This window comes from Loktanella salsilacus, assembly GCF_900114485.1.
GTDB lineage: Bacteria > Pseudomonadota > Alphaproteobacteria > Rhodobacterales > Rhodobacteraceae > Loktanella > Loktanella salsilacus.
The window spans coordinates 54691-110568 of record NZ_FOTF01000007.1; the positions used below are offsets into that span (position 1 = coordinate 54691).

General features: G+C 61.6%; 57 protein-coding genes and 1 other RNA gene (1 of these 58 only partly in view). 41 read left to right on the top strand and 17 right to left on the bottom strand.

Annotation, left to right across the window (positions count from 1 at the left end; all coding sequences use genetic code 11):
• From BM131_RS07735 to rpmG, 4 genes are all read left to right on the top strand, one after another.
• Positions 1–576: the 3' portion of a hypothetical protein gene (locus BM131_RS07735; protein ID WP_090187935.1), read on the top strand. The gene continues 132 nt to the left of window position 1, outside the view; the window shows 576 of its 708 coding nt (coding positions 133–708); its start codon lies off the left edge, out of view; it ends in the stop codon at positions 574–576.
• A gap of 59 nt (positions 577–635) precedes the next feature.
• Positions 636–1259, top strand: a complete 624-nt coding sequence (locus tag BM131_RS07740; protein WP_090187938.1) for an N-acetylmuramoyl-L-alanine amidase — start codon at positions 636–638, stop codon at positions 1257–1259.
• A 12-nt stretch (positions 1260–1271) separates the two neighbouring features.
• Positions 1272–1688, top strand: an RNA gene (rnpB, locus tag BM131_RS07745) — RNase P RNA component class A.
• Positions 1689–1837: 149 nt separating this feature from the next.
• Positions 1838–2005: a 50S ribosomal protein L33 gene (rpmG, locus tag BM131_RS07750; RefSeq protein ID WP_090187941.1), complete on the top strand. Its 168-nt coding sequence runs from the start codon at positions 1838–1840 to the stop codon at positions 2003–2005.
• A gap of 60 nt (positions 2006–2065) precedes the next feature.
• On the opposite strand, the gene BM131_RS07755 is transcribed toward rpmG, so the two are convergent.
• The 3 genes from BM131_RS07755 to BM131_RS07765 form a co-directional block, all read right to left on the bottom strand.
• Complete coding sequence (locus BM131_RS07755; RefSeq protein ID WP_245754175.1) at positions 2066–2959, bottom strand: DMT family transporter; 894 nt, start codon at positions 2957–2959, stop codon at positions 2066–2068.
• Positions 2960–3073: 114 nt separating this feature from the next.
• Positions 3074–3844: a Bax inhibitor-1/YccA family protein gene (locus BM131_RS07760; protein WP_090187943.1), complete on the bottom strand. Its 771-nt coding sequence runs from the start codon at positions 3842–3844 to the stop codon at positions 3074–3076.
• 203 nt (positions 3845–4047) lie between these two features.
• Positions 4048–5019 (bottom strand): NADPH:quinone oxidoreductase family protein, encoded by a 972-nt coding sequence (locus tag BM131_RS07765; protein ID WP_090187946.1) that lies wholly within the window; start codon positions 5017–5019, stop codon positions 4048–4050.
• Between the two features lie 278 nt (positions 5020–5297).
• Here BM131_RS07765 and BM131_RS07770 point away from each other — a divergent pair, with 278 nt between their 5' ends.
• The 4 genes from BM131_RS07770 to BM131_RS07785 all read left to right on the top strand — a co-directional run bounded on the left by BM131_RS07770 (position 5298) and on the right by BM131_RS07785 (position 8525).
• Positions 5298–5672 (top strand): helix-turn-helix domain-containing protein, encoded by a 375-nt coding sequence (locus BM131_RS07770; RefSeq protein WP_090187949.1) that lies wholly within the window; start codon positions 5298–5300, stop codon positions 5670–5672.
• Positions 5673–5790: 118 nt separating this feature from the next.
• Entirely contained in the window at positions 5791–6594 is an 804-nt protein-coding gene (locus BM131_RS07775; protein WP_090187951.1) for an inositol monophosphatase family protein, read from the top strand.
• The gene (locus BM131_RS07780; RefSeq protein WP_090187954.1) at positions 6587–7921 is read left to right on the top strand and encodes an 8-oxoguanine deaminase; all 1335 of its coding nucleotides are present in this window, start codon (positions 6587–6589) and stop codon (positions 7919–7921) included. The genes BM131_RS07775 and BM131_RS07780 overlap by 8 nt, the downstream gene beginning before the upstream one ends.
• 61 nt (positions 7922–7982) lie before the next feature.
• A complete protein-coding gene (locus BM131_RS07785; protein ID WP_090187955.1) occupies positions 7983–8525 on the top strand; it encodes a CAP domain-containing protein in 543 nt (180 codons plus the stop codon).
• Here BM131_RS07785 and guaD read toward each other — a convergent pair.
• A complete protein-coding gene (gene guaD, locus BM131_RS07790; protein WP_090187958.1) occupies positions 8522–9811 on the bottom strand; it encodes a guanine deaminase in 1290 nt (429 codons plus the stop codon). The two genes, BM131_RS07785 and guaD, sit on opposite strands and share 4 nt — an antisense overlap.
• A gap of 105 nt (positions 9812–9916) precedes the next feature.
• Between guaD and mgtE the strand changes: the two genes are divergently transcribed.
• The 5 genes from mgtE (at position 9917) to BM131_RS07815 (ending at position 15477) form a co-directional block, all read left to right on the top strand.
• Positions 9917–11305 (top strand): magnesium transporter, encoded by a 1389-nt coding sequence (gene mgtE / locus BM131_RS07795; RefSeq protein WP_090187961.1) that lies wholly within the window; start codon positions 9917–9919, stop codon positions 11303–11305.
• A complete protein-coding gene (locus BM131_RS07800) occupies positions 11293–11847 on the top strand; it encodes a 5-formyltetrahydrofolate cyclo-ligase (RefSeq protein ID WP_245754176.1) in 555 nt (184 codons plus the stop codon). The genes mgtE and BM131_RS07800 overlap by 13 nt, the downstream gene beginning before the upstream one ends.
• A 79-nt stretch (positions 11848–11926) precedes the next feature.
• On the top strand, positions 11927–12745 hold the full coding sequence (locus tag BM131_RS07805; protein WP_090187963.1) for a TIGR00282 family metallophosphoesterase: 819 nt from the start codon (positions 11927–11929) through the stop codon (positions 12743–12745).
• A 124-nt stretch (positions 12746–12869) separates the two neighbouring features.
• Complete coding sequence (locus BM131_RS07810; protein ID WP_090187966.1) at positions 12870–14648, top strand: SLC13 family permease; 1779 nt, start codon at positions 12870–12872, stop codon at positions 14646–14648.
• A 79-nt stretch (positions 14649–14727) separates the two neighbouring features.
• Positions 14728–15477, top strand: coding sequence for a YebC/PmpR family DNA-binding transcriptional regulator (locus tag BM131_RS07815; RefSeq protein ID WP_090187969.1), 750 nt, complete (start codon positions 14728–14730; stop codon positions 15475–15477).
• A 54-nt stretch (positions 15478–15531) separates the two neighbouring features.
• Here BM131_RS07815 and choV read toward each other — a convergent pair whose 3' ends face one another.
• The 3 genes from choV to choX form a co-directional block, all read right to left on the bottom strand.
• Positions 15532–16545 (bottom strand): choline ABC transporter ATP-binding protein, encoded by a 1014-nt coding sequence (gene choV, locus BM131_RS07820; RefSeq protein ID WP_090187972.1) that lies wholly within the window; start codon positions 16543–16545, stop codon positions 15532–15534.
• Entirely contained in the window at positions 16542–17375 is an 834-nt protein-coding gene (gene choW, locus BM131_RS07825; protein ID WP_090187976.1) for a choline ABC transporter permease subunit, read from the bottom strand. The genes choV and choW overlap by 4 nt, the downstream gene beginning before the upstream one ends.
• A 68-nt stretch (positions 17376–17443) precedes the next feature.
• Entirely contained in the window at positions 17444–18373 is a 930-nt protein-coding gene (choX, locus tag BM131_RS07830; protein ID WP_090187980.1) for a choline ABC transporter substrate-binding protein, read from the bottom strand.
• Positions 18374–18455: 82 nt separating this feature from the next.
• Between choX and betI the strand changes: the two genes are divergently transcribed.
• From betI to BM131_RS07850, 4 genes are all read left to right on the top strand, one after another.
• Positions 18456–19022: a choline-binding transcriptional repressor BetI gene (betI, locus tag BM131_RS07835; protein ID WP_090187982.1), complete on the top strand. Its 567-nt coding sequence runs from the start codon at positions 18456–18458 to the stop codon at positions 19020–19022.
• 45 nt (positions 19023–19067) lie between these two features.
• On the top strand, positions 19068–20528 hold the full coding sequence (betB, locus tag BM131_RS07840; RefSeq protein ID WP_090187984.1) for a betaine-aldehyde dehydrogenase: 1461 nt from the start codon (positions 19068–19070) through the stop codon (positions 20526–20528).
• A gap of 49 nt (positions 20529–20577) precedes the next feature.
• The gene (betA, locus tag BM131_RS07845; RefSeq protein ID WP_090187987.1) at positions 20578–22236 is read left to right on the top strand and encodes a choline dehydrogenase; all 1659 of its coding nucleotides are present in this window, start codon (positions 20578–20580) and stop codon (positions 22234–22236) included.
• Between the two features lie 113 nt (positions 22237–22349).
• Positions 22350–22955 carry a thermonuclease family protein gene (locus BM131_RS07850; RefSeq protein ID WP_245754177.1) on the top strand — a complete coding sequence of 202 codons (606 nt, stop codon included), beginning with the start codon at positions 22350–22352 and terminating at the stop codon, positions 22953–22955.
• Here BM131_RS07850 and BM131_RS07855 read toward each other — a convergent pair.
• Positions 22952–24178 carry a multidrug effflux MFS transporter gene (locus BM131_RS07855; RefSeq protein WP_090187992.1) on the bottom strand — a complete coding sequence of 409 codons (1227 nt, stop codon included), beginning with the start codon at positions 24176–24178 and terminating at the stop codon, positions 22952–22954. The genes BM131_RS07850 and BM131_RS07855 overlap by 4 nt on opposite strands.
• Positions 24179–24434: 256 nt before the next feature.
• Here BM131_RS07855 and BM131_RS07860 point away from each other — a divergent pair, with 256 nt between their 5' ends.
• From BM131_RS07860 to BM131_RS07885, 6 genes are all read left to right on the top strand, one after another.
• Positions 24435–25961 (top strand): acyl-CoA carboxylase subunit beta, encoded by a 1527-nt coding sequence (locus tag BM131_RS07860; RefSeq protein WP_090187994.1) that lies wholly within the window; start codon positions 24435–24437, stop codon positions 25959–25961.
• Positions 25942–26460, top strand: a complete 519-nt coding sequence (locus BM131_RS07865; protein ID WP_139222599.1) for a DUF6497 family protein — start codon at positions 25942–25944, stop codon at positions 26458–26460. Before BM131_RS07860 ends, BM131_RS07865 begins: the two co-directional genes overlap by 20 nt.
• Before the next feature lie 331 nt (positions 26461–26791).
• Complete coding sequence (locus BM131_RS07870) at positions 26792–27136, top strand: hypothetical protein (RefSeq protein WP_090188000.1); 345 nt, start codon at positions 26792–26794, stop codon at positions 27134–27136.
• A gap of 190 nt (positions 27137–27326) precedes the next feature.
• Positions 27327–27551 carry a hypothetical protein gene (locus BM131_RS07875; protein WP_090188002.1) on the top strand — a complete coding sequence of 75 codons (225 nt, stop codon included), beginning with the start codon at positions 27327–27329 and terminating at the stop codon, positions 27549–27551.
• Positions 27552–27644: 93 nt separating this feature from the next.
• Positions 27645–29642: an acetyl-CoA carboxylase biotin carboxylase subunit gene (locus BM131_RS07880; protein WP_090188005.1), complete on the top strand. Its 1998-nt coding sequence runs from the start codon at positions 27645–27647 to the stop codon at positions 29640–29642.
• Positions 29639–30016: a hypothetical protein gene (locus tag BM131_RS07885; protein WP_090188007.1), complete on the top strand. Its 378-nt coding sequence runs from the start codon at positions 29639–29641 to the stop codon at positions 30014–30016. Before BM131_RS07880 ends, BM131_RS07885 begins: the two co-directional genes overlap by 4 nt.
• Positions 30017–30041: 25 nt before the next feature.
• On the opposite strand, the gene BM131_RS07890 is transcribed toward BM131_RS07885, so the two are convergent.
• Entirely contained in the window at positions 30042–30545 is a 504-nt protein-coding gene (locus tag BM131_RS07890; protein WP_342713956.1) for a DUF4174 domain-containing protein, read from the bottom strand.
• A gap of 81 nt (positions 30546–30626) precedes the next feature.
• Between BM131_RS07890 and BM131_RS20660 the strand changes: the two genes are divergently transcribed.
• The 7 genes from BM131_RS20660 to BM131_RS07920 all read left to right on the top strand — a co-directional run bounded on the left by BM131_RS20660 (position 30627) and on the right by BM131_RS07920 (position 36264).
• On the top strand, positions 30627–30761 hold the full coding sequence (locus tag BM131_RS20660; RefSeq protein WP_281245318.1) for a hypothetical protein: 135 nt from the start codon (positions 30627–30629) through the stop codon (positions 30759–30761).
• Between the two features lie 36 nt (positions 30762–30797).
• On the top strand, positions 30798–32924 hold the full coding sequence (scpA, locus tag BM131_RS07895) for a methylmalonyl-CoA mutase (protein ID WP_090188010.1): 2127 nt from the start codon (positions 30798–30800) through the stop codon (positions 32922–32924).
• 120 nt (positions 32925–33044) lie between these two features.
• Positions 33045–33650, top strand: a complete 606-nt coding sequence (locus tag BM131_RS07900; RefSeq protein ID WP_090188012.1) for a VOC family protein — start codon at positions 33045–33047, stop codon at positions 33648–33650.
• Complete coding sequence (locus BM131_RS07905; RefSeq protein WP_090188014.1) at positions 33647–34132, top strand: GNAT family N-acetyltransferase; 486 nt, start codon at positions 33647–33649, stop codon at positions 34130–34132. Before BM131_RS07900 ends, BM131_RS07905 begins: the two co-directional genes overlap by 4 nt.
• A gap of 10 nt (positions 34133–34142) precedes the next feature.
• Positions 34143–34823 (top strand): molecular chaperone DjiA, encoded by a 681-nt coding sequence (locus BM131_RS07910; protein ID WP_090188017.1) that lies wholly within the window; start codon positions 34143–34145, stop codon positions 34821–34823.
• An 8-nt stretch (positions 34824–34831) separates the two neighbouring features.
• The gene (locus BM131_RS07915; protein WP_090188303.1) at positions 34832–35860 is read left to right on the top strand and encodes an endonuclease/exonuclease/phosphatase family protein; all 1029 of its coding nucleotides are present in this window, start codon (positions 34832–34834) and stop codon (positions 35858–35860) included.
• 5 nt (positions 35861–35865) lie between these two features.
• On the top strand, positions 35866–36264 hold the full coding sequence (locus BM131_RS07920; protein ID WP_090188020.1) for a hypothetical protein: 399 nt from the start codon (positions 35866–35868) through the stop codon (positions 36262–36264).
• Here the strand turns inward: BM131_RS07920 and BM131_RS07925 are convergent.
• The 4 genes from BM131_RS07925 to BM131_RS07940 all read right to left on the bottom strand — a co-directional run bounded on the left by BM131_RS07925 (position 36261) and on the right by BM131_RS07940 (position 41821).
• The gene (locus BM131_RS07925; RefSeq protein WP_090188022.1) at positions 36261–37808 is read right to left on the bottom strand and encodes a Ppx/GppA family phosphatase; all 1548 of its coding nucleotides are present in this window, start codon (positions 37806–37808) and stop codon (positions 36261–36263) included. The two genes, BM131_RS07920 and BM131_RS07925, sit on opposite strands and share 4 nt — an antisense overlap.
• A gap of 78 nt (positions 37809–37886) precedes the next feature.
• Positions 37887–40052 (bottom strand): RNA degradosome polyphosphate kinase, encoded by a 2166-nt coding sequence (locus BM131_RS07930; protein ID WP_090188025.1) that lies wholly within the window; start codon positions 40050–40052, stop codon positions 37887–37889.
• A 42-nt stretch (positions 40053–40094) separates the two neighbouring features.
• Entirely contained in the window at positions 40095–40760 is a 666-nt protein-coding gene (locus BM131_RS07935) for an HdaA/DnaA family protein (protein ID WP_090188027.1), read from the bottom strand.
• A 2-nt stretch (positions 40761–40762) separates the two neighbouring features.
• Positions 40763–41821 carry an AI-2E family transporter gene (locus tag BM131_RS07940; RefSeq protein ID WP_090188030.1) on the bottom strand — a complete coding sequence of 353 codons (1059 nt, stop codon included), beginning with the start codon at positions 41819–41821 and terminating at the stop codon, positions 40763–40765.
• Between the two features lie 129 nt (positions 41822–41950).
• On the opposite strand from BM131_RS07940, the gene proS reads away from it, so the two are divergent.
• The 6 genes from proS to BM131_RS07970 all read left to right on the top strand — a co-directional run bounded on the left by proS (position 41951) and on the right by BM131_RS07970 (position 47492).
• Positions 41951–43288 carry a proline--tRNA ligase gene (gene proS, locus BM131_RS07945; RefSeq protein WP_090188033.1) on the top strand — a complete coding sequence of 446 codons (1338 nt, stop codon included), beginning with the start codon at positions 41951–41953 and terminating at the stop codon, positions 43286–43288.
• Between the two features lie 168 nt (positions 43289–43456).
• The gene (locus tag BM131_RS07950; protein ID WP_245754178.1) at positions 43457–44038 is read left to right on the top strand and encodes a peroxiredoxin; all 582 of its coding nucleotides are present in this window, start codon (positions 43457–43459) and stop codon (positions 44036–44038) included.
• A complete protein-coding gene (locus BM131_RS07955) occupies positions 44035–44622 on the top strand; it encodes a DUF2937 family protein (RefSeq protein ID WP_090188036.1) in 588 nt (195 codons plus the stop codon). The genes BM131_RS07950 and BM131_RS07955 overlap by 4 nt, the downstream gene beginning before the upstream one ends.
• 20 nt (positions 44623–44642) lie before the next feature.
• Positions 44643–45350, top strand: a complete 708-nt coding sequence (locus tag BM131_RS07960; protein WP_090188038.1) for a ThuA domain-containing protein — start codon at positions 44643–44645, stop codon at positions 45348–45350.
• 176 nt (positions 45351–45526) lie between these two features.
• Positions 45527–46810, top strand: coding sequence for a lipoprotein-releasing ABC transporter permease subunit (locus BM131_RS07965; RefSeq protein ID WP_090188040.1), 1284 nt, complete (start codon positions 45527–45529; stop codon positions 46808–46810).
• Complete coding sequence (locus tag BM131_RS07970) at positions 46803–47492, top strand: ABC transporter ATP-binding protein (RefSeq protein WP_090188043.1); 690 nt, start codon at positions 46803–46805, stop codon at positions 47490–47492. Before BM131_RS07965 ends, BM131_RS07970 begins: the two co-directional genes overlap by 8 nt.
• Here BM131_RS07970 and BM131_RS07975 read toward each other — a convergent pair.
• A complete protein-coding gene (locus BM131_RS07975; RefSeq protein WP_090188309.1) occupies positions 47489–47923 on the bottom strand; it encodes a DMT family transporter in 435 nt (144 codons plus the stop codon). The two genes, BM131_RS07970 and BM131_RS07975, sit on opposite strands and share 4 nt — an antisense overlap.
• A gap of 95 nt (positions 47924–48018) precedes the next feature.
• Here BM131_RS07975 and BM131_RS07980 point away from each other — a divergent pair, with 95 nt between their 5' ends.
• The 3 genes from BM131_RS07980 (at position 48019) to BM131_RS07990 (ending at position 49636) form a co-directional block, all read left to right on the top strand.
• On the top strand, positions 48019–48417 hold the full coding sequence (locus tag BM131_RS07980) for a c-type cytochrome (RefSeq protein ID WP_090188045.1): 399 nt from the start codon (positions 48019–48021) through the stop codon (positions 48415–48417).
• Positions 48418–48535: 118 nt separating this feature from the next.
• Positions 48536–49171, top strand: coding sequence for a DUF3047 domain-containing protein (locus BM131_RS07985; protein WP_090188048.1), 636 nt, complete (start codon positions 48536–48538; stop codon positions 49169–49171).
• A gap of 72 nt (positions 49172–49243) precedes the next feature.
• Positions 49244–49636, top strand: a complete 393-nt coding sequence (locus BM131_RS07990; protein ID WP_090188051.1) for a c-type cytochrome — start codon at positions 49244–49246, stop codon at positions 49634–49636.
• A 53-nt stretch (positions 49637–49689) separates the two neighbouring features.
• Here BM131_RS07990 and BM131_RS07995 read toward each other — a convergent pair whose 3' ends face one another.
• From BM131_RS07995 to BM131_RS08005, 3 genes are all read right to left on the bottom strand, one after another.
• Complete coding sequence (locus BM131_RS07995) at positions 49690–50565, bottom strand: AbiTii domain-containing protein (protein ID WP_139222600.1); 876 nt, start codon at positions 50563–50565, stop codon at positions 49690–49692.
• A gap of 12 nt (positions 50566–50577) precedes the next feature.
• On the bottom strand, positions 50578–52533 hold the full coding sequence (locus tag BM131_RS08000; RefSeq protein ID WP_090188056.1) for a DNA gyrase/topoisomerase IV subunit B: 1956 nt from the start codon (positions 52531–52533) through the stop codon (positions 50578–50580).
• A gap of 82 nt (positions 52534–52615) precedes the next feature.
• Positions 52616–53896: an alpha/beta hydrolase family protein gene (locus BM131_RS08005; RefSeq protein ID WP_090188059.1), complete on the bottom strand. Its 1281-nt coding sequence runs from the start codon at positions 53894–53896 to the stop codon at positions 52616–52618.
• Between the two features lie 83 nt (positions 53897–53979).
• On the opposite strand from BM131_RS08005, the gene BM131_RS08010 reads away from it, so the two are divergent.
• Positions 53980–54930 (top strand): D-2-hydroxyacid dehydrogenase family protein, encoded by a 951-nt coding sequence (locus BM131_RS08010; RefSeq protein ID WP_090188062.1) that lies wholly within the window; start codon positions 53980–53982, stop codon positions 54928–54930.
• A gap of 14 nt (positions 54931–54944) precedes the next feature.
• Positions 54945–55829: an NAD-dependent epimerase/dehydratase family protein gene (locus tag BM131_RS08015; RefSeq protein WP_090188065.1), complete on the top strand. Its 885-nt coding sequence runs from the start codon at positions 54945–54947 to the stop codon at positions 55827–55829.
• Positions 55830–55878: the final 49 nt, after the last annotated feature.

Genomic DNA, 55878 nt, shown 5'->3' on the forward strand with positions numbered 1-55878 from the left:
CAGGTCGCGGCGACGCCGTTGTCCGGCGGTCTTGCCGATCCGTCCGCAGCGGTGAACCCGTCAGAGCTTGCCGCATTGGGCATTGGCAGCGGTGCACCGGTGGGGCTAGCGCAGGCACAAGCGCAGCAAGTCCCGCTAGAGGCGTCGCCACAGAACCCGCAGCCGGCGCTGGCCAGCAATCCCGGCCTGTCGGACGAGCAGTCGTTTACTGCCGTCTCTAGCCGCGAGACTATCGAAAGCGACGCAGAGCGCCGTGCCCAGCAGATCGCGCAACGCCAAGTCGTGATGCCAAGCGCCTTGCCGCAGCGGCCAAGCGATACGGGTCCGAACATCGTCGAATACGCGCTGAAGGCACCGAATCGCAAAGGGCAGGAATGGTATTCCCGCTCTATCTTTGCGGGGCAGGGCAAGTTCCAGCGCAACTGTGCGACCTATAATTCGCCCGATGCAGCGCAGCGCGATTTCTTGGCGCGGGGCGGTCCGGACAAAGACCCGCGCGGACTTGATCCTGACGGCGACGGCTTTGCCTGCGGCTGGGATCCGGCACCGTTTCTGCTGGCAGAGGGCGGAAACTGATCCTTACCGATCGTACATCGCCTAATCACGGGCCGCGGCGGGGCGGGCAACTGCCTGATATGGTGGTGATCCACTATACAGCGATGACCAGCGCCGCCGCGGCCTGCAATACGCTGTGTAATCCTGACACCGAAGTTTCGGCGCATTACCTGATCGCACAGGATGGTGCGGTGCACCGCCTTGTGCCCGAAGACATGCGTGCTTGGCATGCCGGGGCAGGGCGCTGGGGCGCGGTGACGGATGTGAACAGCAGGTCCATCGGGATCGAGCTGGCAAACCCCGGCAACTGCCCCTTTGCCGCGGCGCAGATGGATGCGCTGTGCGATTTGCTGGCGGGCATCACGGATCGCTGGGCGATCCGGCCTGCGCGGATCATCGGCCATTCCGACATGGCGCCGGGGCGCAAGATTGACCCCGGCGCGCGGTTCGACTGGCAGCGGTTGGTCAGGCTGGGCCTGTCGATCTGGCCTGCGCCGCATGGTGAAATTCCGGATACAACAGACTTCCGCCCCCTGATGCAGCGCTTTGGCTATACCGCTGATGCGCCAGATGACGTGCTGCTGTCCGCCTTTCGCCTGCGCTTTCGCCCCCGTGCCACGGGGCCGCTGTGCGCCGCTGACGTCGCGCTGATCGCTGATCTGGCCCATCGCTTTCCCGTTGACGATGGCACCGTCACCGCTTAGGCGATTTGTCGTGCGGATGGCTGGACGGTCGCGGGCAGCAATGTCCGAGGAAAGTCCGGACTCCATGACGGCAACGGTGCCGGGTAACACCCGGCGGGGGCAACCCCAGGGAAAGCGCCACAGAGAAGAGACGGCCTTGGTCGCACCATGCGTGCGGCATTGCAGACACCAAGGTCACGGTGAAACGGTGGGGTAAGAGCCCACCGCGCGACTGGCAACAGAAGCGGCACGGCAAGCCCCACCGGGAGCAATGCCAAATAGGGGCCTTGCGCCGGTGTGATCCAGCAATGGATATCCCGGTAGGGACGCCTGACCCAAAAGGCCCGGGTTGGCAGCTAGAGGGTCGTCGGTAACGGCGGCCTTAGATGAATGATCGTCCAACTGCCGCAAGGCGGGGGACAAAATCCGGCTTATAGGCCATCCGCACACCTGCCGCCTGCGCCAATCGGCGCCTGTGCGCGTTACCTGCCCCAAAAAGCCCCTTTTGTGGTTGACTCGGGGCCAGCGCCAGTTAGAAGGCAATCCTCAAGAGATTTGATGCGCAGCACGCATTCCGCGCCGCGAACAGGAGAAGACACATGGCGAAGCCAACCACCATCAAGATCCGCCTGAACTCCAGCGCGGGCACCGGGCACTTCTATGTCACCAAGAAGAACGCCCGTACCATGACCGAGAAAATGGTCTGCAAAAAGTACGACCCCGTTGTGCGCAAGCACGTCGAGTACAAGGAAGGCAAGATCAAGTAAGATCTGCCATTCATTGCTACGCTGGGCCTCGCATTTGCGGGGCCTTTTGCGTTTTTGGGTTTAGGTTTGCGCGGCAGCCTTTTTGCCGCGCCACATGATGAACAACCCTGACAGCACGATCAGCGCGGACCCGGCCCAAGTGGCTGTTGTCAGCCGTTCGCCGAACAGCAGGGTACCTATCCCGATGCCAAACAGCAGGCGGGTATATCGGAACGGCGTCACGGCGGACACGTCCCCGGTGCGCATCGCCTTCATCAGGCTGGCATAGGCGGCCACACCAGCCCCCACAGCGCCAAGCAGGGATAAAGCGGCGAGAAGGGTAGGGCGGATCACGCCTGCCCCCTCCCACAGCGTATACAGGGCCCCTGCGACGATGACGGCGCAGAACCCATATAGCCCAAGCCGCAGGGTGCCGATGCTGGCGGGTGCCGCGCGGCTGGCCAGATCGCGGCCCGCAAAGCCGAACATGCCGATGATCGCCAGCAACGATAGCGCGGAAAAGCTGTCAGTCCCCGGCTGGATGATGATGATCACCCCGATCAGCCCCACAATAATCGCCGTCCAGCGCCGCCAGCCGACGGTTTCGCCAAAGACAATCGCAGCCCCCGCCACGACCACCAGCGGCGTCGCTTGCAAAATGACCGTGGCGGCCGACAGGGGAATCATGGCGATGGCAAGGACATAGAACAGACGGCCTGTCACCTCGAACACCGCGCGGATTCGCATGGGGCGGGACAGGACGTCTGGCACGAACAGTGCCATGCCGTTCAAGCGCAGCAGCGCGGCAAAGACGCAAGCCCCGCCCAATCCGAACAGGATCAACACCTGCCCAATTGGCAGGGTCAGGGCAGCGGTTTTGATAAAGGCGTCCTCGACCGCGAAGAGGGCCATGGCAAGCACCATAAAGGCGCTGCCGATCAGGTCGGCTTTGCGGGCGATGGCCGTGTCGATCATGGTATGTGTCCCGCAGTTTTGTGTTCGCGGCACTGAACGCCGAACGCGGCGAGGCTGCAACGAAAAAGGGCCGGTCCCTGCGGACCGGCCCCTGATCGTGTTAGGCTGGTGCGATTACTCGCGGTTGCCGAACAGTTGCAACATGAACATGAACATGTTGATGAAATCGAGGTAGAGGTTCAGCGCGCCCATGATGGCGGACTTGCCCAGCCACTCTGCGTCGCCCTGCTGGGCGTGCGCGATGTAGTCAGTCTTGATCTTCTGGGTGTCATAAGCGGTCAGACCTGCAAAGATCAGCACACCAAGTGCAGAGATCGCAAGCTGCACGATGCCGGACCCAAGGAAGATGTTCACGATCGACGCCACGATCAGGCCGATAACGCCCATGATCAGGAAGCTGCCCCAGCCGCTGATGTCTTTCTTGGTCGTGTAGCCATACAGCGACAGACCGGCAAAGCCGACTGCGGTGAACAGGAACACCTGAATGATCGAGAAGCCGGTGTAGACCGCAAAGATCCACGACAGCGACAGACCCATCAACGCCGCAAAGGCGTAAAAGAACGTCTGCGCGCCAGCAACCGACAGCTTGTTAATCATCGCGCCCATGGCGAAAACCATGGCCAGCGGTGCGAACATGATCACCCACTTCAGCGGGCTAGTGTACAGCAGCACGCCCAGATCGGTCAGATAGGTATTCGCGCCAATCTGCGCGCCCGTTGGTACGGACGACAGCGCCAGACCGGAAATGGCCCAAGCAGCGGCAGCGGTGATCAGCATGCCGACGGACATGATGCCGTAGACTTTGTTCATGTGGGCACGAAGCCCCTCGTCGATTGCGGCGCCGCGGACGGTGCCCGCGGTCCTGATCGTTTGATATTCAGCCATCAAGACCTCCTGTTTAATGTCGTGCGCATTTTGTACTGCGCTCGGGTAACATATTGGCACAGCAGGCCCACGTTTCAAGACCTCATGCCCCATCGCGGCAGGTTGACACAGTGTGTTGCCAAGCAGTTCGGACAGCCACGTTGTGACGCGGTTCAAATGGCTTTGTATCAGCCTGTTTTAAAGGCCCCGATATGGGTCTGCGCCTAGGGCGTGATCACGACCTTGCCTGTGGATTTGCGGCTTGCGATCAGCTCTAGCCCCTCTGCCGCCCGATCTAGGGGCAGGGTGTCGCTGATATGCGGCTTCAGCCGGCCTTGGGTGAACATCTCCATCAGTTCTGCCAGACTGTCCGTCAGGGCGTCTGGCGCAAACTTTAGGTAGTTGCCCCAGTAGAACCCGATGACATCGATATTCTTGACCAGCAGGATATTGGCAGGAATCTGCGGGATGTCGCCGCTGGCAAAGCCGATGACGATCACGCGGGCCTCTGGGTTGCAGGATGATAGCGCCGCCTTGAACGCATCGCCGCCGACGGGGTCATAGACGACGTCGATGCCGCCAATCTGTTTGGCCAGCGCCTTGAGCGCGGCTTTCAAATCGCCAGCATCGGAATCGATCAGGTGATCCGCCCCGGCGGCCTGCGCGACGGCCAGCTTATCTGCGCCGCGCGCGACGGCGATGACGGTGGCCCCCAGCGCCTTGCCGATTTCAACCGCCGTCAGCCCCACGCCGCCCGCAGCGCCAAGGACAAGCAGGGTCTGCCCAGCCTGCAATCGCGCGCGGCGGGTCAGCGCCAAGTGCGATGTGCCATAGGCGACTTGAAACCCGGCAGCGATGTCGTCGGGCATCGCGTCTGGCACGGGGCGGCACAGATCAGCAGGAAACACGCCATATTCAGCCATCCCGCCTTGGCCGCCAAACACGGACACCCGCGTGCCTATCGCAGGCTGCGTTGTGCCGGGGCCGTGGCCTTCGACAATGCCGCAGACTTCCATGCCCAGGGTAAAGGGCGGGGCGGGCGTGTCCTGATACTTGCCTTTGGCCATCAGCATATCGGCAAAGTTCACCCCGCAGGCTTTGATGCGCAGCAAGACCTCTCCTTGCGCGGGCACGGGCTGCGGCACGTCAGTGATGCTGGGCGGGGCGTCAAAGCCCGTAACTTGGAATGCGCGCATGGGGCGGGACCTATTGATGAGTGCGGGGCGGCAATGGCGCAACCGAAACGCGTAAAAGTCAAGGGCGCATAGGAATAGTCTTACGCAAGGTAACTTATAGCCTTTTGGGTAGGTTCGAACCCCTGTGCCTGTCCTTAAGGTAAGCATGCCGCGTGCAACCGTTGCGTGTTCGCCGTGCGATCATTTAGGCAGGCAAACAGCAACGGCGAAAGAGATTTTAAGGTCGTTTTACAAGATTAAAAGTCGGGCACATGTCCGTTTGAACAGGATCAATTACGATGAAGCATGAAGTAGACGTCCACGTTGGTAAACGTATTCGCCACCGCCGGTGGATGAATGGCACAACGCAGCAACAACTGGCCGAAGCCGTCGGCATCAAGTTTCAGCAGATCCAAAAGTACGAGACGGGCATGAACCGTGTCAGTGCCTCTCGGTTGTGGGATATCGCGCATGTCTTGGGTGTGCCGGTGTCGTTTTTCTTTGATGGTTTGGACAGCGATACGCAGACGACGCCCAAAGCGGGCGATTTGCCGGGCGACATCATGACCGACAAAGAAGCGCTGGATCTGCTGCGGTCCTACTATGCGATTCCCGAAAATCAGCGCCGCCGCCTGTTCGATCTGGCCCGCGTCCTTAGCGAAGCTGCAGCGTAACCGCTAACGTCAGCCCGGTTGGGCGTTTTCAAAGGCGCATGCGTCAGATAGGCTAACCGGGTTGACGCCCGGTTGGCCTGCGTCATTCTAGATTTCTTAGTTACGGGAATGCCTTACCTTGGATGACGCACTCAAAGCCGACCTGATCCGTGTGGCCCATTTGATCGCTGACGCGGCCCGGCCTGAAACCATGCGCCTGTTTCGATCGGCAGAATTGCTGGCCGACAATAAGGCAGATGGCGGCTTTGACCCTGTCACCGCAGCCGACCGCGCGGCAGAGGTCGCAATGCGCGCCGTGATCGCGCGCGAACGCCCAAACGACGGTATTCTGGGTGAAGAGCTTGGCGTGCAAGGCGGCACCAGCGGGCTGACCTGGGTGCTGGACCCCATCGACGGCACGCGCGGGTATCTGTGCGGCACCCCGACCTGGGGCGTGCTTGTGTCGGTGGCTGACGCGACGGGGCCGCTGTTTGGCCTGATTGATCAGCCTTTTATTCAAGAACGCTTTGTCGGCGGCTTTGGCCAGTCCGAAGTGTGCGGCCCGCATGGCACGCATAAGTTGGCGACGCGCCCCAGCCGTCCGCTTAAGGATGCGATCATTCTGACCACCTTTCCAGAGGTCGGCACCACCGCCGAAGGCCGCGCCTTTCACGCGGTTGCCAGCCAGATGAAGCTGACGCGCTATGGCATGGATTGCTACGGCTATGCGCTGCTGGCGGCCGGTCAGGTCGATCTGGTGATCGAGGCGGGGCTAAAGCCCTATGACGTGCATGCCCCGATCTGCGTTATTCAGGCGGCAGGCGGTATCGTGTCGAATTGGCAAGGCGGCGCGGCGCACCACGGCGGCCAGATCATCGCCGCCGCGAACCGCGATATCCACACCGTTGCCCTGCAAATCCTGCAGGACGCGATGGATGGCTGAAACCCTTCTGCGCGGGGCCAAGGTTGTCGTCACGATGGACGATGCCGGGACAGAGCTAGCCTCTGCAGACGTCCTGATCCGGGACGGCGTGATTGCTGCGGTGGGGCAGGGGCTGACGACGACGGGCACGGTGCACAGCGCCGCAGGATGCGTCATCACCCCCGGCCTGATCAACACCCACCACCACCTTTATCAAACCCTGACCCGCGCTGTGCCCGGCGGGCAAGACGCCTTGCTGTTCGGCTGGCTGCGTACCCTCTATCCGATCTGGGCCAAGTTCGGACCAGAGGAAATGTTCATATCGGCCCAAGCGGGCTTGGTTGAACTTGCGCTGTCGGGCTGCACCCTGTCGTCGGATCATCTGTACCTTTATCCCAATGGCGCGCGGCTGGACGACACGATTGCGGCAGCAGCAGAGGTCGGCCTGCGCTTTCACCCCACACGCGGCGCGATGAGCATCGGGGAAAGCGACGGCGGCCTGCCGCCTGACGCTTTGGTCGAACGCGAAGACGCGATCCTGAACGACTGTATCCGCGTCATCGACGCCTTCCACGACCCGCGCCCCGGCGCGATGGTGCGCGTCGGCGTGGCACCCTGTTCGCCGTTTTCAGTCAGCACCGACCTGATGCGCAATGCCGCCCTGCTGGCGCGCGATAAAGGCGTGATGCTGCACACGCATTTGGCGGAAAATGACGAGGATGTCGCCTATTCGCTGGAACGCTTCGGCTGCCGCCCCGGCCAATATGCCGAGGACCTTGGTTGGACCGGCCCTGATGTCTGGCACGCGCATTGCGTTAAGCTGGACGCAGGCGAAATCGACCTTTTTGCCAGATCGGGCACAGGCGTAGCGCACTGCCCTTGTTCGAACTGCCGGCTTGGGTCCGGCATCGCGCCCGTGCGGGCCATGCGGGATGCGGGGGTGAATGTGGGCCTTGGCGTTGATGGATCAGCCAGCAACGACAGCGGTAACCTCATCGGCGAGGCGCGTCAGGCGATGTTGCTGCAACGCGTGCAAAACGGCGCCGATAAGATGAGCGCGCGCGAAGCATTGCGCCTTGCAACGCGCGGCGGGGCTGCTGTGCTGGGACGCGATGATCTGGGCCAGATCGCCACCGGAAAACGTGCTGATCTGGCGATCTGGGATGTGTCTGGCATTGAAAGCGCAGGCAGCTGGGACGCCGCTGCGCTTGTGCTGGCCGGCCCGACGCGCGTCCGCGATCTGTTCGTCGAAGGGCGGCAGGTTGTGGGCAATGGGCGGATGTTGACGGTGGATACCGCCGCCTTGACCCTGCGCCAGAACCGGCTGGCCCGCGCCTTGATGGATTGACAGTGGCGGACGGGGTCTGCCCCTATGCGGGTGACCTTTCCCTAGCCGCTGGTGCTTTGCCATGTCGATCCGTCTGTCCGCCGTTTCCGCGATTGCTGCGCTGGCTTTGTCCGCCTGTGTGCCCATTCCGATCCCGATGGTTGTCCCGCTCAGCGCCTCTGGCCAGCCAGTCACCAATCAGCCGGTGCTTGCGCTGGCAGCAACCCCGCCCAAATCCACTGCCGTTGATGCGGCATTGAACAAGGCACGCGCTGATACGGGCCGTGCGCCATTGGTGTCCAACAGCGGCCTTGACCGGGTTGCTGCGCAATATGCAGCCGATCTGGCGCAGGGCGACAAGCTGATGATGGGGTTGGATACCGGCGCGCGGGCGGGCGCGCGGATCAAGGCGGCGGGCGTGTCCGGCTGCACGTCAGGAGAAGTGATCTCTCAAGGCTACCCGACCGAGGGCGCAGCGCTGAGCGCGTGGCTGTCCAGCCCGAAGCAGGCCAAAATCTTGATGGACACGCGCTATGCCAACTATGGCTTTGGCCACGCGGCGGATCTGTCCGGGCGCGGGGCCGATGTTTGGGTGATCGTGCTGCTGATGCCCTGCGCGGCCTAAGCGCGGGCGCGCACGCCGCCGACCCAGACATCGCGCACAGCGCGGTCGTCGCCCATCATGATGGTGGGAAATAGCGCCTCCCAAATGTCAGTCGCCTGGGCTGCGCGTTGGGCGATGGCGGGGGTGGATGACAGGTCCAGCACGGTGATATCTGCAGCAGACCCGACGCCCAGATGACCGATCTGCCCGCCCATGTGCAGGCTGCGTGCAGATCCTTCTGTCGCCAGCCACATCAGCTGCGCCGGATGCAGCGGGGTGCCGCGCAACTGCCCAATCTCGTAGGCCGCAGCCATGGTGCGCAGCATCGAAAAGTTGGACCCGCCCCCGGTGTCCGTCGCAAGGCCGATGCGCAGCCCGCGTGCCGCAAGCCCCGCCATGTCGAACAGGCCAGAGCCGATAAAGGTGTTTGACGTCGGGCAGTGGACAACGGCGGCATCAACCTCGGCCAAGCGGTCGATTTCGCGCGGTTCCAGATGGATCGCGTGACCATACAGACCCTTTGGACCCAGCAGGCCAAATGCCTCGTAGGTGTCCAGATAGTCCCGCGATTGGGGGAACAGATCGCGGACCCACGCGATCTCTGGCAGTTGTTCCGACAGATGCGTCTGCATCAGCACTTCGGGTCGTTCAGCCCAAAGCGCACCCAGCGCCGCCAGCTGATCAGGGGTAGAGGTCGGGGAAAAGCGCGGGGTGATCGCATAGGTCGCGCGGCCCTTGCCGTGCCAGCGGTCCAGCAAGGCTTTGCTGTCGTCATAGGCGCTTTGCACCGTGTCGCGCAGCCCACCCGGCGCGTTGCGGTCCATGCAGGTCTTGCCGCCGACAACGGCCATGCCGCGGGCGGCGGCCCCTTCAAACCAGGCATCCACGCTGCCGGGGTGGATCGTGCAAAAACTGGTCAGCGTCGTCGTGCCATGGGCCAGCGCCAGATCAAGCGTCGTATCCGCCACCTGCCGCGCGTAATCCGTATCCGCCAGACGCATTTCTTGAGGAAAGGTGTAGGTGTTCAGCCAGTCGATCAGCTGCTTGCCCCAGCTGGCGATGATCGGCGTCTGGGGGTAATGCATATGCGCATCGACAAAGCCCGCACTGATCAGCGCATCGCCGTAATCGGTCACGGCAGCATCAGGGTGTGCCGCGCGCAACGCAGCCCCGCTGCCCGTCGCCACGATCAAGCCCGCATCAATAACAACGCCGCCAGCGCTGTCGTGGCGCGTCGCGCCTTGCCAATCCGCAAGGGCGTCGCCGTCAAACCCTAGGGTCTGTCCTAAAAGAAGTTGTTTTGTCATATCCCCATCCTAAAGCGCGGCGTGGGGGGCTACAATCGGCTGTATCACTGTTGTGGCGCGGCCCAGCTTGTCTATGTTGCGGGGCAAGCCATCAAGGGGACCGCTATGACCGAATCTGACACGCTCCCCGACCTTGAGGACGACGACGAAGAAGCCTTTGGTATTAACGACCGCGTTGTCGCGGATGTGCTGGACGCGATCGAGGCGCGCAATGTCGAAGACATCGACGCGCTGCTTGAACCGCTTCACCCCGCCGACATCGCCCACCTGATCGAGCTGATCGACAGCCGCCAGCGCCGCGAATTGCTGACCTTGTGGAAGGGCGGGATGGACGGCGATATCCTGTCCGAACTGGACGAGCGGATCCGCGAAGAGATTATCTCGGCGTTTTCCCCGACCGAACTGGCCGACGCCGTGCGCGATCTGGACAGCGACGATGTCGTGGACCTTGTCGAATATCTGGACGAAGAGCAGCAAGAGGCGGTGCTGGACGCGCTGGAACCCGGCGACCGTGTCGCGGTGGAACAATCGCTGTCCTATCCCGAGGAATCCGCTGGTCGCCACATGCAGGTGGAACTGGTGCGCGCGCCCGATCACTGGACCGTTGGGGACGCCATCGACTTTCTGCGATCCGACGTGTCGCTGCCCGATCAGTTCTATCACATCATCCTTGTCGATCCCCGGCTCAAGGCCACGGGTTATGTCACGCTGGGCCGCGTCCTAAGCCATCCGCGCGCCACGCGGCTGCAAGACATCATGGAAGATACCTTTCGCACCTTTCACGTCGAACAAGACGTGGAAGAGGTCGCGCAGGCCATCAACCACTATCACATGATCACCGCCCCTGTGGTGGACGACGACGACCGCATCGTGGGTGTCATCACCATCGACGACGCCATGGCCTTTCTAGAAGAAGAGGCGGAGGAAGACCTTTTGCGTCTGGCCGGTGTGGGCGAAGGCAGCCTGTCCGACCGCGTGATCGAGACGACAAAGCAGCGTGCGCCTTGGCTGGCGGTGAACCTGTTCACCGCGATCCTTGCGTCCATGGTGATTTCCCTGTTCGAAGGCACCCTGCAATCGCTGGTGTCGCTGGCCGTGCTGATGCCCATCGTGGCCTCAATGGGCGGTAACGCGGGCACGCAATCGCTGACCGTCGCCGTGCGCGCACTGGCAACGCGCGATTTGACTGGTGCGAACGTCTGGCGCGTCATCCGCCGAGAGGTGCTGGTAGGTTTGATCAACGGCATCCTGTTTGCGGTTGTGATGGGGATCGTCGGCATCGTCTGGTTCGGCTCGCCCATGCTGGGTGCGGTGATCGGCTGCGCGATGGTGATCAACCTTGTCGTGGCGGGTCTTGCAGGCACCGGCGTGCCGATTGTGCTGGAACGTATGGGCGTCGACCCGGCGCTGGCCTCTGGCGCTTTTGTGACGACGGTGACGGATATTGTCGGCTTCTTTGCCTTCCTCGGGCTGGCCGCCGTATGGCTGCTGTGATGCTGGACAAGGCTGCCGCGCGGCAGGCGGCGCTTGCCCGCCGCGCAGTTGCCCATGCGCAGGGCGGCGCGCAGGCGGGGTATCTGTCAGAGGTGCTGGCCGGCTACCGCGGCGCGCCGCTTGCGGGTTATCTGCCAATGCGCACGGAAATCGACCCGCTGCCTGCCATGGCAGAGGCGGCGGCGCATGGCGTCGTCGGCGTGCCAGTCATCACGGCCAAGGACCAGCCGCTGCAATTTCGCACGTGGACCCCTGAGTGTGCGACGGTGCCCGGCACCTTTGGCGCACCCGTCCCAAAGGCGGGCGATTGGATGGTGCCGCAGATCCTGATCGTGCCGCTGGTTGCCTTTGATCTGCGCGGCGGGCGGCTGGGCTATGGCGGCGGCTTTTATGATCGCACCTTGCAGGCGCTGCGCGCGCAGGGGCCTGTTCTGGCGATTGGATTCGCCTTTGCGGCGCAACAAACGGACGACCTGCCGCTAGAGCCGACGGATCAACCGCTGGACATGATCGTGACAGAAGCGGGCGTTCTGACCGTCTGAAAAGGCCGATTTTTCGTCGAAAAACCGGAAGATAAAAAATCTTCTAGAAGATTTTGCCCTCAGCCCCTAACAGGGGGCCATGAAAATCATGTTTTTGGGCGACGTCATGGGACGCGCCGGCCGTAGCGCCATTACCGATCACTTGCCGCGACTGCGCAAGGATTGGAAACTCGATTTCGTCGTGGTCAACGGCGAGAATGCGACCAATGGCGCGGGCCTGTCGCCCGATCACGCCAAGGCAATCCTTGATGCGGGGGCGGACGTTGTAACACTGGGTGATCACGCCTTCGATCAAAAGGACATGCTGTCCTTTATCGACAAAGAGCCGCGTATCATTCGCCCGCTGAACTTTTCCAAAGCATCCCCCGGTGCGGGCGCGCGGGTGTTTTCCGACGCGCGCGGGCGCAAGGTGCTGGTCGTGCAGGCGCTGGGCCAAGTGTTTATGAAACGACCCTTTGACGATCCGTTCTCGGCGCTAGATGCGGTGCTGAAGCAGTATCCGATGGGCGGGCAGGTGCAGGCCACGCTGGTTGATATCCACTGCGAGGCGACGTCCGAAAAGATGGCCGTCGGCCACTATTGCGATGGCCGCGCCAGCATCGTTGTCGGCACCCATACCCACGTACCCACGGCCGACGCGATGGTGCTGCCGGGCGGGACGGCGTTTCAGTCCGACGCTGGCATGTGCGGCGACTATAACTCTGTCATCGGCATGGAAAAGACAGAGCCGCTGCGCCGCTTTATCACCGGCATGCCCAAGGCCCGCTTTACCCCTGCCGAAGGCGAGGCGACGCTGTCCGGCCTTTACGTCGAAACCGACGATGCCACGGGCAAGGCCAAGACCTGCATGATGGTCCGCCAAGGCGGTGCACTGTCGCAATCCGGGCCCGCTGTCTGACCCAGCGATCGGTCCCAAAGGCGTCATCTGACCTTGCGCAACACGCCGCGCCCCGCGCTGATGGACATTGCGCAGGGCGGGGCAAAAGGCGACAATGGGTGGATCAATTCATCGAAAGCCAATCATGATTCACTTCGCCTTTCTGGACCAACATCAGGCCATTGTGACCCTTGCGGTCCTTGCTGCGATGTTCACTCTGTTCATGCGCGAAACCTTCCCGACCGAAGTTGTGGCGATGATCGGTGCAGCGTTTTTGCTGTTCACAGGCATTCTGCCCTATGACGAAGCGGTCAAGGTGCTGTCGAACGCGGCCCCTTGGACCATCGCGATGATGTTTATCATCATGGGCGCGCTCGTGCGCACCGGGGCGCTGGACTACGTCACGCAAATGGCCGAACGCGCGGCGAAACGGAACCCGCGTCAGGCCATCGGCGGCGTGATGGGCTTCGTGGTATCTGCCTCTGCCTTTGTGAATAACACACCTGTCGTCGTGGTGATGCTGCCGGTCTTTGTGCAGATGGCGCGGACACTGAAAGTGTCGGCGTCGAAGCTGCTTATTCCGCTGTCCTATGGCTCGATTGTTGGTGGTACGCTGACGCTGATCGGCACATCGACGAACCTTGTCGTCGACGGTGTGGCCCGCCAGTCCGGGATGGAGCCTTTTGGCATTTTCGAAGTGACCCCCATTGGCCTCGTGATCGCGGTCTGGACCATGGGCTATCTGATCTTGTTCGGTAATCGCTTGCTGCCGGACCGTACCAGCATGGCGACCATGCTGTCGGATCGGTCCAAAATGCGCTTTTTCGCAGAGGCGGTTATCCCCCCCGATAGCAACCTGGTCAGCCGCGAAGTCCTTAGCGTTCAGCTATTCAAGCGTGAAGGTGTGCGCCTGATTGACGTGATCCGCGGCGATGCATCCCTGCGCCGCGATCTGGAAAACGTGAAGCTAGAGGTCGGCGACCGCATCGTCCTGCGCACCGCGATGACAGAGCTGTTGTCGCTGCAGGCCACCAAGGAATTGCGCCGGGTCGATCAGGTGTCGGCGGTGGAAACATCCACGGTCGAGGTGCTGATTTCGCCTGAATGCCGCATGGTTGGCCGCACTTTGGGTGCGCTGCGCCTGCGTCGCCGTTACGGCGTCTATACGCTGGCCGTCCATCGCCGCGACCGCAATATCGGGCGTCAGTTGGACGAGCTGGTCGTCAAGGTTGGCGACACCCTGCTGCTGGAAGGCGCACCAGAGGATATCCAGCGCCTTGCGGCGGATATGAACCTTGCCGATGTGTCCAAGCCGTCGGCCCGTGCCTATCGCCGCAGCCATGCGCCGATTGCCATCGGCGTGATGCTGGCTGTCGTGGTGCTGGCTGCGTTCAACGTTGCGCCGATCTTGCAGCTATCGTTCCTTGGCGCGGTCATCGTGCTGGTCACGGGCTGCATTGACGCAGACGAGGCGTTCGAGTCGATCGACGGCCATCTGCTTTCACTTATCTTTGCCATGCTCGCCGTTGGTGCCGCGCTTGAAGCCTCTGGCGCGGTCGAGATTATCGCCGGATCGCTGGCACCTTATATGACCGTGTTGCCACCCTTTGTGGTCGTTTTTGCGATCTATGCGCTGTCGATGGTCTTGACGGAATTGGTGTCCAACAACGCCGTGGCTGTCGTCATGACGCCCATCGCCATCGGCCTTGCTGCTGCGCTGGACGTGGATGCGCGCCCCTTGGTCATTGCTGTGATGATGGCGGCCTCTGCCAGTTTTTCGACGCCCATCGGGTATCAGACCAACACGCTGGTGTACGGCCCGGGCGGATACAAGTTCAGCGACTTTCTGCGGATCGGCGTGCCGCTGAACCTGTCGCTGGCGGTCATCTGCTCTGCCGCGATTCCGTGGCTTTACCCACTGTAAGGCGCAGGCTTGCGGGGGCAGGGTCCTCTGCGCTATAGCGAGCCGCAATCACCGACAGACCAAAAAGAGGGTTCACGCCATGGCCGGGCATTCCAAATGGGCGAACATCCAGCACCGCAAGGGGCGTCAGGACAAACTGCGCGCTAAGCTGTTCTCCAAGATGAGCAAGGAAATCACCGTCGCTGCCAAGATGGGCGACCCCGATCCCGACAAAAACCCGCGCCTGCGGCTTGCGGTGAAAGAGGCCAAGCAGTCCTCTGTCCCCAAGGAAGTGATCGAGCGCGCGATTACCAAAGCCGTCGGCGGCGACGCTGAAAGCTATGACGAGATCCGGTATGAAGGCTACGGCCCGAACGGCGTCGCTGTCATCGTCGAGGCGATGACCGACAACCGCAACCGTACCGCGTCCTCCGTCCGCTCTACCTTTACCAAGAACGGTGGCAATCTGGGCGAGACGGGCAGCGTTGGCTTTATGTTCGACCGCAAGGGGCAGATCGTCTACCCCGCGTCTGTTGGCGATGAAGACACCGTCATGATGGCCGCGATTGAGGCGGGCGCAGAGGATGTGCAGTCGGACGAGGACAACCACGTCGTCTATTGCGCGCCGACCGACCTGAACGAGGTTTCCACCGCGCTGGAAGCGGCGCTGGGCGAATCTGAAAGCACCAAGCTGATCTGGCTGCCGAACATGCAGACAGAGATGGATCTTGAGGGTCTGACCAAGCTGATGCGTCTGGTCGAAACGCTGGAAGACGACGATGACGTCCAGTCTGTGACCACCAACGTTGAAGCCAGCGACGAAGTCATGGCCGCCTACGCGAACAGCTAATTTTTATGCGCACATCGCCCGGACCTTGGTTGCACCATGGTCCGAGCTTTTTTGTCAGCCGCGCTGTGCGAGCCGTGTCAGCAAGGACGATGGTGTGATCTGGCCAAGCGATTGGCCGTTTTCCATAACGTCCAGCGCCGCGCCGGATTGCACCTTGTCGATGATGTCTTTCACCGGTGTCTCTGCCGCGACTTGGTCGCCGCCTGACACCCCGTCAATCATCACGTCACGCGCAGTCAGAACCCCAAGCGGGTTCATATGGGCCACGAATTCAGCGACATAGCCATTGGCGGGATTTGTGAAAATCTCGCGCGGGGTGCCGACCTGCACAATGCGCCCGCCTTCCATGATCGCGATGCGATTGCCGATCTTAAACGCTTCGTCCAGATCATGGCTGACAAAGATAATCGTGCGGCCACGCTGCTTTTGCAGGTCCAGCAACTCGTCTTGCAGGCGGGTGCGGATCAGCGGATCGAGCGCACTAAACGGCTCGTCCATCAATAGGATCGCAGCGTCCGTGGCAAAGGCGCGGGCAAGGCCGACACGCTGTTGCATGCCGCCTGACAGTTCCTCCACCAGCGCATCGCCGCGATCGGCCAGACCGACAAGCTTCAGCTCTTCATTCACCCGCGCCCGGCGCTGCGCTGCGGTTTGGCCGCCCAGTTCCAGCCCAAGCCCCACGTTGTCGCGCACAGTGCGCCATGGCAGCAGGCCAAACTGTTGGAACACCATCGCGATATCATGCAGGCGCAGATCGCGCAGGGTCTTGGCGTCGGCGCTGGTGACCGACCGCATGCCGTGCCGCGTTTTCACGCGCACATCGCCGCGCACGACAGGGTTCAACCCGTTGACCGCACGCAGTAGCGTCGATTTTCCAGACCCGGACAGGCCCATCAGCACAAGGATCTCTCCATCCTCGACGTTCAGCGAACAATTATGGACGCCAAGCACCTGATCGCAGGCTTTGCGAATCTCGGGCCGGGTCATGCCTTGATCCATCAGGGGCAGGGCGACCTCTGGCGTGTCGCCAAACACGATAGAGACGTTGTCGAATTCTACAGCACTCATTTTTTACGCACCCGCAAAGTTCGATCTAGCATGATGGCAACGATCACAATGACGAAGCCGGATTCAAATCCAAGGGCGGTATTGACCGTGTTCAACGCCCGCACAACCGGCACACCAAGGCCATTCGCGCCGACCAAACCTGCGATGACGACCATCGACAGGGACAGCATGATCGCTTGGTTCAGGCCCGCCATGATCTGCGGCAGGGCAGAGGGCAGTTCGACCTTCCACAGCAATTGCCGTTTGGTCGCGCCAAAGGCCTGCGCGGCCTCGACCAGCGCGGTCGGGGTGGACGAGATGCCAAGGTAGGTCAGCCGAATCGGCGCAGGCAGCACAAAGATCACCGTGGCAATCAGGCCTGGCACGATGCCAATGCCGAACAGCACGACAGTGGGGATCAGGTAAACAAAGGTCGGCAGGGTCTGCATCAGGTCCAGCACCGGCACGATGGCGCGGTAAAAACGCGGGTTATGCGCCCCCGCGATCCCAATCGGGACACCGATCCCCATGCAGGCCGTGCAGGCCATAATCACAAGGGTCAAAGACTGTATCGTCTCTTCCCAGTAGCCTTGGTTCAGGATGAACAAAAAGCCCAGCAGCACCAGCAGCGGCGTCTGCCAGCGGCGTTGAATGCCCCAGGCAATCGCGACGAAGATGGCGACCATGGCCAGCGGGGGCACAACCAGCAGGCCATCGACGATGCCTTCAAAGCCGTCTTTCAGGCCGTCGGCAAAGGTATCGATCACCCCGCCAAAGGTTGCATTGATCCAGTCAAAGATCTCGCGCGCCCACAGGCCCACAGGAATTTTCGTATCAGTCAGCCAGTTCATCGGGTGCCTTCAATTAGGATGGCGCGGGCCGCCGTGGCCCGCGCCGATATATTACTAAGCCGCGGGGCTTAGCCTTCCAGCTTAGCCGTCACAGCCGCAACAGCGTCGCCGCCGTCCAGCGTGGTGACGCCGTCCAACCAGCCAGCCCATGCGTCTGGGTTCGCCTTCAGCCAAGCGCTTGCGGCCACTTCGGCGTCAGCGTTGTCATTCAGGATCGCGCCCATGATTTCGTTTTCCATAGGCAGCGTGAAAGACAGGTTTTCCAGCAGCTTACCGACGTTCGGGCAGGCAGCGACATAACCAGCAGCGGTGTTGGTATAAACAGTCGCACCGCCCAGATCGGGACCGAACCAATCATCGCCGCCTTCCAGATAGGTCATGTCGAACTTGGCGTTCATCGGGTGCGGCTCCCAGCCAAGGAACACGATCGGCGTCTCGCGGCCATCGGCACGCTCGACCTGCGCCAGCATGCCCTGCTCGGACGATTCGACGACCTCGAAGCCTTCGAGCGCGAAGGCGTTCGCCTCGATCATGTCCAGAATCAGGCGGTTGCCGTCGTTGCCCGGCTCGATGCCATAGATCTCGCCGTCCAGCGCGTCGCGGTTGGCCGCGATATCGGCAAAGGTTTTGATGCCCATGTCAGCGGCGGCCTTGTTCACAGCCAGCGTGTACTTGGCACCCTCAAGGTTGGCGCGGACGGTGTCGACAGTGCCTGCCTCGCGGTAGGGGGCGATATCGCCTTCCATCGTCGGCATCCAGTTGCCAAGAAACACATCAATGTCGCCAGCAGCCAAAGAGATATAGGTGACCGGCACGCTGAGCAGTTTGGTTTCGGTGTCATAGCCCAGCGCGTCCAGCACGACGGATGTGGCCGCTGTGGTCGCTGTGATGTCGGTCCAGCCGACGTCGGCAAAGGTCACCGCGCTGCAGTCATCTTGCGCCAGCGCAGGTGTCGCGGCGACCAGCGCCAGTACGGAAAGTGTGGTCTTCAAAGTCATCGAAATTCTCCCGGTCGGTTTTTATTGATTGATGAGTCAATCAAAAACGGTTTAGACAGATATTGCAACAAGGAATACTGCAATGCCCAAGATTGGGATGGAACCTATACGCCGCGACGCTTTGGTCAAAGCAACAATCGCAGAGGTCGGCATCCATGGCTCGCTGAATGTCAGCGTCAGCCAAATTGCAAAGCGTGCCGGCATGTCATCAGCGCTGGCGCACCATTATTTCGGCGGTAAAGATCAGATTTTCCTTGCCGCCATGCGCTACCTGCTGCGCGAATTCCGCCAAGAAGTGCTGCGCGCTTATCATGCCTTCCCCGACCGGGCAGAGGCGATCATCCGCGCCAGCTTTGCCAAGACCCACTTTGATCCCGGCACTGTCGCCGCCTGGATGGCATTTTACGTGCAGGCCCAAACCAACCCCGCCGCGCGCCGCTTGTTGTCGCTGTACCAGCGGCGCCTGCGGTCTAACCTGACCCATTCCCTGCGCGGGCAGGTCGCTGATCCCGCCGAAGTGGCCGATGTTCTGGCCGCCTTAATCGACGGCATCTACATCCGCCGCGCTCTTGCTGCGCCTGATACGGACGCCGCTGCGCAAGTCCTTTCGCTTCTGCAGGTTCTGCGGGCCGCCACGCCCCAGACCTGACCCTCATCCTCGCTTTTTCCTGAAATACTCCCGCCGGAGGCACCTATGACCTATCCTACACAACCCAAAGCCAGCCACTTTATCGGTGGTGAATACGTCGAAGACACCGCAGGTGAGGTGATCGAGGTCATCTACCCCTACACCGGCGATGTTATCGCCCGCGTCCACGCCGCGACCCCTGCCATCATTGAACGCGCCTTGCAGGCCGCGACGCAGGCAAAGGCCGCTTGGGCCGCGATGACCGGAACAGAGCGTGGCCGCATCCTGCGCCGCGCCGCTGATATCATGCGCGAGCGGAACCACGATTTGTCCGTCCTCGAAACCTTCGACACGGGCAAGCCGCTGCAGGAAACCACCGTGGCCGACGCGACATCCGGTGCGGACGCCTTTGAATACTTCGGCGGCATGGCCGCGACGATTACGGGCGAGCATATCCCGCTGGCTGGCGGTGATTTCGTCTATACGCGGCGCGAGCCGCTGGGTGTCTGCGTCGGCATCGGCGCATGGAACTACCCCACCCAGATCGCCAGCTGGAAAGGCGCACCTGCGCTGGCCTGCGGCAACACGATGATCTTTAAGCCGTCGGAAACCACGCCGCTCTGCGCGCTCAAAGTAGCAGAGATCCTGCATGAGGCCGGCGCGCCTGCGGGCGTTTATAACGTGGTGCAGGGCATGGGGGCCGTTGGGTCTGCACTGATCACCGACCCGCGCGTCGCCAAGGTGTCGCTGACCGGCTCTGTCGCCACGGGGCAAAAGGTTTATGCCGCCGCCGCCGCAGGCCTGCGCAATGTCACTATGGAACTGGGGGGCAAGTCGCCTCAGGTCGTGTTTGACGATGCCAACCTCGAAGACGCCGTGTCTGGCGCGATCCTTGGTAACTTCTATTCCACCGGGCAGGTCTGTTCCAACGGCACGCGGGTGTTTGTGCAGCGCGGCATGGTTGATGCCTTCCTTGCGCGTCTGACTGAACGCCTCGGCGCTGTTGTCATGGGTGATCCGCAGGACATGGCCACCAACTTTGGCCCCATGGTCAGCGCCCGCCAGCGCGACATCGTCGAAGGCTTTATCGCCAAGGGCGTCGCTGAAGGCGCGCGGCTGGTTTACGGCGGCACGCGCCCGGACCGCGATGGCTTCTTTCTGGAACCCACCGTCTTTGCCGATGTCACGGATGAGATGACCATCGCCACGGACGAAATCTTTGGCCCTGTTATGTCGGTGCTGACCTTTGATGACGAAGACGAAGTCCTGCGCCGCGCCAACGCCACGCCCTACGGTCTGGCCGCCAGCGTTTTTACCAGCGATCTGACTCGCGCGCACCGCATGGCCGCCGGGTTCGAGGCGGGGACCTGCTATATCAACACCCACAACCTTGCCCCGGTCGAAGCCCCCTTTGGCGGCTCAAAGCTGTCGGGCGTCGGCCGCGAGAATTCGAAAGAAGCGGTGATGAACTACACCCAGACCAAGGGCATCTATGTCGCGATGAACCCGGTCGAGGCGCCGTTCTAATGTGCGCTGCCTCGTTCCCACGCGCCGAATTATCCCAAGAGGTCATCCAATGAACGCTGAATATGTCATTATCGGCGCGGGCAGCGCAGGCTGCGCGATCGCCTACCGCCTCGCAAAGGCGGGCAAGGATGTGTTGGTGATCGAACACGGCGGCACCGATGCTGGCCCCTTTATCCAGATGCCTGCCGCGCTGTCCTATCCGATGAACATGAAAACCTATGATTGGGGTTTCCAGACAGAGCCAGAGCCGCATCTGGATAATCGCAAGCTTGCAACACCGCGTGGCAAGGTGATTGGCGGATCGTCCTCGATCAACGGCATGGTCTATGTGCGCGGCCACGCCAAGGACTTCGACCACTGGGCCGACATGGGCGCGCAGGGCTGGGCCTATGCCGATGTGCTGCCCTATTACAAACGGATGGAACACTGGCACGCCGGTCTGCACGGCGGCGATCCGGCGTGGCGCGGCAAAGACGGCCCGCTGCATGTCACCCGCGGCCCGCGCCGCAATCCGCTGGTCAAAGCCTTTGTCGAGGCGGGCAAGCAAGCTGGCTATCAGGCAACGGACGACTACAACGGCGAGCAGCAAGAGGGCTTTGGCCCCTTTGATGCGACGATCTATCTGGGTCGCCGCTGGTCTGCCGCGAACGCCTATCTGCGGCCTGCGCAAAAGACCGGCAACTGCCGCGTCACCCGCGCCTTTGCCCGCCGCGTGATCATCGAGGATGGCCGCGCCACCGGGGTCGAAGTCAGCCGCCGCGGCGTGACCGAGGTGATTACGGCCAGCAAAGAGGTCATCATCGCGGCCTCTGCCATCAACTCGCCCAAGCTGCTGATGTTGTCGGGGATCGGCGACGCCGCGCATCTGGCGCAGCATGGCATCCCCGTCGTGGCCGACCGGCCCGGCGTGGGGCAGAACCTGCAGGATCACCTAGAGCTTTATATCCAGCAGGCGGCAACCAAGCCGGTGACGCTGTTCACCTATTGGAAACTGTTCTGGAAGGCGCTGATCGGCGCCCAGTGGCTGTTTGGCAAACGCGGGCTTGGCACGTCGAACCACTTTGAAAGCGCAGCTTTCGTGCGGTCCAAGGCGGGCGTTGAATACCCCGACATCCAGTTCCACTTTTTGCCCATCGCCATTCGCTATGACGGCAAGGTCGCGGCAGAGGGGCATGGCTTTCAAGCGCACGTCGGGCCGATGCGGTCTGCGTCGCGCGGTGCGGTGACGCTGAAAAGCGGTGATCCTGATGTCGCGCCGGAAATCCGGTTTAACTACATGTCCGACCCCAAGGATTGGGAGGATTTCCGCACCTGCATCCGCCTGACCCGCGAGGTTTTCGCCCAAGAGGCCTTCGCGCCGTTCCGCGGCCATGAAATTCAGCCCGGCGCGGCGGTGGAATCGGACGACGCGCTGGATGACTTCATTCGCGAGCACGCCGAAAGCGCCTATCACCCCTGCGGCACCTGCCGGATGGGGGCGGCGGATGATCCGCTGGCGGTCGTTGATCCCGAATGCCGGGTCATCGGTGTCGAAGGGTTGCGCGTTGCAGACAGCTCGATCTTTCCACGCATCACCAACGGCAACCTGAATGCGCCGTCGATTATGGTGGGCGAAAAGGCGTCGGATCATATCCTTGGCCTTGATCCTTTGGCTCGTGCGAACGAGGCACCTTGGATCCATCCTGACTGGCAGACAAAGCAGCGCTGATTTTGAATTAAATCAAGGGTAAAGGCGGCGCTTGCTGCCTTTACCTTGCCATCATTCGCACCCATCTTGGGGATATGCGAAAATCATTAACCATTTGTTTACTACTTTGTGCATTGCCCGCTGCCGCCGATATATCGGGCCGCGCGCGGGTGATTGATGGCGACACGCTTCAAATCGGCCAAACGCGCATCCGCCTGCATGGCATCGACGCGCCAGAGGCGAGCCAGACGTGCCTTGATACAGGCGGTGTGGCGGCCGCCTGCGGTCTGGCCGCGACGCGGGCGATGCAGGTGCTGATTGGCACCGATACCGTGCATTGCACCCCGCGTGATATCGACCGCTATGGCCGGACAGTCGCGCGCTGCGACGTGGGCGGGCGGGATCTGGGGCGCGATATGGTCGCCTCTGGCCTTGCGATTGCCTACCGACAATACAGCATGGACTATGTCCCGGCCGAGCAGGCAGCGCAGGCCAAGGGCCTTGGCGTTTGGGCCGTGCAAATGCAAAACCCTGCCGATTTCCGCGCTGCCAAAGCCGATCAGCCCGCCGCGCCGGATGGCTGCGCGATCAAGGGCAATATCAGCGGCTCTGGCAGTATCTATCACATGCCGGGGCAAGAGCATTACGGCGCAACCCGGATCAATACAGCAAAGGGCGAGCGGTGGTTCTGCTCTGAAAGCGAAGCGCGCGCCGCAGGCTGGCGCGCATCACGCCGCTAGGCGGGTAGCCGGCTTGCCAAGGCGCGCGTGCGCAAGATGACAACACCAATCGACACCAGCGACAGGATCGCGCTGACCAGCATCAAGACCTGCAAGGGAATGGTCCCAGAGGTGTCGTTCAGCAAGGTGCCCGCGAATTGCGACAGCGCCGCGCCGCCGCCGATCATCAACGCGCCACCAAGGCCAGAGGCTGTGCCCGCAAGCAGGGGGCGCACCGACAGCAGGCCAGCGGTGGCATTGGGCAGCATCAAGCCATTGCCAAGGCCCAGTAGCGTGCAAAAGCCAAAGAACAGCGCGGCGGTGTTGAACCCGGCCAGCGACACCAGCAAGGACGCGCCAAGGCCCGCGATGCTGACGATACAGCCCGCCAGCGCCATGGTGTCGATACCAAACCGGATCGCGTAACGCCCGGTCAGAAAGTTGCCCAAGGCATAGCCAATAGCGGGCGCCCCGAGTGCTGCGCCCGTCATCATCGCGGACAGCCCGTACAGGTGGTCGGCGACAAAAGCCGCGCCGCCCAGAAAGGCAAAGAAAGAGCCGGAGCCGAAAGCGCTGCACAGGGCGTAGCCCCAAAAGCGCGGCGCGCTGAGCAGGTCAGGATAGCTGCGCAACTGCTGGGCAAAGCTGGTGCCGCCCGGGCGCACGGTTTCGCCTTGATCGAAGTAGCAAAACACAAAAACCAATGCGCCTGCCAGCGACAGGAACACGAACGACGACTGCCAGCCAAAGGCTTGATCCAGCACGCCGCCGATGGTCGGCCCGATCATCGGGATCACAGCCATGCCCATGGTGACATACCCGATCTTGGACGCGCTGACGTTCGCGGGATAGATGTCGCGCACGACGGCCCGCGACAGCACGATGCCCGTGGCTACCGTCGCTTGTAGAATGCGAAAGGTCAGAAAGGCGGCGATGGATGTGGCAAACAACGCGCCAATCGTCGCCGCAATAAAGACCAGCAGCGATCCCAGCATCAGCTTGCGCCGCCCGAACCGGTCCGACAGCGGCCCGACAAAGATTTGCAGCACCGCCGTCGCCGCCAGATAGCCGGACACCGATAGTTGCATCGTGGCATAATCGGTCTGAAAGAATTCAGCCATCCGGGTCAGCGATGGCAAAAAGATCGACATATTCAGCGCTGAAATCCCGGCCAGCAGGATCAGCGTCGAAATATGTGGCGGGGTGCGGTTGTCAAAGAACCGAATTTGCGCGGGTGTATTCATCGGCGCAAGTTACAAGTCGCGCTTTGGTTGTCCATGGCCGTCACGGCGCAGCATTCTGTGCAAAAATGAACGCAAAGGGCCGCCTTGGGGATAGCGCTAACACCCCATGCACCGTGCCTTTGGGGCGCATCCCTACGCTGGCAAAGGAAAATTTGTTGACAAACTCCGCTACGTATCCGCGCTTTGTGGCTTCACCTGCGCGTGCAGCGAACCTATGATCCCTGTCAAAGCAAGGCGAAGGCTGCGGGGGGATATTATGAAAGATCACTTGGACGCGCTGGCGGCGCGGCGGGCGGAATCGCAACTGGGCGGGGGCGTAAAGCGCATTGATGCCCAGCATGCCAAGGGCAAATTGACCGCGCGCGAGCGGATCGATCTGCTGCTGGATGCAGACAGCTTCGAGGAATTCGACGCCTTTGTAACGCACCGGGCCACCGACTTTGGCATGCAGGACAGCACGCCGATGGGCGACGGGGTTGTAACCGGATGGGGCACGATCAATGGCCGCATGGTCTATGTGTTCTCTCAGGACTTCACCGTTTTTGGCGGATCGCTGTCGGAAACCCATGCGCTGAAGATTTGCAAGATCATGGATATGGCGATGCAGAACGGCGCGCCTGTGATCGGGATTAACGATTCCGGCGGCGCGCGTATTCAAGAAGGCGTGGCGTCGCTTGCTGGCTACGCCGAGGTGTTTCAGCGCAACGTGATGGCGTCCGGCGTTGTGCCGCAGATCAGTCTGATCATGGGGCCCTGTGCGGGCGGCGCGGTCTATTCGCCTGCGATGACCGACTTTATCTTTATGGTGCGCGACACGTCCTATATGTTCGTGACCGGCCCTGACGTGGTGAAAACCGTCACCAATGAAGTCGTCACCGCAGAAGAGCTGGGCGGCGCAAGCACGCATACCAAGAAATCCTCGGTCGCGGATGGCGCTTATGACAACGATGTCGAGGCGATTGCAGAATGCCGCCGCCTGTTCGATTTCTTGCCGCTGAACAACCGCAAGACGGTGCCGACGCGGCCGTTTTTTGACGATGTGAACCGGATCGATGACAGCCTTGATACGCTGATCCCCGATAACACGAACACGCCCTATGATATGAAAGAGCTGATCCACAAGCTTGCGGATGAAGGTGACTTTTACGAAATTCAGGCGGATTTCGCCAAGAATATCCTGACCGGTTTCATCCGGCTGGAAGGGTCCACCGTCGGCGTCGTCGCCAACCAGCCGATGGTGCTGGCAGGGTGTCTTGATATCGATAGCTCGCGTAAAGCCGCGCGGTTCGTGCGGTTCTGCGATGCGTTTGAAATTCCAATCCTGACGCTGGTTGACGTGCCGGGGTTCCTGCCGGGGACAAGCCAAGAATACGGCGGCGTGATTAAGCACGGGGCCAAACTGCTGTTCGCCTACGGCGAGGCGACAGTGCCCAAGGTCACGGTCATCACCCGCAAAGCCTATGGCGGCGCATATGACGTGATGGCGTCCAAGCATCTGCGCGGTGATTTTAACTACGCTTGGCCTACAGCAGAGATTGCTGTGATGGGCGCTAAAGGCGCGACCGAGATTATCCATCGCGGCAAAAGCGTGGAAGAGATCGCAGAGCGGACGAAGGAATACGAGGACCGATTTGCCAATCCGTTCGTTGCAGCCAGCAAGGGTTTCATCGACGAGGTGATCATGCCGCGGTCTACCCGCCGCCGGGTATGCCGTGCCTTCGCGTCCTTGCGCGGCAAGTCATTGCAGAACCCGTGGAAGAAGCATGACAATATTCCGCTTTAGAACCGGCAACAGGGAAGGGGGGCCAGCCCCCCGTCCGCCGATGGCGGACTCCCCCCGGAGTATTTTTGGCAAGATGAATGCGGTGTCTGTCGCCGGGGTGCAATTTGCGCGATTTTGTCCGGCGCTTGCTTTGACAGGTGCGCTGTTTTCGGGCGCGGCAGTCGCGGCGCAGCAAATTGCTGTGCCGTCTGGCGTCGAGTTTGCACTGTATGACGTGATTCTAGAGGAAGACGCCGGGATTGCGCGTTTTCGGTTTGTTGTGCCGGCGATTGCCCCTGCGGGCGCGCATCTGGAATTTGCTGATATTGTTGATGATCTGCAATTTGTCTGCGACAGAGTGATCGTGCCTGCGCTGCAAGGCAACGGCTGGAGCGAAGCTGAAATTGTGCTGTCTATTTCAGATCAGCGCGCTGATTTCGGAACTTATGATCCGGCTATTACTCAATTTTTTCAGCCGTTTCGGTTGAAAGATCAAACATGCATCTGGGAGGACTTTTGATGCCAATGGATGCGATGGCAGTTTACCGCCGCTTAAGCGGTGTTTTCCTGCCACTGTTGCGTGATCTTGCGCATAATACGCTATGCCGGATCGCCCGGCCTGCTAGGACTGTTTCGAGGGACGCAACAGAATCGTCCCTGAAACACATGCAGACCGGCGATCAACGCTGGCTGCGGCAGTCAGGTAGATCAGGCAAATGTCGAACGGTTTTAAGCTATTTTGTGTCATGGCCCTTATGGCAGTTGTCGCTGTCAGCGGGTCAAAAGGCCAAGCCCGCGTTGGTTTGGGCGAGATCACAACAAACCAGTAACCCTGCACAGGGGGCTGCGTGATGGAAAAGCATCGCGGTTTCCCCGGACGTCTGCCGGGCACTGATTATCAATTTGTGATTCGCCGCGGCCTGAAGGCAGGCGCGACCAAACTGGTGGAACGCGAGCGTTATGCCGACCGCAGGCCGCCGGATAAGCGGGCGGACGTCGGCTTTATGGAAGCGTTGTGGCTGCACTTTGGCGAAGAGCCATTCGTGCGGGGCAATCTGGACGCGGGCCGTCTGAGCTGGCTGTTCGGCCGAGAGGTCGTCGCGGTCGAGGATCCGTTTGATCCTGAAAGCTATGATGCGCTGCTGCGTATCGACGTCGCGCGGGCGCGGATCAGCTTTCCAGAGATCTTTGCATGATGGCTTTGCCGCATCATTTAAGTGCGATGCACCGTGATGCGGCTGCCTTTTCGGCTTTGCTATCGTATAGCAATCGCTTTTATGGGAACAAATCGGCGGCAAAGCGCCTTTTGTCCCTAATCGGGCTTGAGTTACTCGCTGACTCAAGTGATTTTGCGCCCATTAACAATCTAATCAAAGGCAACATAACATGTTCAAAGCTACCTGGATCCTCGCCCCTATCGCAGCACTCGGCCTGTCTGCATGTGCCGGCTCTGGCATTGGTGACACCGACCTGGAGCGCGGCGTTATCGGCGCAGGCGCAGGTCTGGTCGCAGCTGAAGTCCTTAACACGGACCCAACTGCAACGGCTGTTGCTGGCGTTGCCGCTGGCCTGCTGTGCGATGACGCTGGCATCTGCCGCAGCACCCGCTAAATTCTCTGGCGCCATTTCGGCGCAAGGGACGATCATTTCCGCCGTCGAGGTTTACGCCTCGGCGGCGGTTTTGCGTTTGAAGGACTGATTCACATGTTCAAGAAAATTCTGATCGCCAATCGAGGCGAAATCGCCTGCCGCGTCATTAAGACGGCCCGCCGGATGGGGATCGCCACTGTCGCGGTCTATTCCGATGCGGACCGCAATGCCTTGCATGTGAAAATGGCGGACGAGGCGGTGCACATCGGCCCAAGCCCGGCCAATCAGTCCTATATCGTGATCGACAAAATCATGGATGCCGTGCGCCAAACCGGCGCAGAGGCGGTGCATCCGGGTTATGGTTTCCTGTCGGAAAACCCAAAATTCGCCCAAGCTTTGCAGGCCGCAGGCGTTGCCTTTATCGGGCCGCCCGTCGGCGCAATCGAGGCGATGGGCGACAAGATTACGTCCAAGAAGTTGGCCCAAGAGGCGGGCGTCAGCACCGTGCCGGGCCACATGGGCCTGATTGCGGACGCGGACGAGGCGATCAAGATCGCTGGCGAAATCGGCTATCCGGTGATGATCAAGGCCAGCGCTGGCGGCGGCGGCAAGGGCATGCGGATCGCTTGGAAAGAGGACGAGGTCCGCGAGGGCTTTCAGTCGTCCAAGAACGAGGCGGCCAACAGCTTTGGCGATGACCGGATTTTCATCGAAAAGTTTGTGACCCAGCCGCGGCACATTGAAATTCAGGTCTTGGCCGATGGCCATGGCAACGCGGTTTACCTGCACGAGCGGGAATGCAGCATCCAGCGCCGGAACCAGAAGGTCATCGAAGAGGCACCAAGCCCCTTCCTTGACGAAGAAACCCGCGCCGCGATGGGTGCGCAGTCTGTCGCTTTGGCCCAGTCCGTTGGCTATACCAGCGCGGGCACGGTGGAATTCATCGTCGACGGGGATCGCAATTTCTATTTCCTAGAGATGAACACGCGGTTGCAGGTCGAACATCCGGTTACGGAGCTGATCACCGGCATCGATTTGGTTGAACAAATGATCCGCGTCGCGGCTGGCGAAAAGTTAGCCTTTGGGCAAAGCGATCTAAAGATCAACGGCTGGGCGATTGAATCGCGCCTTTATGCCGAGGACCCTTATCGCGGCTTCCTGCCGTCCATCGGCCGTCTGACCCGTTACCGTCCGCCTGTTGAAGAGGCGACGGACGCTTATGCCGTGCGCAACGATACCGGCGTGTTCGAGGGCGGCGAGATCAGCATGTTCTACGATCCGATGATCGCCAAGCTCTGCACTTGGGCACCGACGCGGTCCGAGGCGATTGACCACATGCGCCTAGCGCTGGACGGGTTCGAATTAGAAGGCATCGGTCACAACCTGCCATTCTTGGCGGCGGTGATGGATCATCCCAAGTTCACCAGCGGCAATATGACAACGGCGTTCATCGAGGAGGAATTCCCCGACGGCTTCGACGGTGTCGCGCTGGGCGGCGATACATTGGTTCGCATCGCGGCAGCTGTCACGGCAATGCACCGGATCAGCGAAATCCGCCGCACGCGGATTACGGGGCGTATGAATAACCACGAACGCACAGTCGGAACCGACTGGAATGTTGCGGTTCAAGGCCAGTCGTTTGACGCCGTCGTCAAAGCGGACCGCGCGGGCGCTGACGTGACAATCGGGGCGCAAACGCTGCGGGTCGAAAGCGATTGGCTGCCGGGGCAACCTTTGGTGCGATTGTCCGTTGACGGCACACCGCTGGTGCTGAAAGCAGCCCGTATTCCCGGCGGCTACCGCGTGCGGCACCGGGGCGCCGACCTAAAGGTGCATGTGCGCACACCGCGTCAGGCGGAACTGGCGGGCCTGATGCTGGAAAAGGTCCCGGCAGATACGTCCAAGCTGCTGCTGTGCCCGATGCCCGGTCTGATCGTCAAAGTCGACGTGGCCGTGGGCGACGAAGTACAAGAGGGTCAGACCCTGTGCACGGTCGAAGCCATGAAGATGGAAAACATCCTGCGCGCTGAACGGCGCGGTGTGGTGTCCAAGGTCAACGCCAGCGCGGGCGACAGCCTTGCGGTGGACGATGTCATCATGGAGTTTGAATGAGCCGCAGGCCGCCTCTTGTTCTGATCTGGGCTGTGGCCTGCATCGCTGCGGTGCTTGTGGCCTTTGGCGCGCTGGTGGTGATGATCCCCTCTGGCACCGTCAGCTACGCGACTGAAATGCCGCGCAGCGCGGTGACGGCACCGATGATCGCGGTTGTCGTGTTCTGGGGCATCGTGCGCGCGTGCGGTGTGCCGCTTGATCCGATGAAAACTTATGTTTTCGGCGCGCTTGCGGTTTACGGGATGCTGTATCTGGTGGGCCGTGTGCTGGCCGTCACAGGCATAAGCCCGCCGCTGGTGCTGGCGGTCAACCTGATCGCGCTGATGTCACTGGCATGGTGGTGGATCAAGCTGGCGGCGCAGGCCCGGCGATGACGGCTTTAGCGTTGTCTGGCCTGCGTCACTGGTCCACGCCGCGCCGATCCTGCATTTCCTGCTGGCGCATCGGCATCTTGTCGATGGACCGTGACAATTCCCGCACATCCCAAGGGCTTGGTTTGCGCGCCTTAATGGCCCCATCCTTGCCCATCAGCGCCAGCATGAACCCGCGCGGCCGCAGCCGTAGCCGGGTGTCGCTGCGGCCCGCTGGATCGGTATCAAAGATCACCACGACATCGCGCAACGCAAGCTCTTCGGCGCGGGCGGCCAAAAGCTCTATCTGCTGCACAAACTGCGGGTCATTGGGCGAATCTGCAAACACCAGCACGGGGCGTGCGATCCATTTGAAGGCGTCCAAATCCAGCCCCGCCGCATCGACAAAGATGGTGCGGTCCGCGTTCCATGCCGCGACAGGATCGCCGGCAAGGTTGCTGATGGGATCGGTGGACGCGGCCTCTGCTTGCGCCAAGACGGGCGCGGCGGACAGGGTGGCAAGACAGGCAATTGCAAAAACTGTTTTCATCATACCCTATCATATAGCCACTACGCACAGATTTACGATGCGCCATATTGCCTGTGCGGGCGCGGCGAACAGGAATGGGACGTCATGCACCGGATGATCGCCCTGCGCCGCACCGATGACCTGACGTTTTTACGCGGCAGCGCTGCACCGTTTTTGACCTTTGCCTTGGTCGCTGCCATCAATGCTTTAACAGCCCACCGCTGGGCAGGGCGCGCCTGATCGCCGGGCCGCACAACATCATTTGGGGGGATACCGATGACTGACAAATCCACATGGGAAAAGATCGCAGCCAAAGAACTGCGCGGGCGCAGCCTTGACGATCTGACGTGGCACACCCTCGAAGGGATCGACATACAGCCGCTGTATACGGCGGACGATATCGCGGATTTGCCCCATATGGGCGGGATCCCCGGCGCGGCCCCCTATACGCGCGGCGTTAAAGCCACGATGTACGCGGGCCGCCCTTGGACGATCCGTCAATACGCCGGCTTTTCCACGGCCGAAGAATCCAACGCCTTTTATAAAGCAGCCCTTGCTGGCGGCCAGCAGGGGGTGTCAGTCGCCTTTGATCTGGCGACGCACCGCGGCTATGACAGCGACCACCCCCGCGTCGAAGGCGACGTCGGCAAGGCCGGTGTGGCTATCGATTCCGTCGAAGATATGAAAATCCTGTTTGATGGCATCCCGCTGGACAAAGTCAGCGTATCCATGACGATGAATGGCGCAGTGATCCCGATCCTCGCCAACTTTATTGTCACTGGGGAAGAGCAGGGCCATGACCGCCGCGTGCTGTCGGGCACGATCCAGAACGACATCCTCAAGGAATTCATGGTGCGCAACACCTATGTCTACCCGCCGGAGCCGTCGATGCGGATCATTTCTGACATCATCCAGTATACGGCCGACGAGATGCCGAAATTTAACTCGATCTCGATCTCTGGCTATCACATGCAAGAGGCCGGGGCGAACCTGGTGCAGGAACTGGCCTATACCCTTGCTGACGGGCGCGAATATGTGCGCGCCGCCATTGCGGCGGGTATGGACGTGGACAGTTTCGCAGGTCGTCTATCGTTCTTCTTCGCCATCGGCATGAACTTCTTCATGGAAGCGTCCAAGCTGCGCGCCGCCCGCCTGCTGTGGAGCCGCGTAATGGAGGAATTCGAACCGAAGGATCCCAAGTCCTCCATGCTGCGCACCCACTGCCAGACCAGCGGCGTCAGCTTGCAGGAACAGGACCCCTACAACAACGTCGTGCGCACGGCCTATGAGGCGATGAGCGCCGTGCTGGGCGGCACGCAATCCCTGCATACCAATGCACTTGACGAGGCGATCGCCCTGCCGTCCGACTTTGCCGCCCGCATCGCCCGCAATACACAGCTGATCCTGCAAGAGGAAACCGGCGTCACCAACGTCGTCGACCCGCTGGCTGGCAGCTATTACGTCGAAAAGCTGACCCACGATCTGGCAGAGGCCGCTTGGGCGCTAATGGAGGAAGTCGAGGAGCTTGGCGGCATGACCAAAGCCGTCGCCTCTGGCATGCCCAAGCTGCGGATCGAGGAAACCGCAGCCAAGCGTCAGGCCGATATTGACCGCGGCACCGAAGTCATCGTCGGCGTGAACAAATACCGCAAAGACAAAGAAGACCCCATCGACATCCGCGACATCGACAACGCAGGCGTGCGCGACAGCCAGATCGCGCGCTTGAAGACAACCCGCGACGGCCGCGATCAGCCTGCTTGCAACGCAGCCCTTGCCGAAGTCACCCGCCGCGCCCGCGACGGTGGCAACCTGCTAGAGGCCGCGGTAGAGGCCGCCCGCCAGCGCGCCACCGTGGGCGAAATCAGCGATGCGATGGAAGAAGTCTTTGGCCGCCACCGGGCCGAGGTCAAAACCCTCGCCGGTGTTTACGGTGCCGCCTATGATGGCGACGCCGGCTTCGCCGCGATCCAGAAAGACGTCGAAGACTTTGCCGCAGAAGAGGGCCGTCGCCCGCGCATGCTGGTCGTCAAAATGGGCCAGGACGGGCACGACCGGGGTGCCAAGGTCATCGCCACCGCCTTCGCCGACATCGGCTTTGACGTCGACGTGGGCCCCCTGTTCCAGACTCCCGAAGAGGCGGCGCAGGACGCGATCGACAACGACGTCCATGTCATCGGCATCAGCTCTCAGGCGGCGGGGCATAAAACCCTTGCCCCCAAACTGATCCGCGCGCTTGAAGACGCAGGCGCTGGCGATATCCTTGTGATCTGCGGCGGTGTGATCCCGCAGCAGGACTACAAGTTTCTGACCGACGCGGGTGTCAAAGCCATCTTCGGCCCCGGCACCAATATCCCCAAAGCCGCCGCCGATATCCTGACCCTGATCCGCGCCACCCGCGACTAGGCTTCATCTTGCCGGAAATACTCCCGCCGGAGGCACCGTCCTTTGCAACGCAAAGGGCGGCACCTCTTGCATCCTCCTTCACTGCGTTGTCTCCTCTCGTTGCAATCGGCAGAGGTGAACATGCTAACACTTGACCACATCGCACTGGCCTGCACCGATCTGGCCGCTTCGGCCGACCTCCTGTCGCAGATGATCGGCGCGCCGCTGCAGACGGGCGGACAACATCCGCGCTATGGCACCCATAATGTGCTGCTGGGGATGGGGGATATCTACCTTGAGCTCATCGCCCGCGACCCGGACGCCGCACAGACGGGGCGGCCCACGTGGTTCGGGCTTGATCATTTCACCGGCCCGATGCGGCCCGCGAACTGGATCTGCCGCACCGATGATCTGGGAGCTGAGCGGGCAAAAATGCCCGTCGATCCGGGCCCGGCAGTGCCTTTGACGCGCGGTGATCTGGTTTGGGACATCACTGTGCCGGACGATGGCAGCCTGCCGCTGGACGGCGGGGTGCCGACGTTAATCCAGTGGGCGGCGGGCACCCGTCACCCGGTGGACCGGCTGCCCGATAGCACGTGCCGCCTGCAACACTGGACGGTGCACCATCCACAGGCGCAGATGCTGCAAAATACGCTGCCGCTGGTGGATCACCGCGTGCAGTTCGTCGCTGGCCCCGCCCGTTTTGCGATGACATTACAAACACCGCGCGGGATTGTGACGCTATGATCCGGCCTGCGACGCCAGTTGACGCGGCTGCGATCTGCGGGATCTGGAACCCGGTGATCCGGGACACCACCGCGACCTTCACGGCGATTGAAAAGACCCCCGCCGGTATCACTGCGCTGCTGGCCGATAAGACCGCGATCGCCCATCCGTTCTGGGTCAGCACCGCAGGCGATGACATCACCGGTTTCGCCACCTATGGCCCGTTTCGGGGCGGCGACGGCTATCGCCATACGGTCGAACATACGGTCCATCTGGCCCCCGCTGCACGCGGTCTGGGGACAGGCCGCGCGCTGATGGCGGCGCTTTGTGATCACGCCGCGGGGCAGGGGATGCACAGCATGTGGGCGGGGTGCAGCGGCGATAATCCGGGCGCGGTCCGCTTCCACGAACGCCTTGGATTCGTGCAGGTGGCGCATCTGCCGCAGGTCGGGCGCAAATTTGATCGCTGGATCGACCTTATCCTTTTGCAAAAGATGCTTTAGGCTAAGTTTCATGTCGATCTGGACCCGCATTGCCGATGCTATTGCCGCCCTGCGCGCAGGTGAAAGCCTGTTCGCCGTTTTTGACCGCCTGCGCACGCCGCCCGACCGGTCAGTCGCCTTTACCATCGCGGTCATCGCGCTGGGGGCCAAGATGGCCAAGGCGGACGGCACCGTGACAAGGTCAGAGGTCGCGGCCTTCCGCGAGGTGTTCCACATTCCCCCGCAAGAAGAGGCGCACGCCGCCCGCCTGTTCAACATGGCCCGCACCGATGTTGCCGGCTTTGAGGAATACGCCGCGGGCATCAAGCGCATGTTCGGCGACAACGACGCCCCGCTGTGTGATCTGATGGAAGGGCTGTTCCACATCGCCCTTGCCGACGGAAACTACCACCCGGGAGAGGACGCCTTTCTATCCCGCGTGGCCGATATATTCGGTTTTGATGAACGCCGCTTTGGCCGCATCCGGGCGCAATTCGTGCCCGACGCTGCCCGCGATCCATACGACGTGCTGGGCGTCGCGCCAGATGCTGATTTGGCGACGATCCGGGCCGCGTGGCGCACGCAGGTCCGCGAAACCCACCCCGACCGGATGCTGGCGCGCGGCGTACCAGAAGAAGCGGTGAAGCTGGCAGAAAAGCGGCTGGTGGCGATCAACCGCGCTTGGGAAGACATCTCGGACCTGCGGCAGTGACGGATCGGCTGCGGCTGGCCACGTATAATATCGAATGGTTCAATAACCTGTTCAATGACGCGGGTGATCTGCTGGATGACCTTCACTGGTCGGGCCGCTGGGGCGTGACGCGGCGCGACCAGATCGCGGCGCTTGGGGCTGTTTTTACCGCGATGGACGCCGACGCCATCATGGTGATCGAGGCACCGGACACATCGCGCAGGCGCAGCACGCAGCGTTCGCTTGAAGGCTTTGCCAAGCGGTTTGACCTGCGCGCAAACCGCGTGCTGACCGGATTTCTGAACGACACGCAGCAGGAAATCGCGCTGATGTATGATCCGCGCAAGATGGACGCCGCGCATGCGCCACTAGGGTCCAAGGATGTGCCGCAATTCGATGGCAGCTTTTCCGTCGATCTTGATCATGACGGCCGACCAGAGCCGGTGCGCTGGTCCAAACCCCCGCTAGAGGTGACGCTGACCCCGCACGGCGGACAGCCTATATCGCTGATCGGTGTTCACGCGAAATCAAAGGCCCCGCACGGTGCCGACAACCCCGCACATAGGCTGCGGATCAATATCGAAAACCGCCGCAAACAGCTTGCGCAATGCGTGTGGCTGCGCGCGCGGGTGGATCAATTGTTGCAGCAAGGGCAGCCGGTCGCCGTGCTGGGCGATTTCAACGATGGCCCCGGTCTGGACGAGTTCGAAACGCTGTTCGGCCGCTCCAGCGTCGAGGTGGTCTTGGGCGAGGTCGGCACTGTGCCGATGTTCGACCCCAACGCGCGGCTCGCGCTGTCAGGGCGGCTCGCAGCGCAGCCTGCCTCTGCCCGGTTTGAACATGACGGCGTGTTTTTGTCGGTGCTGCTGGACTACATTATGGTCAGTCCCGATCTTGCCGCGCGCGCGCCGCGGTGGACGATCTGGCACCCCTTTGACACGCCTGCCTGCTACACCAATGATGCCCTGCGGGATGCCTTGCTGCTGGCGTCTGATCATTTCCCCGTCACCTTGGATTTGCCCAGCCCCTTGGCAAGCGTGGGCAACGGTCCTACCTAAAGAGCATGAAAAAGCTCATCCTCGCCTCCGTTCTTGCCCTGACCGCAGTTGCAGCCGTGGCACAGATGTCCGATCCGCCGGTTGAAAGCCCGGATGCGGTCGAAGAGCAGCGGCCCGGTCGCAGCTTGATGGAAGAGGGCGCAAAGCTGCTGCTGCGCGGCTTGTTGAGTGAGGCAGAGCCCGCGATGCGTGATCTGCAAGAGTTTGCCGATCAGATGGGTCCGGCGATGAAATCGCTGACGGATCAGATGGGGCCAGCGTTGGCCGATATCATGGCGATGATCGACGATATTAAAAACTACAGCGGCCCCGAATTGCTGCCCAACGGCGACATCATCATCCGCCGCGCGCCGGACGCACCAAAGTTTGTGCCGTCCGATCCACCGCGAGAGATCGACCTTTAGCCTTTGAACTTCACCTCAAATGTCGCGTCCATGGCCTGCGCCAAAGCCGTCAAACGCGACGCGGCGACCTCGCCATAAAGCGGGCGGGCCCCAGCGGCGAGCGTGAGGGTCAAGTGCTTGGACTTCGCGCTCCACTTGATCGTGCCCGGTGGTGTGTCGCCTTCGAGCCATAGCATCGCACCAAAGCGCAGGGCGCGGCCAAGGATGTCGGCCTCTTTCATCTGTTCTGGCGAAAGCATCGCAAACAGTGGCGCAAAGCGGCCGTCCGGCGTTTTGCTGGAATACCGCTTCATCAGCGCCAGCCCCAGCTGCACCCGCTCGCTATGTTTTAACCCGCCTAGGTTGGCACGGGTCGCGTTGTCGAACGTAATCTCCGCCCTGTAGTCAGGATGCGCGCGCCAGCTGACGTCGTGCAGCAGGCAGGCCGCCTTGATGATGCGCAGGCGTTGCCAATTGGCGCGGGGAAACAGCGGCTTGACGAAATCATACAGCAGACGGCCAAAGCCGGGCAGGCGGGCGTCTTTTGCTTCGGCAAAGCGGCACGCTTCGATCAGGGGATCGCGTTCGCGCAGGGCGCGGGGCATCTGTTCGTACAGCATACCTTCGCGGATGCCATAGGACGAAACGGCGACGTCCTTGGGTTTGAACACGCGCACCAGTTCTTTCAGGACCAGCACGGCAAGGGGCACCAGCGACATGCGGCTGTCAGAAATCCCGCAGCGGCTGCGCAGGTCTTGCAGGTCCGAATCCGCGATATAATGCGCCGTCTCGCCGATGCGGCGGGCGGTCATGCGGTATTCGTGCAGAACCGTCAGCGGATAACCGCGCCGTTCCATGTCAACGCGGGCAATGGCGCGCCACGAACCACCGACCAGAAACAGACGCATCCCAGTCTCGTAATCCATCTTTTCGTGCAGATCGGCGATGATGGTCTTGATATGCGCCTTCAAGGCCTTCTTGCCGCCCTTCACCTCGCGCAGCTTGAGCGGACCCAGCGGAGAGGTCACGCGGCGGCCAACACGGCCTTCGGACAGATCGGCCAGCTCCATGCTGGACCCGCCAATATCGCAGACGGTGCCAAAGCTGCCGGGCCAGCCCAGAAGGACGCCCTGGGCGGACAGGCGGGCTTCTTCTTCGCCGTCGATCACCCACAGCTTGATGCCGGTTTCACGTTCCACCTCGGCGCGGAAATCAGGGCCGTCGCTGGCCTCGCGCACGGCGGCGGTGGCGACGGCGGTCAGGGGGGCGATGCCCATCCCCTGTGCCAGCGCGGCAAAACGGCGGATCGCGGACAGGGCGCGCACGCGACCTTCGGGGTTCAGGCGACCTGTGTCGGACAGGCCTGCACCCAAGGCGCACATGATCTTTTCGTTGTAAAAATACGCGGGACTGCGGGCCGCACCGTCGAAGACCACCAAACGGACAGAGTTTGACCCCACGTCCACCACGCCAACCCTGCTCAGGTTCTGGGACGCCGCATCGTCGAACAGCGGTCGGCCAAACGGGCCCCAGTCGATGGTTTCGGTGGCGGTATCGTCCGTCATCGTCTTATCGTCCCGGTCATTTCTGCCGTTTACCATGTGACGCGCTGCGCCGCAGAGTCAACGCCCCGCGGTGTGCGATCAGTCGTCGGTGTGGGTCAGCTGCGGCACATCGGACGCACCGGCAGAGCCGCGGCCGGACAGGGACGGGTTCTCCATAAAGAACCTATGGCAGTTGAACGCGAACTCACCATCCGGCCAAGTCGCGCGGATGAAACTGCCGTCAGCCTGCATCACCCAGCTTTGCGCGACATCGGCCATATTGGCGGCCATGATCTGGCTCACGATCTGCGCCTTGACGGTGTTGTTCGTGATCTCGACCAGCGTTTCGACCCGGCGGTTCAGGTTCCGGCTCATCCAATCGGCAGAGCTGATAAAGACCTTCGCCTTTTTGCTGGGCAGCGCGTGACCTGCACCGAAACACACGATGCGGCTGTGTTCCAGAAAACGTCCGACGATGGATTTGACGCGGATATTTTCCGACAGACCAGCCACATTCGGGCGCAGGCCGCAGATGCCGCGCACGACCAGATCAATACGGACCCCGGCTTGGCTGGCCGCATAAAGCGCGTCGATCACGTCCTTTTCGATCAGGCTGTTCATCTTGGCCCAGATCACCGCCGGCTTGCCGGCCCGCGCGTTCGCGGCCTCTGCCTCGATCATTTCGATCAGGCGGGATTTGAGGCAGATGGGAGAGATCGCAAGATTTTCCAACCCCTCTGGCTGGGCATAGCCGGACAGGTAGTTGAACACCTTGGTCGCGTCGCGGCCAAGGGCGGCGTCGCAGGTGAACAGGGATACGTCGGTGTAAATCCGCGCCGTGATCGGGTGGTAGTTGCCGGTGCCAAAGTGGGTGTAGGTCACCAATTTTTCGCCTTCGCGGCGGACCACCGTGCTGATCTTGGCGTGGGTTTTGTAGTTCAAAAAGCCATAGACGACATGCGCGCCGGACCGTTCTAGGCGCCGCGACTGGCGGATATTGGCGGCTTCGTCAAAGCGCGCTTTGAGTTCTACTAATGCCGTCACCGATTTGCCGTCTTCGGCTGCTTCGCACAGCGCTTCGACAATCGGGGATTTCTTGGATGTGCGATACAGCGTTTGTTTGATCGCCACGACGTCAGGGTCGCGGGCGGCCTGCGCAAGGAACCGCACGACCATATCGAACGTCTCGTACGGGTGGTGCAGCAGCATGTCCTTTTGCTGTATCGCGGCGAACATATCGCCTTCGTGGTCCTGCACGCGTTCGGGCACGCGGGGGCTGAACGTGGGCCACAGCAGATCGGGGCGCTCGTCCAGCACAAGCTCGCTCAGGTCGCTGATGCCGATCAGACCGTCGACGTTCACGACCTCTTCTTCGGTCACATGCAGCTCGTGCATGATAAGATCACGCAGGGCGGTGGGGGCATTGTCAGAGATTTTCAGTCGTACCACTTCGCCGCGGCGGCGGCGTTTCAGGGCGGTCTCGAACTCGCGCACCAGATCTTCGGCTTCGTCCTCAAGTTCTAGGTCGCTATCACGCAGCACTTTAAAGGCGCATTGCCCGCGGACTTTGTAACCGGGGTAAAGGCGGCCAACGAAGTGCAACAGCAGCTCTTCGAGGGGGATAAACCGGAAATCTTCGCCGGGCAGGCGCACAAAGCGTTTGATCTGCGCAGGCACCGGCAACAGGGCGCGCAAGGGCCGCTTGTCGCTGCCGCGTTCCAATTGCAGGGCAAGGGCGAAGCCTTCGTTCGGCAGGAAGGGGAAGGGGTGGGCCGGATCAATCGCCAGCGGCGACAGGACCGGGAACACCTGTTCAAGAAAGAAATCGCCAAGGAATTTGATATCGTCATCCCGCAGATCATCGCGGGTCAGGATGTGGATGCCTGTGTCCGACATCTCGGTGACAAGGGTGCGGTAAACCGTTTGTTGGCGGTCCATCAACGCGCGGGCGTTCACGTCGATCAGGCGCAATTGTTCCGCAGGGGTCAGCCCGTCAAGGCCGGGGGTCGTGTTGCCCGCATGGGCCAGTTCGCGCAGGCCAGCCACGCGCACGGTATAAAATTCATCAAGATTGGTCGCTGAAATCGACAAAAACCGCAGGCGTTCCAGCAACGGCACGCGGGTATTTTCCGCCTCTTCGAGCACGCGCATGTTGAAGCCAATCCAAGACAGCTCTCGGTTCACAAAGCGGTCTGCGGTGGTCAGATCAAGGTCGAGTGTCACCGGGTCAGGGCGGGCACTATTTAAAAAATCAGCGTTCATCATGGGGCCTTATACCCCGCCGATATGGCAGGCGTGTGACAGAGTTCACAACAAGCCGTCTTGCTTGTCCAGAACCTGTGCTGCCAGTTTAACGGTGATCGCCCGTTTTTCCGTCAACGCTGCTGCATCTAGCGCCGCCACGATCCGCTGGGCGCTGGCAAAGGACCGTTCAATCCGGGGCACCAGATAGCTGGCGACTTCGGGCGAGGGCAGGATTTGGCGGTCGGCGAACAGCTTCATCAGCACCGCCTGCAATAGTGCATCGTCGGGGCCGGTGATGGTGGCAGGGGTCGTCGCCTGCATCCGGCTGGCCAGATCAGGCAGGGCGATCGCCCAGCGGGCAGGGTGGCTGCGCGCGGTCATCAGCAGCGGCAGGCGGTGCGCGGCAAGGTTGTTGTGCAGATGAAACATCGCCTCTTCGCGCGCGGGCGGCAGGCGGTCCATGTCTTCGACCACGACAGCGCGATCGGGGTTCAGGCCGTCTGGCAGATCTTCGGCGCTGACAAGCTGCGCGCCGTGGCGGGCGGCGAAAACGCGGGTCAGGTGGCTTTTGCCTGCGCCCTCTGGCCCGGTCAGCACTAGCTTGCCTTGCGGCCAGATCTCTGGCGCGGCGATCATGGTATAGGCGGCGCGGTTGGCATCGGTGACAAAGAAATCCTCTGCCCCCAGCGCAACACCCGTTGGCCAGTCAAATGTCAGTTGCATCGCCATATTTAGTCGCCCAGCGTGCCGCGATACAGCGGGCTGGCGCGGTAGCGGTCCAGCGCAAAGCGGGCCAGCACGCCGATGACAGCGGCGACGGGCACGGCGACCAGCAGGCCAACAAAGCCGAACAGCGATCCAAACACCGACAGCGCGAACAGCAGCCAGACCGGGTGCAACCCGACAGAAGAGCCGACGAGTTTCGGCGTCAGGATGTTGCCTTCGACGAATTGGCCGGATTGAAAGATCGCGTAGACGGCGATCAGCCAAGGCCATTCGCCCCAGAACTGGAACAGCGCCAGACCCAGCGCAAGGCCGCCGCCAACGATGGCCCCGACGTAAGGGATAAAGGTCAGCGCCCCGGCGATGGCCCCGACAACAAGGCCAAAATTCAGCCCGACCAGCGCCAGCGCAACAGCGTAGAATGTGCCAAGGATCAGGCAGACCAGGCCTTGGCCCCGGATAAAGCTCGCCAGCGTGCGGTCAATCTGCCGCGCCAGATCGCGGATGGTGTTGACGTGATCACGCGGCAGCAGCGCATCGACGCGGGCGGTCATATTGTCCCAATCTAGCAGCAGATAGATCGCAACGACCGGCACGATCACCAGCAACACAACCATGTTGACCAAGCCCAGCGCAGACGACAGCACGGTGTTCAGCAACTCTCCGCCGCGGGACTGGATCATGTTGCCGATATTATCAAGCTGGGTGCGGATCGTGGACCCTTCGACCAAAATCTCGGGGAAGCGGGTCGTTAGCCAGTTTTGCAGCGTGTCAAACAGCTGCGGCGCGGTTTCGACCAGTTGTGTGGCCTGCGTGATCAGCGTCGGGATCACCAGCAGGATCAGCAGCACAAAGACCAACAGCGCGACCAGCGCGATGATCGCCACCGACAGGCTGCGTGACAGGCCCAGCCGTTCCAGCCGGTCCGCTACGGGATCAAGGATATAGGCAATCGCCCCGCCCAAGATGAAAGGCATGATCACGTTGCCCAGCGCATAAAGCACGATCAGAAAGATGATGGTGGCGATGCCCCAATAGACAGCTTGTTGGCGCGTTGACATGGGCATCGGGTATCCTTCTCGATCACTTCTCTTTCAATGCCGCAGCCCCGTCCGCCGCGCAAGCCATGCTTGCGGGCAGGCAGGGGGACGACTAGACAGTTCCGCAACACTTTTCGTTATAAGGTCACACACCCCATGCGTATGTCGCGCTACTTCCTCCCCGTCCTCAAGGAAACCCCGCGCGAGGCGCAGATCGTCAGCCACCGGCTGATGCTGCAAGCGGGCCTGATCAAACAGGCCAGCGCTGGCATCTATTCCTGGCTGCCAATGGGGTACAAAATCCTCAAGCGGATCGAACAGATCGTGCATGAAGAACAGGCAAAGGCGGGTCATCTCGCAATGCTGATGCCGACGATCCAGTCCGCCGATCTGTGGCGCGAAAGCGGCCGCTATGACGCCTACGGCGATGAAATGCTGCGCATCAAGGATCGCGGCGGCCGTGATATGCTGTTCACACCCACGGCAGAGGAGTTGGTCACCGACATCTTCCGCTCTCATGTCAGCAGCTACAAAGACCTGCCGCTGACGCTTTACCAAATCCAGTGGAAATTCCGCGATGAAACCCGCCCCCGCTTTGGCGTGATGCGTGGGCGCGAGTTCCTGATGAAGGACGGCTATAACTTCGATTTGACGAAAGAGGACGCGCTGCACGCCTACAACCGTCACCTTGTCAGCTATCTGCGCACCTACGAGCGGATGGGCCTGCAAGCGATTCCAATGCGCGCCGATTCCGGCCCCATCGGCGGCGACGATACGCACGAATTCCTCGTGCTGGCGGAAACCGGCGAATCAGAGGTGTTCTATGACAGCGAGATCACCGATCTGACCTTTGGCGATCGCCAGATTGATTTCGACGACAAAGCCGCCTGCGCTGCCGTGCTTGACGAATTCACCTCTCGCTATGCCCGCACGGATGAAACCCACGACGAAGCGCTGTTCGCACAAGTGCCAGAAGAACGCCGCCGCACCGCGCGCGGGATCGAAGTCGGCCAGATCTTCTACTTTGGCACCAAGTATTCCGACGCCATGGGCGCAACCGTGCAGGGCCCCGACGGCAAGCCCGTCGCGGTCCACATGGGATCGCACGGCATCGGCGTGTCCCGCCTGCTGGGCGCGATCATCGAGGCAAGCCACGACGACAAGGGCATCATCTGGCCAGAGGGCGTGACCCCCTTCCACGCCGGCATCGTGAACCTGCGCCAAGGCGACGAGGCCACGGACGCGGCTTGCGAGGATCTCTACGACAGCCTGCGCGCCGCTGGCCTTGATCCACTGTATGATGACCGGGACGAACGGGCAGGGGCCAAGTTCGGCACGATGGACCTGATCGGCCTGCCATGGCGCATCACCGTCGGCCCGCGCGGATTGAAATCCGGCGTGGTCGAACTGACCAGCCGCCGCACCGGGGAAAGCGAAGAGCTGTCCCCCGGCGATGCCGTCGCCAAGCTGATCGCGATCTACGCGAACGTCTAAACGGGCCATCGTCCCCAATGACCTTAACAAACGGCGGTGCAGGGCAACCTGCGCCGCCGTTTGCGCATCATCTGCTGATCATTGCCGCCCATGTACCCCGCGGTAGACCTGCAGCCCGACTTGCGGCACAGTGCCCGCAAAACAAGACGCAGCAGACAGGCAAATCCCATGTCCCCGACCCCGATGTCCCTTACGCAAGTCGACTGGACCCAAATCCCAGCCCCGCGCGATGACGGCGGCGCGGCCCATCTTCCGGGGCTTGCTATGCCGTCCGTCCCGCTGCCCGCCACAGACGGGCAGGTTGTGGACCTGTCCAAACTGGCGGGGCGCTGCGTCGTCTATATCTACCCCATGACAGGCCGCCCGGACCGCGATCTGCCCGCAGGTTGGGACGCAACCCCCGGCGCACGCGGCTGCACCCCGCAATCTTGCGCTTACCGGGATCACGCGGCCGATCTGCGCGCGCGCGGCGTGCAGCACCTTTTTGGCCTGTCCACCCAAGACACGGCGTATCAACAAGAGGCAGCAAGCCGTCTGCATCTGCCTTATCCGCTGCTGTCCGACGCGCAGGGCGCGCTGATGGGTGCGCTGAACCTGCCACGGTTGACTGCTGACGGCCTGACCTTGCTTAAACGGTGCACATTGATCCTGCGGGACGGTCTGATCCAACACGTCAACTACCCCGTCTTTCCCCCGAACGAGGACGCCGCCCGCGTCATCGCTTGGCTCGACGATCCGGTGAACGCATGATCCGCGCCTTGGCCTTGATGGGCGGTTTGGCGGGCGGTGCTGCGCTGTCGCAATACCCCGAATTTTCGCAGCAATACCTACAGCGGCTGGCAGGGCAGGTGGATGCGCTGAACATTGTGGTCGCGGATTTCGAAAACTCTGCCATGCGCGCTGGCCTGACCCGGTCCCAAGCGCTGGAGGAACTGACAGGCACCCCGTTCCTGCAAGATCGCCAAGCCGACATGCGCCGCACCTTTCGCCGCCATGCCGTGCTGACCGACAACCTTGCCACCCTGCGCAGCGCGTCCCCCTTGGCACGCATGACGATGCCGCAGCGCCTTGGCGATCCGGCAACCTTTGCGGCAACATGGTCCGACTTCACCCCGGCGGTGCCCTTGTCCGTGGCAGGCGTGGCCGCGACGGGCGCAGGTTTTGTGCTTGGCTGGGCCGCGCTGCGCATCGCGCTGGCATTGGTCATGGGCACCCTGCGCGGTTGCAGCCCGGGGCCAAAGCGCGGCGGACCCGCCCTGCGTCAAGAGCCCGCTCTGCATCCCCACCAAACCACCCGGGCAACCCCGCGCCTGTCCGGCGTGCGCCGGGGCTAACCGCTGAAAGGTCACGCAATATGAAGGCTTTGATCACATGGGGCGGCTGGGACGGTCACCAGCCTGAACAGGTCGCCCATGTCTTTCGCGATATGCTGATAGCCGAGGGAGCCAGCGTCACCCAAACCGACAGCCTTGCGCCCTTCGACGATCCAGATTTGCTACAAACGCTCGACCTGATCGTGCCGGTCTGGACCATGTCCGACCTCAGCCGCGCGGCCGCAACGAACGTGTCAGAAGCCGTCGCGCGCGGCACCGGCCTTGCTGGCTGCCACGGCGGCATGTGCGACGCCTTTCGCGGCAATCCGCTGTGGCAATTCATCACCGGCGCAAACTGGGTCGCCCACCCCGGCGGCGACGGTGTCAAACACCGCGTGACGATGACCGGGGACGACCCGCTGACCAGCGGTATCCCGGATTTCGACATCGAGACAGAGCAATATTACCTGCACACCGACCCTGCCAATCACGTCCTCGCCACCACCCGCACCGACGTTGTGACATGGTACTACAGCCCCAACGGGGCCGTGGATATGCCGGCCGCGTGGACGCGCAAATGGGGCCTTGGGCGTGTCTACTACAACGCCCTTGGGCACAAAGCCGATGTCATCGCCAGCGGCCCGCCCCATGAAATGCTCCGCCGCGGGCTTATCTGGGCGGCCAAAGGCAAAGCCGCCGCCGCAGGCCAGTCCATCGCGCACCTGCAAAACAGCGGCAACCACGGCTAAGCTTCACCTTGCCAGATAAACTCCGGGGGACGTCGCATTGCGACGGGGGGCAGCGCCCCCTCGACACTCCCAGATCAAGCCCCGCAAGCGACAAGCGCCCACCTCACACCCCCTTGCATTGACGCGCCCCTTGATTTGCGTTCAAGGTCCGCTCGACCAAAAGACCGGAACCCGCCATGGCCCAGACCCCTCCTTTCGCGCGCTTTGAATGGCTGATCGCCTGGCGCTACATCCGCGCCAAACGGGCAGAGGGCGGCGTGTCCACAATGACGTGGATCAGCTTGATCGGCATCACGCTGGCGGTCTTCGCGCTGATCGCGACGCTGGCGATCCGGTCCGGTTTCCGGGCAGAGTTTGTAGACACCATCCTCGGCTCCAACGCCCATGTGACCGTCTATGAACAAACGCCGATTGCAGGCACGGACCAGTTCACGCGGATCATTTCGGACTATGCCGCGCTGACGGACCGCATTTCGCAGGTCCCCGGCGTCACCCGCGCCGCCCCCTTGGTGCGCCAGCAGGTCATGGCGAACCGCGGCACGCAGAACGCTGGCGTTGAAGTCTACGGCATCACCGAGGCTGACCTGCGCACCGTTCCGCGCATCGTCACACCAGAAGATTCCACCGGCAGCCTTGATGATTTTGCCACCGGCATCGCCATCGGGTCCGGCGTCGCGCGCGAGCTTGGCGTTGCTGTTGGCGACCGGATCAAGCTGATTTCCCCTAACGGCGTGCGCACCGCGATGGGCACCAGCCCGCGCGTGAACGTCTATCCTGTGGTCTATATCTTCACCGCTGGCCGCTATGATATCGACAAAACCCGCGTCTACATGCCGCTGGATCAGGCGCAAACCTTCTTTAACCGCGAAGGCGTCGCAGACGAGATTGAAGTCATGGTCGCCGATCCTGACGACGTCGAAAACATCATGCCCGATATTTTGAATGCGTCTGGCGACTACGCCTATCTGTGGTCATGGCGCGATAGCGCGGGCGCTTTCCTGCGGGCCCTGACGGTCGAGGATAACGTGATGTTCGTCCTCCTCTCGATCCTTGTGCTGATTGCCTCGATGAACATCATCTCTGGCCTGATCATGCTGGTGAAGAACAAAGGCCGCGATATCGGTATCCTGCGCACCATGGGCCTGACCGAAGGGTCGATCCTGCGCATCTTTTTCATCTGCGGGGCAGGGATCGGCACCGTTGGTACTGTGCTGGGCCTGATCCTTGGGTGCCTGTTTGCGCTTTATATTGATCCGATCTTTTCCTTCGTGAACTACGTCGCCGGCGGCGGTGTTTGGGACCCTGAAATCCGCGGCATCTATGCACTGCCAGCGCAGCTGAACCTTGGCGATGTGCTGTCATCCGTTGCGCTGTCGCTGGGCCTGTCGTGGATCGTCACCATCTTTCCGGCCCGCCGTGCGGCCCGCATGAACCCGGTCGAGGCGCTGCGCTATGAATAATCCGATCCTGACCCTGACTGACCTGAAAAAGGGCTACAATCACGGCAAGCCGAACGAAGTGCGCGTGCTGCAAGGCGCGACATTGTCCGTGCAGGCCGGAGAGGTCGTCGCCCTTGTCGCGCCCTCTGGCGCGGGCAAGTCGACGCTGCTGCATATCGCGGGTCTGCTGGACACGGCCGACACTGGGACAGTTGCGATCCGGGGCGAGGATATGACCAATCTGAACGACCGCCGCCGCACCGCGATCCGCCGCAACGACGTCGGCTTTATCTATCAATTCCACCACCTGCTGCCGGAGTTTTCGGCGCTGGAAAACATCACCCTGCCGCAGATGGCCAACGGCGTGCGTGATCAAGACGCGCGCGACCGCGCTATGATGCTGCTGGAAACCGTCGGTGTCGCCCACCGCGCCGCCCATCGCCCGGCCGAGCTGTCAGGTGGAGAGCAGCAGCGCGTCGCCTTCTGCCGCGCGCTGGCCAATGATCCGGTGCTGCTGCTGGCGGACGAGCCGACAGGCAACCTTGACCCCGCAACCTCTGACAAGGTGTTTGACGCGCTGATGGCGCTGGTCCGCAGCACGGGGCTGGCGGCGGTGATCGCCACGCATAACTTGGAACTCGCCGCCCGCATGGACCGCGCGGTGCGCTTGGTGGATGGGCAGTTGGTGGACGGCGCGGCCTAGGCGCGCTGGGCGACGTAGACGCCCGCCGCCATCAGGGCGATGCCCGCAAAACGGGTCCAAGTTATGGCCGCGACGGGGGCGTTGAAGAACCCAAAGTGGTCAATGACGGCTGCCGCGATCAGCTGGCCCAGCAGGACATAGAATACGGCCTTGCCGATCCCCATGTCAGGGCCGATCCATGTGATCGCCAGCACGTAGAACGCGACAAAGCTGCCAGCGATAAACCACTGTTTCGGCGCGGTCGGCAGCTTGGCCACCGCGCCCGGGTTCGTGACCAGCGCCGCCACCAGCGCGATGCTGAAAGCCACGGCAAACAGCACGCAGGCCGCGACGGCGGGCGATCCGATATGGCGGCCCAACGCGCCGTTCATCGCCGCCAGCACGGGAATGCCGAACCCCGTTGCCAACATGATCCACACTTGCACAGACATCAGCGCCCTCACTTGCCAGACCGGGCCATAGCGCCCATGATTGGCGGCAACATGCGCCGGACCAACGGCGCGCACAAGCAGCACGAGGCCCCCACATGCGTATCATCATCCTGACCGGACTTCTGGCTTTGGCCGCCTGCGCGCCAGAGCAGACGACCATCGACGGCGAAGCCGCCTTTATGGCGCAATGTTCCGCCTGTCATGGCCGGGACGGGCGCGGGAATGCGGCGATAGCGGCCAGCCTTGCCGTGATGCCGCCTGATCTGACCCTGATCAGCGACCGCAACGGCGGCACCTTTCCGCAGGACCGCGTGATGAGCCAGATCGACGGCTTTACCCGCGGCGCACACGGCGGCGCGGACCCGATGCCGCATTTCGGCGACGGCGACCTTGGCCCGCTGGTGATGACATCGCAGGACGGCAACCCCGTGCCCGTCCCGGCAGAGCTGCTGGCCCTTTCCAACTATCTGCAATTGATCCAGCGCCAGCCCTAAGCTGGCCGATGTTGCAAAGCGCCCCGCGCGCCTGACAATGGCGTGACAAACGGTGTCACGGGGTGAATTAGCGGGGGCTTCGGCTATCTTTTGACCAAATCAGTTAAAGGATGCCCCAATGAAACTGCCCCTTGCCGCCGCCTTGATCCTCGCCGCAACAGCCGCCACCGCTGGCCCCGTCGGCTTTGCCAATTGGAAAGAGCAGCGCTTGTCGCTGTTCGGCTCGAACGACTACAGCTTTGGCTCGTCCCTTGGGCTGGCGTCGAACGGCACCGTCAGCATCGCATGGGGCCGCGCGCCGCAGGCGGATTGGGCCGCGACATCGGCCAGCTGGTCGTGGAACGTGACGCAAAGCGTGCCCGCCACGGACCTAAGCCGCAAAGGCGGGGATGATCGCAACATCGCGGTCTATTTCGTCTTTGTCCCGCAGGCCGTCGCGGCAGAGCTGGCCAGCGCCGATATCCGCGCGCTGCTGGGCCGCAGTGACGTGCGCGTGCTGCAATACGCCTACGGCGGCAACAACGCCGTCGGATCGGTCCTGCCGTCGCCCTATGGCACCGCTGGCACCGGCGTCACGATCCCGCTGCGTCAGGCCGGCACCGGCGCGTTTAACGAGCGCGTGAACCTTGCTGCCGACTATACCCGCGCATTCGGCGGCGCGCCGGGGGCGCTGATCGGGCTGGCCGTATCCGGCGACAGCGACGACACCAAAACCAGCATCGCAGCCACGGTCAGCGGGCTAAGCCTGAACTGATTTTGATCTAAATCAACGCAAAAGGCGGGCAGGGGGATCACGCTGGGATCAAACCGAAATTGGAGTGATCCCATGTGCCACACCCTTGCCGCCCTGCTGATCTGCCTTGGCCTGCCGCTGCACGCGCAAAACGCCGAGGTCGGAGAGAAGCTGTTCACCACCCACTGCGCCACCTGCCACGGGGTCGGGGCGCAGGGCGACGGGCCGATGGCGAACATGATCCTGATCCAGCCGCCCGACCTGACCCGCATGCAGCTCCGCTTTGGCGGGACCCTGCCGATCACCCGCATCGTGATGCGCATCGACGGCCGCGACCCCCTGACCAGCCACGGATCACCGATGCCCGTCTACGGCGATTTCTTCGAGGGCTGGGACGTCGCCGTCAAATCCGAGACCGGCCAACCGATCATGACCAGCCTGCCGATTGTGGATTTGCTGGCGTATTTGGCGAGTGTGCAGAGGTAGGGGGCACCCATTCACTATATCAATACTTAATTATTGACGCTGGTATAAGAGAACTAGAATAAAGATGACATAAGCTGAATGATTCCGTGTGCAGCTACGCTTCCGGTAGCATTTTCTAAAATTTCCTTCAGGGAATCTAGCTTTGATTTTATATCTTTTTCAGATTTGGTTTCTGATATTTCGCGCAACAGTTTTTTTGCGCCTGGCGCAACCTCGTTTGGAAGTAGAGATACGGCATTGCTTGCCTCGGAAAGGAAATGTTCCAGTTTGCGTTGATCAATTCTTTGATCACCAATTGATGTCTGATTTACTCTTGATCTGCCGCTTCCAGATAAATCCCCAAGGTGTCCAATATTCTGTGCGTAAATATTTTGAGTGACCGCCGAAGCTTTATTTTTCTCTTCCATAGTAAAGCTTAGGTCCTCTCCAAGAACACCCTTTTTTTCGAGTTCAAGGGTCCAGTTTAAAATTGTATTTTGAACCGTGTTGATGACATTTATTAATTGCCCTTGGTCAATCAGGAGAATTGGCTCAAGAGCTACTTGCATGCCGTCGACTAGTTTTTTTCTTAGTTCCCCAGATAGTGTGTATTCGAGGCTGTCGCCACCTAAGACTAGTTTTGCTGCAACTGAGATGGACTGGGTGAAAGGAGCGTGAGACGCTCTCTCTTCGTAATTTGAATCTTTGAATACGATAGGCTGTAGCCCGTGATATGGATTTTTTACCTTCAACTGCCCGTGGATTTGTCTGTATTCAGGCAATTCTTCGAATGAATGGTTCTGATATCCATTCATTTCACAGTCCATCCACTCAGTGAGTTCGTTTTGATCGAGCTTTACCGCTGCTGCTTTCGCCTTGCGAAGCATCGAAACAATATCTGGTTGCGATGAGAGTGCCTCTTGTTGGATTTGTAGGATTAGTGATGTCAATTTTGGCCCCTCTCAAACATCCAACTCCTCCACAAACCGCGCATTCTCCTGAATATAGGCAAAGCGCAATTCCGGCTTTTTGCCCATCAGGCGCTCGACCAGATCGGCGGTCTCTCCGGGCTCTATGTCGGCCACGGTGACGCGGATCAGTTTGCGGGTTGCGGGGTCCATGGTGGTGGATTTCAGGTCGGCGGCGTCCATCTCCCCTAGACCCTTAAAGCGTTGCAGGTCGATCTTGCCCTTACCGCCTAGGCCCTTTTCCAGCATCTTGTTTTTCTCTGCTTCGTCAGAGACATAGATGCGTTTCGCGCCTTGGGTCAGGCGGTAGAGCGGCGGGCAGGCCAGATACAGGTGGCCCGCGTCGATCAGCGGGCGCATCTGGGTGAAGAAGAATGTCATCAGCAAGGACGCGATATGCGCGCCGTCGACGTCAGCGTCGGTCATGATGATGATCTTGTCATAGCGCAGATCGTCCAGATTGAACCGCGTGCCCATGCCAACGCCAAGCGCTTCGCACAGGTCCGAAATCTCGGCATTGGTGGTCAGCTTGTTGGACGCAGCGCCTAGCACGTTCAGGATCTTACCCTTCAGCGGCAGCAGCGCCTGCGTCTTGCGATCGCGCGCGCCCTTGCCGGACCCGCCAGCCGAGTCGCCCTCGACGATGAACAGCTCTGTGCCTTCGCGGGTCTTGTTGCTGCAGTCCGTCAGCTTGCCGGGCAGGCGCAGTTTTTTGGTCGCCGTCTTGCGGGCGGTTTCCTTTTCCTGCTTGCGGCGCATGCGTTCTTCGGCGCGCAGGACAAGGAAATCTAGGATCGCGCCAGCGGATTTCGTGTCCGCCGCCAGCCAGTTGTCAAAGTGGTCGCGCACAGCGGCGTCCACCATGCGCTGCGCGTCAACGGTGGCAAGGCGGTCCTTGGTCTGGCCGACGAATTCAGGCTCGCGGATAAAGCAGGACACCAGCGCGCAGCCGCCAGCGGTCAGGTCCTCGCGGGTGATATTGCCCGCTTTGCGGTTGTTGGTCAGATCGCCGTAGGCCTTGATGCCCTTCAGGATCGCGGACCAAAAGCCGGCTTCGTGGGTTCCGCCCTCTGGCGTGGGGACGGTGTTACAATAGGACTGGATAAAGCCGTCGCGGGCCGGGGTCCAATTGATCGCCCATTCGACCTTGCCCGGCACGCCGAACTTTTCGGTAAAGCTGACGTTGCCCGCAAAGGGGGTGTCGGAATAGGTGGTGGACCCGCCCAGCGTTTCGTTCAGGTAATCGGACAAGCCGCCGGGGAATTTGAACGTCGCGGTGGCAGGGGTTTCGCCGTCGTCGATGTCTGTCTTCCAGCGGATTTCGACGCCGCTGAACAAGTAGGCCTTGGACCGCGCCATTTTGAACAGGCGGCCGGGTTTCAGTTGCAGCGGGCCAAAAATATCAGCGTCGGGGTGGAAAGTGACCGATGTGCCGCGCCGGTTGGGGGCTGCGCCGATCTTTTCCAGCTTGCCCTGCGGGACGCCCCGCGAAAACTCCATCGCGAACAGTTCTTTGTTCTGCGCGACTTCGACCCGCAGGTGGTCGGACAGGGCGTTCACAACGGACGAACCCACACCGTGCAGACCGCCGGATGTGGAATAGCTGTCGCCCGAAAACTTGCCGCCCGCGTTCAGGGTGCAGAACACGATTTCCAGCGCGGATTTGGTGGGGTCCTTGGGGTGCGGCCCGATTGGGATACCGCGCCCGTTATCGCGGACTGTGACGTGGCCGTTGGCGTGCAGCTCGACCTCGATCCATGTGGCGTGGCCGGCGACGGCCTCGTCCATAGAGTTGTCGATGATCTCTGCCACCATGTGGTGCAGGGCGCGGTCGTCCTTGCCGCCGATATACATACCGGGGCGCAGGCGGACGTGTTCCATGTCCTCCAGCACCTGAATGGACGAGGCATTATAAGAATCGGGGGAGCCCCCGGACAGGAGATCGGACATATGCGCTGCTCTTTTCACGGTTTGGCACATATTGGCAGGCGGGGCGGGGCGGGGCAATGCCTCGCCCCGCCCCAAGGCGCGGTTATTCCCCGGCAGGCTTGGATTCAAAGGTCAGGCCAACGGCGGTGCGGTTGGCAAAACCGGTCCAATAGGTGTTGTCTTGCGTCGGCTCGCCTGCGTCATCCACAGCCCAGACGCCGTCAGCGGCGCTCGGGGTCAGGTCGAAATATTCGGACATATCAGCGCCCTTCAGGTTCTGGTCGACCCAAGCGGTGACAAAGTGCTGCGCGATGTTGTTCATGCGCACGTTGTCCCAGACCGCGTCGCCATAGTGTTCGAACGGCGCCCAGCCGAGGGTTTCGTTGATGGCATAGCCTTCCTCGGGCGATGGCATCGGGGCACCGGCGTTGTGGTTGGCGTTCAGATAGGTCAGCAGGTGGCGGTCGCTGTTCACCGCCCCGTCAAAGATACCGCGGATCGCGTCATATTCGGATACATCGTCCACACTGCCTGCAATCAGCAGCAGCGGCTTGTCGATGCCCGCCAAACCGTCCGCATCCCAGAACCCGCGGTTGTTGCCCCAAGGTCCAAAGGCCGCAAATGCCTTGATCCGGTCGTCTTCAAGTTCCGCATGGGTATCGCTGCCCATGACATTGCGTTCCAGCAGGCCCTGCGGCGGGGCGTAGTCGGATGACGTGATCGCCTCTGTCAGGCCAGCGCCCGCCAAAATCAGCGCACCATAGCCGCCCATCGAATAGCCGACGACGGCTGTATTGCTGGCGTCGGTGATCGCGCCCAGATCGCCGTCCAGCGATTCCATGCTGTCGATCACGAATTTCTGGTCCCATGGGCGGTTATACAGGGTAGAGCCGAAATTCCCCATGTCGTCATAGTTGCTGTCGGTATGGTCGATGCTGGCGACAACATAGCCCTTGGACGCGAGGTTTTCGCCCAAATGGCCCAACAGCCAGCGGTTGCCTGGATAGCCGTGGCTGATGATAACCAGCGGAAACGTCTCTCCGGTCAGGGCGGCGGCGTCGCGCACGGCTTGACCCTGCAAGGTGACGTCGGTGCCATCGCGCATCATCGCCTGATAGCTGCCACCAGCGGCCGTGTCGGCGGCGGCGGGATACCAGATTTCAACCGTCAGGGGGCGGTCATAGGTCGGGACATCACCATCGGCTTGCGTCTGGGCGACATCGACCTGACCCATGTTGGTAAATGTCATGGTCTGAACGCCGACCTTGTAGTCGCCATATGCGGCAAGCGCGGGGGCGTCTGGGCGGATCACGTCGATCCGGTTTTCGGCGGCGGCTGGCAATGCGGCAAGGCTCATCAAGGCCATGGGCAGTATACGTTTCATGGTTTCTCCTCCACTTATGGTCCGGCTGCGTTGGCCATGCCGGATTACTACGCTAGGTAGAGCGGACTGGCGGAGGGGAAACAATGAAGATCGCGGTTTTAGATGATTATGCCCTAGCGTCACCTCGTCTGGCGGACTGGCCCGAGTTGGGCGATGTGACGGTGTTTCAAGATACCATTACGGGCACCGATCTGGTGGACCGCCTACGGCCCTTCGATGTGATCTGCCTGATGCGCGAACGCACGCCCATGGGCGCGGACCTGATCGCACAACTGCCAAACCTGCGCCTGATCGTGACCAGCGGCCCGCGTAACGCCAGCATTGATCTGCCCGCGGCCCGCGCCGCCGGAATTACCGTCTGCGGCACCCAAAGCCGCAAGACGACGACGTCAGAGCTGACCACGCTCATGATGCTCGCCCTGAACCGCCGCCTCTTGCCAGAGGTCGCAAACCTGTCGGCAGGCGGCTGGCAAAGCGGCCTTGGCCGCGATGTGGCGGGGCTGACGCTGGGATTGATCGGGCTGGGCAATATCGGTGCGCAGATGGCGGTGATTGGCAAGGCGCTGGGGATGGATATCGTCGCTTGGTCGCCGAACTTGACCCATGCGCGTTGCACGGAACTTGACGTCGCGCGTGCAGAGAACCTGACCGATCTGATGGCGCGGGCCGATGTTGCCTCTGTCCACATGGTGTTATCGGATCGCAGCAAGGGGCTTGTGGATGCGGCGGCTTTTGCGGCTGCTAAACAGGGACAGGTGTTCATTAATACCTCGCGCGGGCCGCTGGTCGACACCGGGGCCTTGCTAGACGGCCTGCTCGCTGGCAAACCTGCGATGGCTGGGCTTGACGTGTTTGACGTGGAACCCCTGCCGCTGGACGACCCCCTGCGCGACCCGGACCTTATCGCCTCTGGCCAGTTGCTGCTGACGCCCCACCTTGGCTACACCACAGAGGCGACGTTTCGCCTGTTCTATACCCAAACGGTCGAGGCGATCCGCGCCTATCAGGCCGGCACCCCGATCAGAGAATTGTAAGAAGGATGACCCCCATGCGTATCTTTTTCACCGGCGGCAGCGGCAAGGCCGGGCAATATGCGGTCAAGCATCTGCGTGATCTGGGCCACCTTGTCACCAACATTGACCTGGACGCCCCCGCCGATGGCCGCAGCCTGCGGGTCGACCTGGCGGATGCAGGGCAAGTCGCCAGCGCGATGCAGGCCTATGCGGATTTCGACGAACTCGACCCCGGCACCGGCGTGCCGCGCTATGACGCCGTCGTCCACTTTGCCGCCGTGCCGCGCATCATGATCGTCCCGGACAATGAAACGTTTCGCATCAACACTATGTCGACCTACAACGTGATCGACGCCGCCGTGAAGGCGGGCGTGCCCAAGATCATCTTTGCCAGCTCTGAAACTACCTACGGCGTCTGTTTCCATGATGGAGAGGTGAAGCCCGCCTATATCCCCATCGACGAAGATCACCCCACCGTGCCGCAGGACAGCTACGCGATGTCAAAGGTCGTGAACGAGGCGACGGCCCGCAGTTTTCAGGCGCGCTCCGGCACCGACATCTATGGGCTGCGCATTAACAACGTCATCGAACCCCATGAATATGCGGAAAATTTTCCCGACTTCATGGCGCACCCCGAAAAGCGCCGCCGCAATATCTTTGCCTATATCGACGCCCGCGATCTGGCGCAGATGGTGGAACGCTGCCTCGCCACGGACGGTCTGGGCTACGAGGTTTTTAACGTCTCCAACGACGACCTCAGCGTGGACCTGACCTCTGACGAGGTAATCGCGCGTTTTTATCAAGGCGTGCCAAAAACCCGCGAGATGGGCGAAAACGAAACCTTCTATGCCAACGATAAAGCCAAACGCATGCTCGGCTTTGCCCCCAAACACAGCTGGCGCGACGTCTTGAAGTCCTAGCCGCACGTCCCCCGTTCTTCTGGTCAAAAATACCTCGGGGGGCCGCCGC

Bases quoted from the DNA above. Each gene is read 5' to 3' on its own strand.
- BM131_RS20660 (WP_281245318.1), top strand. From the start codon at position 30,627: ATGCACCGGATGATCGCCCTGCGCCGCACCGATGACCTGACGTTTTTA.
- BM131_RS07865 (WP_139222599.1), top strand. From the start codon at position 25,942: ATGACAATATTCCGCTTTAGAACCGGCAACAGGGAAGGGGGGCCAGCC.
- choV (WP_090187972.1), bottom strand. From the start codon at position 16,545: ATGAGTGCTGTAGAATTCGACAACGTCTCTATCGTGTTTGGCGACACG.
- BM131_RS07955 (WP_090188036.1), top strand. From the start codon at position 44,035: ATGATCCGCGCCTTGGCCTTGATGGGCGGTTTGGCGGGCGGTGCTGCG.
- BM131_RS07990 (WP_090188051.1), top strand. From the start codon at position 49,244: ATGTGCCACACCCTTGCCGCCCTGCTGATCTGCCTTGGCCTGCCGCTG.
- BM131_RS07760 (WP_090187943.1), bottom strand. From the start codon at position 3,844: ATGGCTGAATATCAAACGATCAGGACCGCGGGCACCGTCCGCGGCGCC.
- BM131_RS07905 (WP_090188014.1), top strand. From the start codon at position 33,647: ATGATCCGGCCTGCGACGCCAGTTGACGCGGCTGCGATCTGCGGGATC.
- BM131_RS07900 (WP_090188012.1), top strand. From the start codon at position 33,045: ATGCTAACACTTGACCACATCGCACTGGCCTGCACCGATCTGGCCGCT.
- BM131_RS07970 (WP_090188043.1), top strand. From the start codon at position 46,803: ATGAATAATCCGATCCTGACCCTGACTGACCTGAAAAAGGGCTACAAT.
- BM131_RS07800 (WP_245754176.1), top strand. From the start codon at position 11,293: ATGGCTGCTGTGATGCTGGACAAGGCTGCCGCGCGGCAGGCGGCGCTT.
- mgtE (WP_090187961.1), top strand. From the start codon at position 9,917: ATGACCGAATCTGACACGCTCCCCGACCTTGAGGACGACGACGAAGAA.
- BM131_RS07805 (WP_090187963.1), top strand. From the start codon at position 11,927: ATGAAAATCATGTTTTTGGGCGACGTCATGGGACGCGCCGGCCGTAGC.
- BM131_RS07765 (WP_090187946.1), bottom strand. From the start codon at position 5,019: ATGCGCGCATTCCAAGTTACGGGCTTTGACGCCCCGCCCAGCATCACT.
- betB (WP_090187984.1), top strand. From the start codon at position 19,068: ATGACCTATCCTACACAACCCAAAGCCAGCCACTTTATCGGTGGTGAA.
- BM131_RS07860 (WP_090187994.1), top strand. From the start codon at position 24,435: ATGAAAGATCACTTGGACGCGCTGGCGGCGCGGCGGGCGGAATCGCAA.
- BM131_RS07910 (WP_090188017.1), top strand. From the start codon at position 34,143: ATGTCGATCTGGACCCGCATTGCCGATGCTATTGCCGCCCTGCGCGCA.
- BM131_RS07940 (WP_090188030.1), bottom strand. From the start codon at position 41,821: ATGCCCATGTCAACGCGCCAACAAGCTGTCTATTGGGGCATCGCCACC.
- BM131_RS07870 (WP_090188000.1), top strand. From the start codon at position 26,792: ATGGAAAAGCATCGCGGTTTCCCCGGACGTCTGCCGGGCACTGATTAT.
- BM131_RS07875 (WP_090188002.1), top strand. From the start codon at position 27,327: ATGTTCAAAGCTACCTGGATCCTCGCCCCTATCGCAGCACTCGGCCTG.
- BM131_RS07930 (WP_090188025.1), bottom strand. From the start codon at position 40,052: ATGATGAACGCTGATTTTTTAAATAGTGCCCGCCCTGACCCGGTGACA.
- BM131_RS08015 (WP_090188065.1), top strand. From the start codon at position 54,945: ATGCGTATCTTTTTCACCGGCGGCAGCGGCAAGGCCGGGCAATATGCG.
- BM131_RS07785 (WP_090187955.1), top strand. From the start codon at position 7,983: ATGTCGATCCGTCTGTCCGCCGTTTCCGCGATTGCTGCGCTGGCTTTG.
- BM131_RS07965 (WP_090188040.1), top strand. From the start codon at position 45,527: ATGGCCCAGACCCCTCCTTTCGCGCGCTTTGAATGGCTGATCGCCTGG.
- BM131_RS07880 (WP_090188005.1), top strand. From the start codon at position 27,645: ATGTTCAAGAAAATTCTGATCGCCAATCGAGGCGAAATCGCCTGCCGC.
- BM131_RS07810 (WP_090187966.1), top strand. From the start codon at position 12,870: ATGATTCACTTCGCCTTTCTGGACCAACATCAGGCCATTGTGACCCTT.
- BM131_RS07925 (WP_090188022.1), bottom strand. From the start codon at position 37,808: ATGACGGACGATACCGCCACCGAAACCATCGACTGGGGCCCGTTTGGC.
- scpA (WP_090188010.1), top strand. From the start codon at position 30,798: ATGACTGACAAATCCACATGGGAAAAGATCGCAGCCAAAGAACTGCGC.
- BM131_RS07980 (WP_090188045.1), top strand. From the start codon at position 48,019: ATGCGTATCATCATCCTGACCGGACTTCTGGCTTTGGCCGCCTGCGCG.
- BM131_RS07960 (WP_090188038.1), top strand. From the start codon at position 44,643: ATGAAGGCTTTGATCACATGGGGCGGCTGGGACGGTCACCAGCCTGAA.
- BM131_RS07770 (WP_090187949.1), top strand. From the start codon at position 5,298: ATGAAGCATGAAGTAGACGTCCACGTTGGTAAACGTATTCGCCACCGC.
- choW (WP_090187976.1), bottom strand. From the start codon at position 17,375: ATGAACTGGCTGACTGATACGAAAATTCCTGTGGGCCTGTGGGCGCGC.
- rpmG (WP_090187941.1), top strand. From the start codon at position 1,838: ATGGCGAAGCCAACCACCATCAAGATCCGCCTGAACTCCAGCGCGGGC.
- BM131_RS08010 (WP_090188062.1), top strand. From the start codon at position 53,980: ATGAAGATCGCGGTTTTAGATGATTATGCCCTAGCGTCACCTCGTCTG.
- BM131_RS07950 (WP_245754178.1), top strand. From the start codon at position 43,457: ATGTCCCCGACCCCGATGTCCCTTACGCAAGTCGACTGGACCCAAATC.
- BM131_RS07975 (WP_090188309.1), bottom strand. From the start codon at position 47,923: ATGTCTGTGCAAGTGTGGATCATGTTGGCAACGGGGTTCGGCATTCCC.
- betA (WP_090187987.1), top strand. From the start codon at position 20,578: ATGAACGCTGAATATGTCATTATCGGCGCGGGCAGCGCAGGCTGCGCG.
- BM131_RS07740 (WP_090187938.1), top strand. From the start codon at position 636: ATGGTGGTGATCCACTATACAGCGATGACCAGCGCCGCCGCGGCCTGC.
- BM131_RS07985 (WP_090188048.1), top strand. From the start codon at position 48,536: ATGAAACTGCCCCTTGCCGCCGCCTTGATCCTCGCCGCAACAGCCGCC.
- BM131_RS07855 (WP_090187992.1), bottom strand. From the start codon at position 24,178: ATGAATACACCCGCGCAAATTCGGTTCTTTGACAACCGCACCCCGCCA.
- BM131_RS08005 (WP_090188059.1), bottom strand. From the start codon at position 53,896: ATGAAACGTATACTGCCCATGGCCTTGATGAGCCTTGCCGCATTGCCA.
- guaD (WP_090187958.1), bottom strand. From the start codon at position 9,811: ATGACAAAACAACTTCTTTTAGGACAGACCCTAGGGTTTGACGGCGAC.
- BM131_RS08000 (WP_090188056.1), bottom strand. From the start codon at position 52,533: ATGTCCGATCTCCTGTCCGGGGGCTCCCCCGATTCTTATAATGCCTCG.
- BM131_RS07920 (WP_090188020.1), top strand. From the start codon at position 35,866: ATGAAAAAGCTCATCCTCGCCTCCGTTCTTGCCCTGACCGCAGTTGCA.
- BM131_RS07755 (WP_245754175.1), bottom strand. From the start codon at position 2,959: ATGATCGACACGGCCATCGCCCGCAAAGCCGACCTGATCGGCAGCGCC.
- proS (WP_090188033.1), top strand. From the start codon at position 41,951: ATGCGTATGTCGCGCTACTTCCTCCCCGTCCTCAAGGAAACCCCGCGC.
- betI (WP_090187982.1), top strand. From the start codon at position 18,456: ATGCCCAAGATTGGGATGGAACCTATACGCCGCGACGCTTTGGTCAAA.
- BM131_RS07885 (WP_090188007.1), top strand. From the start codon at position 29,639: ATGAGCCGCAGGCCGCCTCTTGTTCTGATCTGGGCTGTGGCCTGCATC.
- BM131_RS07780 (WP_090187954.1), top strand. From the start codon at position 6,587: ATGGCTGAAACCCTTCTGCGCGGGGCCAAGGTTGTCGTCACGATGGAC.
- choX (WP_090187980.1), bottom strand. From the start codon at position 18,373: ATGACTTTGAAGACCACACTTTCCGTACTGGCGCTGGTCGCCGCGACA.
- BM131_RS07935 (WP_090188027.1), bottom strand. From the start codon at position 40,760: ATGGCGATGCAACTGACATTTGACTGGCCAACGGGTGTTGCGCTGGGG.
- BM131_RS07890 (WP_342713956.1), bottom strand. From the start codon at position 30,545: ATGATGAAAACAGTTTTTGCAATTGCCTGTCTTGCCACCCTGTCCGCC.
- BM131_RS07815 (WP_090187969.1), top strand. From the start codon at position 14,728: ATGGCCGGGCATTCCAAATGGGCGAACATCCAGCACCGCAAGGGGCGT.